The organism is Streptomyces musisoli, from assembly GCF_016741855.1.
Taxonomy (GTDB): domain Bacteria; phylum Actinomycetota; class Actinomycetes; order Streptomycetales; family Streptomycetaceae; genus Streptomyces; species Streptomyces musisoli.
The window spans coordinates 57672-100034 of the sequence record NZ_JAERRH010000023.1; the positions used below are offsets into that span (position 1 = coordinate 57672).

43 protein-coding genes and 5 pseudogenes are annotated in these 42363 nt (G+C 69.5%); 30 read left to right on the forward strand and 18 right to left on the reverse strand.

Features of this window, described 5'->3' with window-relative positions:
* Positions 1–268 precede the first annotated feature (268 nt).
* The 3 genes from JK361_RS35115 to JK361_RS35125 all read right to left on the reverse strand — a co-directional run bounded on the left by JK361_RS35115 (position 269) and on the right by JK361_RS35125 (position 2298).
* Positions 269–1108 carry a helix-turn-helix domain-containing protein gene (locus JK361_RS35115; protein ID WP_201826166.1) on the reverse strand — a complete coding sequence of 280 codons (840 nt, stop codon included), beginning with the start codon at positions 1106–1108 and terminating at the stop codon, positions 269–271.
* 7 nt (positions 1109–1115) lie between these two features.
* Complete coding sequence (locus JK361_RS35120) at positions 1116–1391, reverse strand: hypothetical protein (RefSeq protein ID WP_201826168.1); 276 nt, start codon at positions 1389–1391, stop codon at positions 1116–1118.
* Between the two features lie 709 nt (positions 1392–2100).
* Positions 2101–2298 (reverse strand): hypothetical protein, encoded by a 198-nt coding sequence (locus tag JK361_RS35125; protein ID WP_201826170.1) that lies wholly within the window; start codon positions 2296–2298, stop codon positions 2101–2103.
* 123 nt (positions 2299–2421) lie between these two features.
* On the opposite strand from JK361_RS35125, the gene JK361_RS35130 reads away from it, so the two are divergent.
* On the forward strand, positions 2422–5052 hold the full coding sequence (locus JK361_RS35130) for a tetratricopeptide repeat protein (RefSeq protein ID WP_201826172.1): 2631 nt from the start codon (positions 2422–2424) through the stop codon (positions 5050–5052).
* A gap of 222 nt (positions 5053–5274) precedes the next feature.
* On the opposite strand, the gene JK361_RS41705 is transcribed toward JK361_RS35130, so the two are convergent.
* The 4 genes from JK361_RS41705 to JK361_RS35150 form a co-directional block, all read right to left on the reverse strand.
* Positions 5275–5727: a DUF6247 family protein gene (locus tag JK361_RS41705; RefSeq protein ID WP_236054132.1), complete on the reverse strand. Its 453-nt coding sequence runs from the start codon at positions 5725–5727 to the stop codon at positions 5275–5277.
* Positions 5728–6048: 321 nt separating this feature from the next.
* Positions 6049–6216, reverse strand: a complete 168-nt coding sequence (locus tag JK361_RS35140; RefSeq protein WP_201826174.1) for a hypothetical protein — start codon at positions 6214–6216, stop codon at positions 6049–6051.
* An 89-nt stretch (positions 6217–6305) separates the two neighbouring features.
* Positions 6306–6599 (reverse strand): hypothetical protein, encoded by a 294-nt coding sequence (locus JK361_RS35145; protein WP_201826177.1) that lies wholly within the window; start codon positions 6597–6599, stop codon positions 6306–6308.
* Between the two features lie 61 nt (positions 6600–6660).
* Positions 6661–6855 carry a double zinc ribbon domain-containing protein gene (locus JK361_RS35150; RefSeq protein ID WP_201826178.1) on the reverse strand — a complete coding sequence of 65 codons (195 nt, stop codon included), beginning with the start codon at positions 6853–6855 and terminating at the stop codon, positions 6661–6663.
* Positions 6856–7030: 175 nt separating this feature from the next.
* Here JK361_RS35150 and JK361_RS35155 point away from each other — a divergent pair, with 175 nt between their 5' ends.
* The 6 genes from JK361_RS35155 to JK361_RS35180 all read left to right on the forward strand — a co-directional run bounded on the left by JK361_RS35155 (position 7031) and on the right by JK361_RS35180 (position 13340).
* The gene (locus tag JK361_RS35155; protein WP_201826181.1) at positions 7031–7420 is read left to right on the forward strand and encodes a hypothetical protein; all 390 of its coding nucleotides are present in this window, start codon (positions 7031–7033) and stop codon (positions 7418–7420) included.
* Positions 7421–7483: 63 nt separating this feature from the next.
* Positions 7484–7714: a hypothetical protein gene (locus tag JK361_RS35160; RefSeq protein ID WP_201826183.1), complete on the forward strand. Its 231-nt coding sequence runs from the start codon at positions 7484–7486 to the stop codon at positions 7712–7714.
* A gap of 1425 nt (positions 7715–9139) precedes the next feature.
* Positions 9140–11434 carry a telomere-associated protein Tap gene (tap, locus tag JK361_RS35165; RefSeq protein ID WP_201826185.1) on the forward strand — a complete coding sequence of 765 codons (2295 nt, stop codon included), beginning with the start codon at positions 9140–9142 and terminating at the stop codon, positions 11432–11434.
* Positions 11435–11446: 12 nt separating this feature from the next.
* A complete protein-coding gene (tpg, locus tag JK361_RS35170; protein WP_201826188.1) occupies positions 11447–12004 on the forward strand; it encodes a telomere-protecting terminal protein Tpg in 558 nt (185 codons plus the stop codon).
* A gap of 264 nt (positions 12005–12268) precedes the next feature.
* Complete coding sequence (locus JK361_RS35175; protein ID WP_201826190.1) at positions 12269–12574, forward strand: MazG nucleotide pyrophosphohydrolase domain-containing protein; 306 nt, start codon at positions 12269–12271, stop codon at positions 12572–12574.
* 469 nt (positions 12575–13043) lie between these two features.
* Positions 13044–13340, forward strand: coding sequence for a hypothetical protein (locus tag JK361_RS35180; RefSeq protein ID WP_201826192.1), 297 nt, complete (start codon positions 13044–13046; stop codon positions 13338–13340).
* A gap of 220 nt (positions 13341–13560) precedes the next feature.
* Here the strand turns inward: JK361_RS35180 and JK361_RS35185 are convergent, their stop codons facing one another.
* Positions 13561–14016 (reverse strand): YdgH/BhsA/McbA family protein, encoded by a 456-nt coding sequence (locus JK361_RS35185; RefSeq protein WP_201826194.1) that lies wholly within the window; start codon positions 14014–14016, stop codon positions 13561–13563.
* 40 nt (positions 14017–14056) lie between these two features.
* Positions 14057–14395: an amidase domain-containing protein gene (locus JK361_RS35190; protein WP_201826196.1), complete on the reverse strand. Its 339-nt coding sequence runs from the start codon at positions 14393–14395 to the stop codon at positions 14057–14059.
* A 310-nt stretch (positions 14396–14705) separates the two neighbouring features.
* On the opposite strand from JK361_RS35190, the gene JK361_RS35195 reads away from it, so the two are divergent.
* On the forward strand, positions 14706–15083 hold the full coding sequence (locus tag JK361_RS35195; RefSeq protein ID WP_201826198.1) for a hypothetical protein: 378 nt from the start codon (positions 14706–14708) through the stop codon (positions 15081–15083).
* A gap of 357 nt (positions 15084–15440) precedes the next feature.
* On the forward strand, positions 15441–15830 hold the full coding sequence (locus tag JK361_RS35200) for a VOC family protein (protein WP_307787393.1): 390 nt from the start codon (positions 15441–15443) through the stop codon (positions 15828–15830).
* A 22-nt stretch (positions 15831–15852) separates the two neighbouring features.
* On the opposite strand, the pseudogene JK361_RS41710 reads toward JK361_RS35200, so the two are convergent.
* Positions 15853–16029: pseudogene (locus JK361_RS41710) on the reverse strand (IS5-like element IS4811 family transposase); the annotation flags it as partial.
* A 358-nt stretch (positions 16030–16387) separates the two neighbouring features.
* Positions 16388–16726 (reverse strand): annotated as a pseudogene (locus JK361_RS41715) (AlbA family DNA-binding domain-containing protein); the annotation flags it as partial.
* Positions 16727–17029: 303 nt separating this feature from the next.
* On the opposite strand from JK361_RS41715, the gene JK361_RS35210 reads away from it, so the two are divergent.
* The gene (locus JK361_RS35210; protein WP_201826202.1) at positions 17030–17608 is read left to right on the forward strand and encodes a hypothetical protein; all 579 of its coding nucleotides are present in this window, start codon (positions 17030–17032) and stop codon (positions 17606–17608) included.
* 470 nt (positions 17609–18078) lie between these two features.
* On the opposite strand, the gene JK361_RS35215 is transcribed toward JK361_RS35210, so the two are convergent.
* Positions 18079–18498 (reverse strand): arsenate reductase ArsC, encoded by a 420-nt coding sequence (locus JK361_RS35215; protein ID WP_201826204.1) that lies wholly within the window; start codon positions 18496–18498, stop codon positions 18079–18081.
* Here JK361_RS35215 and JK361_RS35220 point away from each other — a divergent pair.
* Together JK361_RS35220 and istB are read left to right on the forward strand one after the other, a co-directional pair.
* A complete protein-coding gene (locus JK361_RS35220) occupies positions 18465–18851 on the forward strand; it encodes a hypothetical protein (protein WP_372448771.1) in 387 nt (128 codons plus the stop codon). The genes JK361_RS35215 and JK361_RS35220 overlap by 34 nt on opposite strands.
* A pseudogene (gene istB / locus JK361_RS35225) lies at positions 18848–19617 on the forward strand (IS21-like element helper ATPase IstB). Before JK361_RS35220 ends, istB begins: the two are co-directional and overlap by 4 nt.
* 31 nt (positions 19618–19648) lie before the next feature.
* On the opposite strand, the gene JK361_RS35230 reads toward istB, so the two are convergent.
* The 3 genes from JK361_RS35230 to JK361_RS42485 form a co-directional block, all read right to left on the reverse strand.
* A complete protein-coding gene (locus tag JK361_RS35230; protein WP_201826206.1) occupies positions 19649–20239 on the reverse strand; it encodes an alpha/beta hydrolase in 591 nt (196 codons plus the stop codon).
* A gap of 507 nt (positions 20240–20746) precedes the next feature.
* Complete coding sequence (locus JK361_RS42480; protein ID WP_307787395.1) at positions 20747–21241, reverse strand: hypothetical protein; 495 nt, start codon at positions 21239–21241, stop codon at positions 20747–20749.
* 76 nt (positions 21242–21317) lie between these two features.
* Positions 21318–21551 carry a hypothetical protein gene (locus JK361_RS42485; RefSeq protein WP_307787396.1) on the reverse strand — a complete coding sequence of 78 codons (234 nt, stop codon included), beginning with the start codon at positions 21549–21551 and terminating at the stop codon, positions 21318–21320.
* Positions 21552–21795: 244 nt separating this feature from the next.
* Here JK361_RS42485 and JK361_RS35245 point away from each other — a divergent pair.
* Positions 21796–22131: pseudogene (locus JK361_RS35245) on the forward strand (ASCH domain-containing protein).
* Between the two features lie 63 nt (positions 22132–22194).
* Here JK361_RS35245 and JK361_RS35250 read toward each other — a convergent pair.
* Together JK361_RS35250 and JK361_RS35255 are read right to left on the reverse strand one after the other, a co-directional pair.
* Positions 22195–23277: an RNA polymerase sigma factor gene (locus JK361_RS35250; protein ID WP_201826208.1), complete on the reverse strand. Its 1083-nt coding sequence runs from the start codon at positions 23275–23277 to the stop codon at positions 22195–22197.
* Positions 23267–23569 (reverse strand): hypothetical protein, encoded by a 303-nt coding sequence (locus tag JK361_RS35255; protein WP_201826210.1) that lies wholly within the window; start codon positions 23567–23569, stop codon positions 23267–23269. The genes JK361_RS35250 and JK361_RS35255 overlap by 11 nt, the downstream gene beginning before the upstream one ends.
* Before the next feature lie 1035 nt (positions 23570–24604).
* Between JK361_RS35255 and JK361_RS35260 the strand changes: the two are divergent.
* Both JK361_RS35260 and JK361_RS35265 read left to right on the forward strand, forming a co-directional pair.
* Positions 24605–24850, forward strand: a pseudogene (locus JK361_RS35260) (DUF1048 domain-containing protein); the annotation flags it as partial.
* A 50-nt stretch (positions 24851–24900) separates the two neighbouring features.
* Positions 24901–25575 carry a replication-relaxation family protein gene (locus tag JK361_RS35265; protein WP_201826212.1) on the forward strand — a complete coding sequence of 225 codons (675 nt, stop codon included), beginning with the start codon at positions 24901–24903 and terminating at the stop codon, positions 25573–25575.
* A 424-nt stretch (positions 25576–25999) separates the two neighbouring features.
* Here the strand turns inward: JK361_RS35265 and JK361_RS35270 are convergent, their stop codons facing one another.
* Positions 26000–26464, reverse strand: a complete 465-nt coding sequence (locus JK361_RS35270) for a GNAT family N-acetyltransferase (RefSeq protein WP_201826214.1) — start codon at positions 26462–26464, stop codon at positions 26000–26002.
* A gap of 151 nt (positions 26465–26615) precedes the next feature.
* On the opposite strand from JK361_RS35270, the gene JK361_RS35275 reads away from it, so the two are divergent.
* From JK361_RS35275 to JK361_RS35350, 15 genes are all read left to right on the forward strand, one after another.
* Positions 26616–27395, forward strand: a complete 780-nt coding sequence (locus JK361_RS35275) for an SCO2525 family SAM-dependent methyltransferase (RefSeq protein ID WP_201826247.1) — start codon at positions 26616–26618, stop codon at positions 27393–27395.
* A gap of 43 nt (positions 27396–27438) precedes the next feature.
* Positions 27439–29301, forward strand: a complete 1863-nt coding sequence (locus JK361_RS35280) for an SCO2524 family protein (protein WP_201826216.1) — start codon at positions 27439–27441, stop codon at positions 29299–29301.
* Positions 29302–29303: 2 nt separating this feature from the next.
* A complete protein-coding gene (locus JK361_RS35285) occupies positions 29304–30224 on the forward strand; it encodes an SCO2523 family variant P-loop protein (RefSeq protein ID WP_201826218.1) in 921 nt (306 codons plus the stop codon).
* On the forward strand, positions 30221–31237 hold the full coding sequence (locus JK361_RS35290; protein ID WP_201826220.1) for an SCO2522 family protein: 1017 nt from the start codon (positions 30221–30223) through the stop codon (positions 31235–31237). Before JK361_RS35285 ends, JK361_RS35290 begins: the two co-directional genes overlap by 4 nt.
* Position 31238: 1 nt before the next feature.
* Positions 31239–32201, forward strand: a complete 963-nt coding sequence (locus JK361_RS35295) for an SCO2521 family protein (RefSeq protein ID WP_201826221.1) — start codon at positions 31239–31241, stop codon at positions 32199–32201.
* Positions 32202–32241: 40 nt separating this feature from the next.
* Positions 32242–33222, forward strand: coding sequence for a hypothetical protein (locus JK361_RS35300; RefSeq protein ID WP_201826223.1), 981 nt, complete (start codon positions 32242–32244; stop codon positions 33220–33222).
* Positions 33219–33992 carry a DUF6879 family protein gene (locus JK361_RS35305; protein WP_201826225.1) on the forward strand — a complete coding sequence of 258 codons (774 nt, stop codon included), beginning with the start codon at positions 33219–33221 and terminating at the stop codon, positions 33990–33992. Before JK361_RS35300 ends, JK361_RS35305 begins: the two co-directional genes overlap by 4 nt.
* 1198 nt (positions 33993–35190) lie before the next feature.
* Entirely contained in the window at positions 35191–35649 is a 459-nt protein-coding gene (locus tag JK361_RS35310) for an SPW repeat protein (protein WP_201826249.1), read from the forward strand.
* A gap of 386 nt (positions 35650–36035) precedes the next feature.
* Positions 36036–36728, forward strand: coding sequence for a YqjF family protein (locus JK361_RS35315; RefSeq protein WP_307787397.1), 693 nt, complete (start codon positions 36036–36038; stop codon positions 36726–36728).
* Complete coding sequence (locus JK361_RS35320) at positions 36725–37093, forward strand: hypothetical protein (RefSeq protein ID WP_201826229.1); 369 nt, start codon at positions 36725–36727, stop codon at positions 37091–37093. Before JK361_RS35315 ends, JK361_RS35320 begins: the two co-directional genes overlap by 4 nt.
* A gap of 767 nt (positions 37094–37860) precedes the next feature.
* Positions 37861–38346 (forward strand): hypothetical protein, encoded by a 486-nt coding sequence (locus tag JK361_RS35330; protein WP_236054166.1) that lies wholly within the window; start codon positions 37861–37863, stop codon positions 38344–38346.
* Between the two features lie 442 nt (positions 38347–38788).
* Positions 38789–40219 (forward strand): selenium-binding protein SBP56-related protein, encoded by a 1431-nt coding sequence (locus JK361_RS35335; RefSeq protein WP_201826231.1) that lies wholly within the window; start codon positions 38789–38791, stop codon positions 40217–40219.
* Positions 40220–40454: 235 nt separating this feature from the next.
* The gene (locus tag JK361_RS35340) at positions 40455–41069 is read left to right on the forward strand and encodes a hypothetical protein (RefSeq protein WP_307787398.1); all 615 of its coding nucleotides are present in this window, start codon (positions 40455–40457) and stop codon (positions 41067–41069) included.
* 158 nt (positions 41070–41227) lie between these two features.
* Complete coding sequence (locus tag JK361_RS35345) at positions 41228–41503, forward strand: hypothetical protein (RefSeq protein ID WP_201826233.1); 276 nt, start codon at positions 41228–41230, stop codon at positions 41501–41503.
* Complete coding sequence (locus JK361_RS35350) at positions 41503–41901, forward strand: PIN domain-containing protein (RefSeq protein WP_201826236.1); 399 nt, start codon at positions 41503–41505, stop codon at positions 41899–41901. Before JK361_RS35345 ends, JK361_RS35350 begins: the two co-directional genes overlap by 1 nt.
* Positions 41902–42363: the final 462 nt, after the last annotated feature.

Below are 42363 nucleotides of genomic sequence, written 5' to 3' on the forward strand. Positions count from 1 at the left end.
CGTAGTGGCCACCGCTGCCGGCGCCGCAGGCCAACCCGGCAGCAGCCGACACCCGGGCCGGTATCGCGAGGTGTCATGCCGTACGTGGAAGCGATCACGGCCCCGGCGGGCGGTGCCCACGCATCACGTCGCAGCGTCCGGGCTGGCTTTGACATCTCCAGAGCCTCGGAGGGTTGGCTTCTTGCCGACCCGCCACTCGAACCTGAGGTGGCGAGAGGCATGCCGGCGGACAGCCGGGCCAGTGCAACGGTCCGGCTGTCCGGTGGATCTATGCCGCGCAGCCGGTCCGGCGCTGCGCCGGGCGGTCGCGGCGTGCTGCGAACCTTGCGGCGGTGTCGGTAACGACCGGCTTGTCTCCCTTCATCGCCGCCACCGGGGGCGTGATGACGCGCTTGACGATGCCTTGAATCTCCGCGAGCGCGGCCGCGCGATCGTCGATGTCCCGCAGGAACGCGTCCCAACAGGTCAGCCCTGTCGGGTTCTTCAGCCGACGGGAGGCGGTCGCCAACGCCGCCCAGGTGGGGTAGCCACAGATCTTCGACCATGCGCGGAGCCACGGGGCGAGATCGCTGCCGCTGATGCCGCAGGCCTCCAGGAAGAGGACGTACTGCAGGAATTCCCGCGGGAGCGTACGGCCCTTGGCCATGGCGTGGGCCGTGCTGCGGGGCAGCGCCCCGTGATGGCCGGCGGCCCTTTCCATGGCGCGGAACGAAGGCTCCCCTGCCCGGCGCCACGCATCGCGCAATGCGCCGCTCAGGTCACCTTCATCCCGGGCGAACTGCGGCTTGGGCAGGACCGTCGACCGGCGAGAGCGGCGCCGGGCCTCGGCGACGGCCTCCGCCGCCTCCTTGCGCAGCCGCGACGCCGCCCGGGCAGCGTCGAGGTCGTTGCTCACGATCACGCAACCGAGGGCGTACTGGGTTGCTACCGCGGGCGAGGGGAGCGACTTCCCGCTCGCCGCGCGCTTCAGGGTCGCCGCCGAGCAGCTCGTGTGGGAGGCCAGGTCCCGGTAGGTCAGGTGCGCAGCGTGCCGCATGGACCGCAGGTGCTCCGCGAACCGGCCCAACTCGGGCACGGTGTGGTCGACTGGTTGTTCCGGACGCGCCATGAGCTCCTCAGCTTCCCGAGCCGGACGCCAGGGCGTTCAGCAGCCGCAGCAGCCGACGGCCGGTACCGCCGTTGCGGAGGCAGGCGGTGAAGAGGAACAGGACGGCCACGGCGGTCAGGCCGGACACTGCCAGCAAGGCGAGGATGGCGTGGACTGTCATGGACGTGAGCAGGCACAGTACGACCGCGGCGGTCAGGAAGCCGAGGACGACGAGGGCCTGCGCCATGCCGAAGCGCGACTGGGCCCCGAAATCGGAGACCGAGGCCTCGGAGTTCTGGTCCATGTGAGGACCCCTTTGCATGTGGGGCGGCGGCCCGGAGGCCGCCGCCTGTGCTGGTGAGAGTCGGACTGGGGAGATCGCGAGACGGCTTGGCATTCCGTCCCGGACGCGATCGTGAGTCCGGCTGGCGCCGAGGAGCACGGTCTGTTGGCATACAGTCCGCTGGGATCCCCCCGGGGCCCGCAAGCCCCTAGGTTTCCAGGGCCGGACGGGCTGTCGTTAACCCCTCTGACGTTGGCTCAGTTGCCGTCTTTATTGGCTGGCCGACGCTCTTGGCGGCACTGACCTGCGTGCTTTCTCCGGCGCTGGGGGTTGGCTCACGCTCTGTCCCGCTCGTGTTTTGGACGACGGTGGACATCGGGTTCCATGCTGGCCGTCGAAGCCGCGACTTCATACAAAAGCGGGTTCGTGCCCCTGCATGGCATCGCTGGTGAGGCTAGACCGGGGTAGATACAACATGGTCGCGATTGGCACGCGGCCCAACAGATATCGGGCCGGTGGCCGCCGCGTGGCAGCGGCCATCACCGGCCCGACGTTCGCGCACGGGGTGAGGCCGAACGGGTGCAGCAGTTCGCAGGCCTGCTGGTTCATCGGCGCCCCTGAGCCCCCGTGCAGGGCCAGACGTGCTTGATCAGCGCAGGTCTGCGACGTTCAGGCACGTGTGGCAGGAAGTTGAGCGCGGCCGGGGAGGTGGCCTGCCGTCGCATGACGGTCAGGTCAGGAGCGGGGCGAAGGCACCGGCCACGGTGGCGGTGAGGGTGATGACCGCGGCGAAGGTGACGGCGGCGCGGGTGAGAGCGGCGGGGTAGGTGGCGCCGTCCATGCGGGCGAGCTTGCCCGCGCCGGCGGCGGCCAGCAGCGCGACGACGGTCACGAGTGCGGTGGCGAGGAGGACGACGGCGACGGTCACGGCAGGCTCCCGGTACACGAAGGGGGTGTTGACGTGGACGAAGGTCGTGGAAGCGGTGTGCGCCGGGGTTCGCCGGGACGAAGATGAACACCGGCGAACACCTCACGGCCCGGGGGCGAGCACGTGCACGATGACCAGAGCGGCGACAGTCCGGCACTCACCGACCTGCGCAGGCGGCTGGAGGCCGGGCGGGCCCGCATGCGGCTGAGCAAGACGGATCTGGCCGGCCGCGCGGCGCTGGGCCGTACGACGGTGTCGGAGGCCTTCCAGATCGATGGGCCGGTGCCGTCGGCGGAGACGGTGGCGGCGCTGGCCCGTGCCTTGAGGCTGCCGGTCGGCGAGCTACTGGAGCTGCAGCGGGATGCGGCCGGGGGCGGTGAGCGGCCGGGGCCCGGCCGGTTGATCGGTGAGTGGGAGCCGCACGATCTGGAGGTCCATCCGGCCGGGCACAGCAGGGTCGTTGACGGCTCGGGTGTGTCCGGGACACGGGCGCTGCCCGGGTACGTGCGGCGCGACCATGACCGGGTGCTTGACGAGGCGGTGAGGGATGTGGCGGTCGGCCGCAGCCGGATCGTGGTCCTGGTGGGCACCTCGTCGACTGGGAAGACCCGGGCGTGCTGGGAGGCCGTGCAGCCGCTCGCGGAGAGGGGGTGGCGGCTGTGGCATCCCTTCGACCCGACCCGCGCCGAGGCCGCCTTGGAGGACCTGCACCGCGTTGGGCCGCGCACCGTGGTGTGGCTGAACGAGGCCCAGCACTACCTCGGTGACCGGGCGGCCGGTGAGCGGATCGCGGCGGCCGTGCACCATCTGCTGGTCACCCCGGAGCGCGGGCCGGTCCTCGTGCTGGGCACGCTCTGGCCCGAATACGCCCATCAGTACACGGCCCTGGCCACCCCGGGCGGGGAAGATCCGTACAGCCGGGCACGCGAACTCCTATCCGGCCGCACTCTGAGCATCCCGGATTCTTTCGACGCCCTGGCCCTGGCCGCGGCGGCCGTCCTCGCCGAGGGCGGGGACCGGCTGCTGGCCGACGCCCTCACCCGCACCCGCACCGACGGACGCATCCCCCAGGACCTGGCCGGTGCCCCCGAACTCCTCAACCGCTACCAGCGCGCAAGCCCGGCCGCCAAAGCGCTGCTGGAAGCGGCGATGGACGCCCGCCGCCTCGGCGTCGGCCTCCATCTCCCCCAGGCCTTCCTCACCGACGCCGCCCCCGACTACCTCAGCCAGAGCGACTACGACCAGCTGACCGACGACTGGGCCGAAGCCGCCTTCGCCGAACTCGCCGAACCAGTCCACGGCAGACAAGCCCCCCTGCGCCGTACCACCCCCCGCCCCCTACGACGCCCGCCCACTCCATCCACAGCTACGGCCCCGCCCTCCGCACAGCCGGCGGGGCCGGTGTTCCAGCTCGCCGACTACCTCGAACAACACGGCCGCACCACCCGCCGGTGGCTGTGCCCGCCCTCCTCGTTCTGGTACGCCGCCCACACCCGCCTGACCCGTCCTGATGACCTAGACAACCTCGCCCAGGCAGCCGAACGCCGGCACCGCCTGCAATGGGCCCACCATCTCCGACACCGCGCGGCCGACCACGGCGGCACCCGCGCCCTGTATCGCTTGGCCGAGGCCCGGGAGAAGGCCGGGGACCGGGAAGGCGCCGAAACCCTGGCCCGGCAGGCCGCCGACCACGGGGACACCTACGCCTTGCTCTACCTGGCCCAGGCCCGGGAGAGGGCCGGGGACCGGCAAGGTGCTGAAACCCTCTACCGGCAGGCCGCCGACCACGGGGACACCGACGCCCTGGCCCGCCTGGCCGAAGCCCGGGAAAAGGCCGGGGACCAGGAAGGCGCCGAAACCCTGGCCCGGCAGGCCGCCGACCACGGTAAGACCAACGCCCTCGTCCACCTGGCCCTGCGGCGGGAGAAGGCCGGGGACCAGGAAGGCGCCGAAACCCTGGCCCGGCAGGCCGCCGACCAGGGCAACACCGAAGCCCTGGTCCGCCTGGCCGAAGCCCGGGAAAAGGCCGGGGACCAGGAAGGCGCCGAAACCCTGGCCCGGCAGGCCGCCGACCAGGGCAACACCGATGCCATGGCCCGCTTGGCCATGGTCCGGGTTGAGGCCGGGGACCGGAAAGGTGCCGAAACCCTGGCCCGGCAGGCCGCCGACCACGGCAACACCTACGCCTTGGGCTACCTGGCCCGGGAGAGGGCCGGGGACCGGGAAGGCGCTGAAACCCTCTACCGGCAGGCCGCCGACCACGGCGACACCGACGCCCTGTACCAACTGGCCATGCTGCGGGAGGAGACCGGGGACCGGGAAGGCGCGGGAATCCTCTACCGGCAGGCCGCCGACCACGGCGACGCCGACGCCCTGGCCCGCCTGGCTGAGGCCCAGGAGGAGGCCGGGGACTGGGAAGGCGCCGAAACCCTGGCCCGGCAGGCCGCCGACCACGGCAACACCTACGCCCTCGTCCACCTGGCCCTGCGGCGGGAGGCAACCGGGGACCGGGAAGGCGCCGAAACCCTGGCCCGGCAGGCCGCCGACCACGGCAACACCTACGCCTTGTTCCACCTGGCCGCGGGCCGGGAGGAGGCCGGGGACCGGGAAGGCGCCGAAACCCTGGCCCGGCAGGGCGCCGACCTCGGCGACACCAACTACCCATTCTACAGCGAAGCGGAGAGCAGAGTATTTCTAAGGCTGTGGCCGGACGGTCTGGACCCGGACGGTACGCCGACGCCCCGATGGCAGTAATCCACACGCTAGCGGCCACGACGGGGCACCTGCCGTCGGTGGCCGCACCGGAAGCGCGAGAAGCCCGTGAGGGATCTCGCACTCCGCTCGCCCCGCGCAGGGTTGGGAGGCCCACGCTGAGGGGGCGCATCTTGACCGCGGTGAGGCCCGCGACGGCGGGCAGGCTGGTTCGTCCTGGGTGCAGTGAGCGGGGCGCGGCCGAGACCGTCCATGTGACCGGGTCTATCCGAGCCAGACGATGTCCAGGACGGACAGGTGGTGCAGCGATCGGTTGATCCAGTAGATGACGGACAGCTGGCCGGCGGAGGCGATGCGCACGTCTTCGCCGTCCGGGTCGCCGGTGTCCCACTGGGTGAAGCCCCACGGGTTGGCGGCGGCGTCCAGGAGGTCCCAGCCGGTCTGCTGGGCGTGCTCGGGCAGGGCGGCGAGGGAGTACGTGCGGCGGGACTCTTCCAGGGCCGTGGCCCATTCCTGTTCGAAGGCCGGAACCCACCGTGTGGCCCGGCGGTCGGCGCGCAGCTGCGCGAGCAGTTCGGCCGGGGCCTCAGCGGCCGGTGCGGGTGCGGGCGTGTGTGGGGGGATGGGAGCGTGGTCGGGCTGCGCGCTCATCGGCTGGTCCTCCCGGCGGGTCGTACCGCAACGGTACGCGCGCCGCGAGGCCAGGGGGACGGACATGCGGCGATCGCCTCCTACCGGGCCAGGGTGCGGGCGAGGTGGCGCAGTTGCTCGTCTTGGCGGTTGTAGGTGGCGGAGTCCGGCCGTGGCGCAGTCCCGGTCGTCCGGGGTGCGGTGAGGACCGGTCGGCGGAACGGGCGAGGGGCGAGCGCGTCGAGGCAGACGTTGCCCGCGCCGTAACACCGCCCTGCCCGACCGCGAGCACCACGAACTGACCGCCTGGCTGCCGCTCGCCGCGTTCGTGATGCTGTCCAAACAAAGCCCGGGCTTCCGCTTCGCTTCAGCCCGGGCCGACGGTCCGCTGCGCTCCCCGCCTGGGGATCAGCGTCTGCGGGCCCAGCCGGAACCGATTCCGGCCACATGCAAGGCCAGAGCCGTCAGCCCCAGCAGCATGACGTTCGTCGAAGAAAACGCATCGTTGGTACTGATGTCAGCCGCGTTGATCAAAAACGCAAAGAAGAACAGCACCGCAGCGACTATGCCAAGCATGACGAGCTCCTCTCACAAGGCGGTGAAACCCGTATGCCCGGCTATCGCTCGCGCAGACGCCGGGATGCCCGGGCCACGCTCGCGGTGAGTCAGGCATGCGCGTGGTGCGGCCCGGCCGCCCGCCGCGGCGCGGCGTGGTGCGCAGGGACGGCCGAGCCTGTGCTCTGAAGGCGCTGAAGCCACAGGGAAGCCGTGAGCAGGAGGCCGGTGAAGATGGCCAGGAGGAGGACGGAGACCCACATCTGCCGGCTCTCGGGAGACTGCCAGCCGGTCCAGGCCGTCGATGCCGCCCACATCAGGGCGCCCACCGCGTAGAAGGTGCGGACCCGGCGCAGCTGCCGCACGGCCCGCAGGGACATGATGCGATCAGTCGTGGATGCCATGCCGGCCCGGGTACCCCGCTGCAGGCGGTTCAGCAGACCGGGTTTGCTTCTGCGGATTCGTTCACTTTTCCTCTTGCTGCTGGGCGCGCCCCTCGAAGTCGCGTCGTACTGCTGCGCCTTGGTCTTCCACCAGCCCTGCACCGTCGGGGAGGTCCAGGACGGCGCCGCAGTGGCTGCACAGTTTCCCGTCTTCGGCGGGCGTGCCGCAGGCCTTGCAGAACCGGTTGCCTTTGTTGTTCTCGGTCTTCGGTGTCATGACTCTCCCCAGGCTGGTGGGATGTGATGGGTGCGGAGTACCCACACCACGTCCCTGCCGATCACCGCAGTACGAGAAGCGGATGACTCACCACGTTCGCCCGGGCCGCCGTCCCGCAGCAGTCCACGACCGGCGGCGCGCCAGAGAGAAGCGGGGTGGGCGGCGGTGCGCGCTTTTGGCCTGCGCAGGCGGCACGGCCTTCGTCGAGCGCCTCAACGATGCCGATGTCCTGTCGGTCCCGGGCGCGCACTGGTCCGATCTGAGCCAGTTGTGGATCTGGCTGCCCCCGCACACGCGTCCGGCTGCCCTGGACGGCCTGGGTGCCGGGGCCGGCCTCACGAGGGTGGTCGAAGCCGTCGAAGCTGCCCACCCGGACCTGCGGGAGCGGTTCCGTACCCAGCTGGCCGAAGAGTTGGAGCAGGACCCGGACGAGGATGGCCGGGACTCCAGCTCCCGGCCGGCCGCCGCGATGACGGTGCGCCCGGACAGGCGGCCGACAGCCGGCGTCAACCGGCCGGTCCACCGACCGGCGGACACACACCAGCCACCCCAAAGGCTGAAATGAAAACACGCAGTCGCCGGACAGGACCTGCATCCGCCCACAACTTGGAAAACACGAGGTTCTCTCATGATCAACGCTCGACGTCACATGGCCCGCCTCGCCGGCATCTCCTGCATCGCCGCCCTCGCCGCCGGAACGATCGGCGTGGCCAGCGCTGAAGCCGCACCCATGGTGCAGCACCAGGCGGCCGCATACTCCACCAGCCATAACGGGAACACGCAGGGAGGCGCGCAGGGCGACGGCCAAGGCAACACCCAGGGAGGCGGCAGCAGCTCGATGGGCCCCATGGGCGGCTAAACCACCACCAAAACCAACCCACCCAGTCCCGCGGAAAGCGGCAGATGAGGAGGGCCGCGATCGGGGCGGTCGGCGGCAGCGTTGAGGCCGCGGAGGACGTCCTGGGCGAACCCGGCGGGGGTGTCGGCCCACAGGGCATACGGGGTGCCGTGGCTCAGGTACGACAGGACCATAAGGTCCTGCCGCCGCCGACCGGCGCGCCACCCTCGCGACCCTTGACGACGACATCCTGTGCGCCGCGGCCAGGTGCTCGAGCTGGTCCAGGCGGACGAGCCAGCCGGGGACCGCGGACGTTCGGGTGCACAGGCCGGAGTCGACGATGTTCCGGGCGCGGGCCGCGAGGCCGCGATCCGAGGGCGGGGGTGTGCTGCATTCGGAACTATGGCCGCGGACCGCACGAACCGGTACGCCTAGCGTCGCGCGGTGTCGTTGCAGCGTGCACCCGTACGTAGATCCGATGCGTCATCTGCATACCTGGCCGCGGTTGCTTCACCCAGTGACGCGGGAAAGTGCCAGCCGCTGGGAGCGACAGGTGATAGGCCTTTCCTCCCCTTAGCCGCTGGCGCTGGCCCGTTGCGGCTGGCCGTCTCCACGGCGTTCTCGCTCGCAGCATTCGCTGCAGATTCGGTGCAGGAACGGCCGCTACTTGGACGAGGAGGTCCCCCTCCGACAGAGGCCTAGACACCCCCGCTGATCAGGGGAAACGCGTGTTGAAGGCGGCGGCGCGGACGTGCCAGGGTGCTCGCCGGGCGCACTCGGCGCCCTCGAGTAAGGGGGGAAGCCATCATTGCGGCCGTCATCACTGCGGCGGGCGTCATCGTTGCCGCGGTGATCACCACGCGGCGTAAGGGATCGGGGGAGGATGCACCGTGAGGTGACGTGACGCGAAGGCGCAGCTCTGGGCGTGTCACGTCACCTCGTGGAGAGGCGACCGAGCCCGGCGGGCCGCAGGTGCCGGTTTGCGTCGAGATACGACCGGGGCGCCTGCAGTCCTCGAGGAGCTGCTTCGCCGCGTCCAGTACCGCGGTGCTGCTCTCCAGCGCGACCCGCCCCAGGTGCCCCTCGAGGAGCTGCAGGCCCGCTCACCGTGGCGAGCGGCCGCCGTGGGCAGAGCGGGCCACAGCGCGGCCGTGGCGGCAATCTCGTCCGCGATCGTGGCGAACTCGGGGGCGTGCGTCCAGTCCGTCCCGCCACCCGAATCGACACGTCGCCGACACGAACAGTCCCCGCGTCCCCGGGCGGCGCAGGTGCCGTACGAGCCGGTTCACCGCGTCCGCCTGATCGGGAAAGAGCCGGCCCACTCGGAGCGGCCGGAGGCCTTCACGGACACTACACCCCCCCCCGAACGCCGTCCGTACGTAGAAAGTACGCGATATGTACGCCGTAGGACCCGTTCCACGGGTAGGATGAGGGTGGAGGTGTCCCATGTCCGAGCTGTTCGATGCCGTCGACGCGCTGGTCGCGTCCCGGTCCCCGCTGCCGCCGCCGGCGGAGCGCAGGCGGTTGCGCCAGGCGCACGCGCTCACCCTGGACGAGGTGGCCGCAGCGCTGAAGGTGCGGCGGGCGACCGTCGGCGCGTGGGAGTCGGGCAAGACCGAGCCGAGGCCGCCGGAGCGGGAGGCGTACGCGCGCCTGCTGGAACAGCTCGCCAAGCTCTACCCCGCTCCGGAGAGCACCGGTACCGAGATGGAGGACACCGCGGTGCCGCAGCCCGCTCCGGCGCCGGCAGCGCAGGCCCAGTCCGCGGCAGCGGCGCCGTCGACGCCCATGGTGAGCCCACCGACGGCACCGACAGACGCTGGGGAGCCAGCCGGGGACGGGGCAGAGGAATTTGCCGCCGCTCCCCCGCCAGCCGTTCGTGCACCGGCCGCCGTGTCGCGACCGCGTGCCGAGCGAGCGTCGCACGGCACGCGCCGTCCGGATGCGAGCAAGGCCGCCCCGGCCAACACGCCCGCGACCGGCGGCGCGTACGCGCACGGCCCGCTGCTCGTGCTCGATGCCGACGCCGACGCCGACGCCGACGCCGACCGCAATGTGACCGGCTACGGCGTCGGCGGTCTCATCCTGGACGTGCCCGCCAAGTCCCTGCCTGCCCTCATCGAGTGGACGCTTACCGAGGCGCGGCTCGGGGCGGAGAAGCTGCACGGCTCGGGCAAGGACGCCGACCCCCTGCTGGTCCTCACCGAGGCCGCGTGCGAACGCTACGGGCTGCCCGCCACGCTGTCGCACGAGGAGCGGCTCGCCGGGCGGCTGGCGGAGGGGCACAAGGTCATCAAGCAGCTCCAGCGTGCCGAGTGGAAGCTGACCAAGCGGGGGCTGGGGCCGTGGGCGCGGATCTACCGCCCCGCCCACGGCGGGCGGCGGCAGTGCGTGCAGCTGTGCATTCCTTCCTGGCGTGCCCTCGATGCCCGCGCGTGGGGCCATGCCGCGCGGCTGGAGCCCGCGGAGCTGGCCCGGGTGCTGGGCGTGTACGCGCAGCGGGTGATGACCCCGGTCGGCTCGGCGGCGGTCACCGGTCTGCAGCTGATGACCGCACTGAACCCGCCGACCCGTGCGAGCGAGCCGGACGCCGACGGCCGGCGCCACTCCGAACACCGGCCCGGCTCGCTGGGCACCGAGCCGATGGACCCGGCCCCGTGCGAGGCGACCGACGGCCACCCCGTCCTCGCCGACCTTCCGCGGTTCCATGTGCGCGGCCCCGAGGAGAAGCTGTTCGAGGAGGCCTACGACTGGGCGCGGGACCTGACCGACGCCGAGTGCATGAAGCGCCACCTGGTCGGTATCGACGTCAACCTCGCCTTCGGCGCGGCCGCCAATGGCGCCGTCGTCGGCCTCGCGTCACCGCCGGTCCACGTCACCGATCCGGCCTTCGATCCGGCGCTGCCCGGCTCGTGGCTGGTCGACCTCTCCCACGTCGACCTGAACCGGGTGAAGGTCGGCAAGCAGTGGCGCGACCTGGACGGTGATCTGCTGCCCAGCCCGTTCACACCGTCCGGCCGGCGCCCTGAGGGGCCGGCCTGGTACGCCACGCCCACCGTGGCGTATGCCGTCGAACTCGGCTACGACGTCGCCCCGGTGGAGGCGTGGGTGCGCTCCGAGAGCGGCCGGTTCCTGGACGGCTGGTACAAGCGGCTGCGCGACGCTTACATCGCGACCATGAAGGATCTCGGGGTGGGCGAGAAGCTGTCCCCGATCGAGTTCCTGGAGGCGATGGACGGCTACCGGCAGCGTGATCCGGAGCTGGGCATCGTCGTGGACGCCGTCAAGATGACCGTCAAGGGCGGCATCGGCAAGCTGCGGGAGAAGGCGCGCGGCGGCGGCTGGAAGCCGGGACAGGCCTGGACCGCCCTCGCCCGCCCGACGTGGCGGCCCGACATCCGCGCCGCCGTGATCTCCCGGGCCCGGATCAACATGCACCGCAAGATGGTCGCCCTGGCGGCGGCCACCGGGCAGTATCCGGTCGCGGTCCTCTCCGACTGCGCCGTCTACGCCGCAGACGGGCCCAGCCCGCTCGACGTCCTGCCCTACGACTCGGGCGGCAAGACCGTGCCCGGCAGCTTCCGGCTCGGCGTCTCCCCCGGGATGGTCAAGCACGAGGGCACCCAGAGCGTGCTCTGGGGCGCCAACATCCTCGAGCAGCTCGCCGACGACGGCAAGGTCGCCAACCTCGCCCGCTACATCAAGACCGGCGAGGTCACCGCCAAGGACACCGGAGAGTAGGGGAATCGCGGCATGGTCACGGTCGGGGAAGGACTCGACAAAGCGGTGCAGGGCGCGTTCACCCGCCCGATCCCGAAGACCGCCGGGGCACAGATGCGCTACCTGGTCCGCCAGCACCAGCGCAGCACCCGGCGGGTGGCCGAGCTGCTCGGCATCAGCCAGCGCACCGTCAAACGGTACGTGAAGAACCAGATCAAAACCCCCCGGCCCCAGCTCGCCGACCGCCTTGAACGCGAGGTCCGCGTGCGCTGGCAGCCGCAAGTCAGGGCCAAGGCCAAGCAGACCGCGGCCACCACCGGCGGCATCATGATCGATGTCCAGGGCCGCTTCGGCTACACCGCCGCCCCCGGCAGCACCGACGACGCCCGCGTCCGCCACCTCACCCTCGCCCTGCCGCCACAGCACGCCGCCCGCCTCTTCACGGCCCGGGAGGCAGGTGCCACCGAGGACCAGCTCCGCCAGATTGCCGCCGAGGCCCTGGGCGAGGTCTACTTCCGCGACAACGGCCACCGCGCCCACGGCCTCGAAGTCGAACTCACCGACCTGATCGACCTCGAGTTCGAGCTGTAGCCCGGGCCGTCACGCCACCGCGCCAAACGGTGAGCGGCAGCGGCGCCTCGTCGGACCGCGCCCAAGGGCCGGCCGTTGCACCTTTCCACCCCGCCGAGCGCTGAGGGCTGTTCGCCGCTCCACGGCCAGGACGACGAGCCGGCCGCGGATTCGGCGGCGCGTGCCGACCGTCTCGGCTGACCTCGCACGGCTTTCGCCCATCAGCCCCGGCGGGCCTCGCTAGGGTGCCGCAAGACAACGGACCACGCTGCCGAGGGGACCATCGTGGACATCGCCGAGGCGCAGAGGCTCGCCTGGGAGAACAAGCTCAGCAAAGGGTTCAACACCACAGACGTGCCGATGGAGTTCGGGCTCCTGACGGCGGAGGTCGGTGAAGCTTTCACGGCTTGGCGCAAGCAGCTTCCCGACCGGGGCGAAGAGCTGGCCGACGTGTTCCTGTACCTGGTGGGGCTTGCCCAGATGCAGGGCGTGGACCTGGCTGAGGAAGTCGCGCGCAAGATCGAGAAGAATGCACGCCGTACCTACACCCCGGGGGCCAACGGCACTCTCCTGCGGACCGGGGAAGAATAGGCCGGGCGGCTCCCTGTGCCGGTCCGCGTGCGTACCGGTTCCGCGTGGGCGGTCAGACGGTGCCCCATGCGCTGGCGCGGGCCGGCCTGCTGTCGCAAATCCGCGTCTTGGCCAACAAGCTCTGCAGCCGGGCGGGCATGTCAGCGCCTGGGGTGGTGCGCGGCGGCGCTGGTGGCTAGGGCGCGGTGTGCGCCGCGTTGCACGTCTGTGCCCGCGGTGCGGACATTTGCCCTGGCTGCGCAGGTGGGCGCCGGGTCATGATGGGGCGCCGTGCCCGGCCGGGGCGGGGCCGTGGCGGTCAGGCGTGAGGAGAGCTGTGGCAGCAGGGGCGTTACGGACCGTGCCGCTGGCTGGGGAGCTGACCGCGTCGCTGATCAACCGGGCCGCGGACCGCTACGGTCTGCCGGCCGCGGGCGTGCTGCGGCTGTGGACGTGACGTAACTCCCCCGTGCGGCACGAGGGCGGGGGTGTGCGCGCCGATGCGGAGGTCGTCCTCAACGAGGCCGGGCGGGGTGTGTTCGCCGAGCTGTGCGGGATGGGGCAGACCGGCGCTCACCTGTATCACCTGACCACCGGAACCCTCGACCGCCGAGAGGAAGGCTGTCGTCCCGGGTGTCCGTTCGACACGACTCTGTTCGGGCTTGGCGACGCCGCACCCGCGTTTATCGGCCGACATCTCGCGGCCGAGCTTGCCCGCGACGGCCACAACGACTTCCGGTCGCGCATCACCCGACTCGTGCGCCGGTGGCATCACCTCGGCTCATGACGACATTGGCCACGACACGACGGAGTCAGTGCCATGGCTGACTACCCGGCAGCTTGGCCATCGCCAGGTGATTGAGAGGGAGACCGCCGATGGCAACGGCGCATGGACAGCCAGATTCACTCACGACGGCTGACACCGGAGCCCGGATATATCCGCTCAGGGGATGGGACGACATCGGCCCGCACAGCACGGTGCGGGCCGATGCGTGTGTCGTCGCCTTCTAGGAGGCGGTCGGAGTGCCGGTTGAAGCCGGCGTTTTGCCGGGCGAAGTGGGCTGCCCGGTGAAGACGACGAGGTGCCAGGTTCCCTTGCCCCGGGTCACCGTGAAGGTGTCGTTCATGGGCTTGCCCGCCTTGTCCGTGGCGGCGAGATGGGCGCTGCCGGTGTTGGGGCCCATGTCGTGGTTGATCTCGAGATCGCTGATCTTCCATCCTCGTCCGCCTTTGTCGGCGAGGATCTTTGCTGCTTCTCGTCGCGACCAGGGCTCGTCCTTAACGCCGCCGATCCGGATGAGGCCGGTCGTACTGCGTGTGTTGAGAGCGGAGATGTAGTCGGTGACGGCCTGGCGTGCGCCGTCAGTCGGTGAGGCAGCGGGTTTGGCTTCGTCGTTGTCCGACGAGCAGCCGGACAGGACCAGTAACGCGATCGCGGCGACGGCGATGCGGCGACGGTTCACGGAAGGGCTCCTTCTTCTCCTGTGAGGGGTCGGCAGCCTGTCACGTGCGATGGGCGTACCACCAGGTGTTCGGGTGGTCGGAGACGAGCGTGCTCACGGGCTTGTTGTGCGTGTCGTACCAGTACCAGTTCTCGGCTCCGCCCCAGGTGTACGACGTCCAGAGGCTGACGGGTCCGTAGAACCAGTACTTGTTGCTGGTGCGCTGGATGATGGAGCCACCTGCAGGCTTCCAGCCGCCGGCGAGCATGATCTGCGACAGGAAGTTCGTGCAGTCATTGCCGCCGTAGGTGCGGAAGGCGGAGTTGTGGTGTTTCCAGTACTTCTCCGCGTAGGCAATCATCTTGTTGTAGCTGTACGCGGCTGTCGTGGCGGGTTTCACTGCTCCGGGGCAAAGCACGAGAAGCCGCGATGCAATATCTGCCCCGTTCATCGGCGCATGACAAGACGCGGTGCGCGGCGTACCAGGGTGACGGCGGCCAGCCCAATCCCTTCGCCCTCGTCGTCTTGGTGGGGTCCTTGCCCGTGCTGCCCCGCGCGAACATGGTGTCTCATGGGGCAGCGCGATCGCGTGGCCCGTCAGCCCCTTGGAGGGAACCGTGTTACGTCCCGCTCGACTGATCTGGGCGAACAACCTTGACCGTTCCTCGGGCGTCACGCTCACCCGGGGCGGCCACTCAGAGCCCATCGACTTGACCGAGGTGACGGCGGTCTTCCTTTCCGTCGTCGTCGGCGATCTCCCGCAGGGCATGACTGACAGGCCTTCCGAAGGCCCCTGGCTCGGCGTCGCCCTCCAGGTTCGTGACGCCGGCGGCACCTGGCTTCCCGCCGCGATCTTGGAGCCCCGCTACAACATGCATGCTCAAGAGCCATGGCAGGCTGGCCCATTCGCCAGCCATGCCTCCGTGGGGCAGGTCCTTGCCGCAGGCAGCTCGCACAACGGCGACAAGACGGTGCCGATGGTCCTGCCGCCCCTCGCACGGATTCGTTGGGACGTTCGCAATTGGCATCGCGGCGCCAACCGGCCCGTGTCCTTTGGCCGGACCGTGATCTCGCTGTACGGGCGCTGACCGCCTCGCCGTCCGCACTGGCTGGACCAGCGTGGCCAAAGCCCCGATATCCGTATGGCGGAGTTCAGCGTGCGAGGTGCACGAGCCAAACGGCCCCCAAGGGCCGGGTGGTGATATCCCCCGTTACCGGGCTACCAACCTTCGGGTCCCGCATGACTTCCCCCCTTTGTTGTTCATGATCCGGGGGGTCGGTGTCAGCGGGCCCTGAGGTATCGACGGACCACTGATGATGGTTGACAAGGTGTTTTTGAACGTCGTCTTCTCAACTTGCCGTGCCCTCTGCCGAGTCCGCGCCCTTGCCAGGAGCGCTCAGCTCTCATTATCTTGACGTCAAGATTCCTTGGTGGAGGAGAAGTTGTGGCTCTGGGAACGCTCGGATACGCCTTGGACGGCCTGCATCACGTGCAGCTTGCGATCCCACCAGGTGCTGAGGACATCTGCCGCGAGTTCTGGGGAGACGTTCTCGGCATGACAGAGCTCGAGAAGCCGCCGGTGCTGGCGACTCGTGGTGGGTGCTGGTTCCGATGTGGTGGCCTGGAGGTCCACTTGGGGGTTGAAGAGGACTTCCGCCCGAACAGGAAGGCGCATCCGGGCATCCTTGTGACCTCGCTCCAGGCGCTCGCCAAGCGGTTGGAAGACAAAGGAGTGAGCGTCACCTGGGATGACAACTTTCCTGGCCACGATCGCTTCTATGCGTTCGACAAGCTGGGCAATCGGCTCGAGTTCCTTGAACCTGTCCGCGAATGATGACGTCGCATGATCACGGCGTCCTCTTCGTCCACTGGCTGGTGCGGGGGCTTTTTCGGTTCAGGCGCCGGGTCATCATGGTGATGAGTGCCCAGTTCAGGTGTGCTTCGGAGTGCTGGGGAAGGCGTTCGTTGCGGCGTGCGTTCATGCACCAGCCGATCGTGCGCTCGACTTTCCAGCGGCGGGGCAGGATGACGAAGCACACCCAGCGGCGCAGCCCGGGGCGTGGGTTGAGCCGGGTGTCCGGCCCCATTCCGATCAGAAGGCCCGGCACCAGCTCTCTCGGGTGCAGGACGTGGGCTCGTGTCGTGGCGGCCTCCAGGACATCCCGTGCCTGATCCCGGCTTCATCGCGTAGGCACCGCGCGGCAGGGGTCGCTGGGGCCGGGAGACCGCGAAGAACCATGCTGAGGGCGTGTAGGCGTGCGCAATGATGGTCTGGGTCGTGAAGTCGATGTGACGCTGGATCTCTTCCTCGGCGTGGCCGACGCGGGCGAAGCGGTCGCGGTAGGCGCGCTCGATCTGGTGCTCCGGCATCCAGGCGGTGTGGTCGTTATCCCGGTAGGGGACGACCGCGGCCTGCTGTTCCTTATCGCGTGCTGCGCCGCCGTACACGAAGTGCGGTGCCATCTCGCTCGCCGGCACATCCACGACCAGGACGGTCTTCGTCCCGTCGGTCAGCTCGAATATGTCCAGGTCCTGCAGGTAGGGCTGGACGTGGTTGCGGATCCACTGGGCGTACTGCTGCCAGTTGACCTCGTCAGGGTCAATGCCCACCACAGCGGTCGTCTTGTCCTGGACACCGAAGATGATCAGCCCGCCGCGTGTGTTGGCCATGGCGGCGACGTCCTTCGCCAACTCGTTCCACCGGCCGTCCCGGGGCGGCTGAGGAAGCACCTCCTTCCACCGCGGCCTGGCGGACCATGTCGAAGGTGAGAGGACCGGGCGGGCATCCGAGGTGCTCGTGGAGTCTTGTCCATGTACGTGCCATGCGCGGCAGCGTAGAGGGCCTATCGGCCTCTACCAGAGACGCTTCCCCCTGCGATGGCAGGCGCTGAGTAACCCTCCAGAAAACTGATGGCTCAACAGGGCCCTGCCCCCGTACTCGCGAGCGCGATCCCGTCCCTCTTTGAGCGCTTGTTCACCCTGGTTGTCACGAGGGGCCGGGACGTTGTCGGTGGCGGCCGATACGTTGCGATCATGGGTGTCTATCTGGTGAGTGTCGCCGCGCAGGACTGGTCTCAGCCCGGGGAGGACGGGTACGGGGACGTCGCCGCCGCGCTGAACACCGAGCTGGAGCGGCGCGGCCTGCCCCCTTACGAGCTGCGGCAGGCCGCACGGGAGGCGCCTGGCTGGTTCGAGGAGAAGGTCAGCCCGTCCATGGACGGCTTCGTGGCGCTGTGCAGGACGCGGCTGACCGACGCGGAGCTGTCAGCCCTCCTCGACTGGAACGTGCTGGTGCCCCTCGCGCTGGAGGAGGAGATCGTGCTCCCCGTCGGCACCGCCTACTCCGGCGAGGAGACAACGGTCGCCGGGGCCCCGCGGGTTCTCGCCCTGGCCGAGCGGCTGGCCGGTGCTGTCGGGTTGCCCGTGGACGCGATACCGGCCGACGGGAACCTCGCCCTGAGCCTGTGGTTCCTGGAGGGCGGGGCGGAACGGACCGCACGGGTGCGGCCGGGACCGTGGGCCGAGGACCGGGACGCGGCCTTCTACGTGGCGCTCTACCTACGCGCCGCGCAGTACTCCCTGCGGAACGGCTGCCCGATCACCTACTCCTGAGCCGGACACGGCGGCGGCCGACCATCCGGGTCTGGGTCAGGGACCGCCGCGTCACGTCGTTCCTGGAACCCAGCGGCAGCGCTGCGCACACCCGGGCACAGCGCGGGCCTCTGAGAGGGCTCCCGGTCGACGCGCGGTCACGCGGCCTGGACGGCTCGCCGGGCGCGAGCCAGCTGGCGCAGCTCGAAGCGCGCCGCCGGCGCCGAAGGGACGGTCTCTCAGTAGGGGTGCCACCACAGCCGTACGGACAAGAGCAGCAGGCGGCGGCTCATTACGGATGCTCCAGCTGCCGAACCTTAAGTTTGATCGTCACTTAGGTAAGGGGATCCACTGCAACGGGGCGCAGGTGTTGGGGGTGGGCGTGGCGGGGTGACTGCGGGATACGGGTCAGCCAGTCCTCGCACGGTTGATCTTGAGAGCCCACGCGTTTTCCCGGGGCTTCCCGGCTCGCAGCGTCGATTCGAGGGGCGTCATACCGTTGCCGGGATGCCGAGCTCGGCAAGCAGGCCGCGCACGCGCTGCTCGATCTGGTCCCGGATGGGTCGCACGGCGTCCACTCCCTGGCCCGCCGGGTCGTCCAGTTGCCAGTCCAGGTACCGCTTGCCGGGGAAGACCGGGCAGGTGTCCCCACAGCCCATCGTGATCACCACGTCCGAGGACTGCACGGCTTCGGGGGTGAGGACCTTCGGCTTCTGCGTGGAGATGTCGATGCCGACCTCTTTCATGGCTTCGACCACGGCTGGGTTGACGGTGTCGGCGGGCGCGGAGCCTGCCGAGCAGACCTCGACGTGGTCGGCGGCGAGGTGGGTGAGGAAGGCGGCGCCCATCTGGGAGCGGCCGGCGTTGTGGATGCAGAATGCGCACGCCGATCTGGTGCCGCGGCCAGGCATCTCAGGTCGGGGACACCTGCCGGGAGGTCATCGACCAGCTCCTGGAGGTCAACGCCCTCTACCGGCTCCGCGCCGCCCAAGGGGTGCTCGGGCTGCGGAAGAAGTACGGGGACATCCGGCTGGAGGCCGCCTGCCGCAAGGCGGTCGCGGTCGGCGCCCCCTCCTACCGCACCGTCAAGGGCATCCTAGTCGCCGGCACCGAGACCGACCCGGAACCCGAGACCGGCGACGCCGGAGCCTCGGCCTTCCTTCACGGGCCCGAGGGCCTGTTCGCCGCCACCGTCCCCACCCAGACGCCCGGCAGTGTCCACGAGGACCAGGGCCGCGGTGACGCCGAGGAGGCCGCCCGATGAGCGTGATGACCACCGCCCTGCGCGATTCTCTCAAAACCCTGCGGCTGTCCGGGATGCTGGAAACCCTCGATGCCCGCCTCACCCAGGCCCAGAAAGGCGAACTCGGACACCTCGACTTCCTGCAGGTCCGCTGCCACGACGAGATCACCCGGCGTGAGTCCGTCGCGCTCGAACGCCGCCTGCGCAAGGCGAAGTTCGAGCAGCAGGCCACCTTGGAGGGCTTCGACTTCAACGCCTCCCCGAAGCTGCCCGCCGCCCAGATCCGCGACCTTGCGGCCCTGCGCTGGCTCCACTCCGGCGAGTCCGTCATTTCGGCCCCGTCGGCGTCGGGAAGACACACGTCGCTCAGGCCCTCGGCCACCAGGCCGTCCGCTAGGGCGCGAACGTCCGCTTCGCAAAGACCAGCCGCATCCTCGCCGAACTCGCCGGCGGCCACGCGGACCGCACCTGGGAAAAACGCATGCGCGAACTCATCCGCCCCGACCTGCTCATCCTCGACGACTTCACCATGCGCCAGCTGACCGCCTCCCAGGCCGACGACCTCTACGAACTCGTCTCCGAGCGGCAAGACCGATTTCTGATCATCACCAGCAACAGGGCGCCCAGCGACTGGTATCCCCTCTTCCCCAACCCGGTCGTCGCCGAGTCACTGCTGGACCGGTTGGTCAACTCCAGCCACCAGGTCATCATGAACGGCCCCAGCTACCGGCCCAACAAGCGGCCCAAGGGCCCCACCCGCAAGCCGGACACCTCCGCCAGCGGCTAGGACCCGCCCGAGCCGATCTTGTTAGATGCCCTCAGCGGTCGAGCGAGCCGACGAAGCGATCCAGCCGAGAGACGACTTGCCGCAGGACCTCAACCGATCCAGCGGCATCGTCCGCAAGCTCCAGGCCATGGTCCGCCGAGGGCAATTCCAGGACATCGTGTCGCAGGGACGCAGCAATGCGTGAATCCCAGAGCCTGTCGGCGCTTCCGCCGATGAGGAGGGTCGGCTCCATGGCTCGCCGGAGAGCCTCGGCAACGTGGTCGATGGTCAGGACCGGGGTGAGCCAGGCTGCCGGGATCTTCCTGTCGGCTGTGATGCCGCAGGCCAGGGAGCCCAGGGACTTGCCGACGACGAGCCGACAAGCCCCCGCCTCGGCTTCGATGGCCTCGGTGACCTGCCGCTCCACCCATGCGATCCGGTCGACCACCGTGAACTGCGCGAACCCATCGGGGATCTGCCACCACAGCTCCTGGACCGTCCAGCCGCGCTGGAGCAGGACGCTCCGGGCGAAGTGCAGTAGCGGCCGGGCAGGCGAGTAACCGACACCTGGAACGACAACAGCGACACGATCTCGGCCTCCGTCGAAACGGGTGGGCATGGCGAAGCGGACCGGATCAGACATGGCCGCAGACTACTAGTCAGCCGATCACGTGACCCCCGGCGCTGCGCCGCCACAACCACCCTCCTGGGGAATTACGGGACCATGAACCCTGGGGAATTGTTTGACCGTCGATATGTAGCCATCACGGAGGGCTTGTCTCCGTATTTGAAGGAGACGGCGGAACAGTCCTCAGGTGTGGAGACGACGAGCACGCACCTCGTCCCGCCGAGCAACGGCACCAGATCGAAGACTATGAACGCGTCACCTGCGTTCAGGTGACATCGGTTCTAGAGTGTGTTTGAGGTGTAGTCACAGCGCCTGGTGTGTAGTGGTTGCGGGGCGTGCGGATTGGTCCGGGTGGGTTTGCTGCGCCCATCGAACCGTGCGAGGGACGATGAGTCCGACACCCAAGAAGAGGGCACCTATCAGTAGCCAGCCCGAGGTGCCTGTGTCGAGGCAGAGCCACGCCAGGAGGGAGGGCGCTGCGACGCTTCCCAGACCGCTGCCGAACCGGAAGACGCCCGAGTACTAGCCTTGGGCATGTGCGGGGGCAAGGTTATAGCGCAACTCGAACGACCCTGCTGCATGGAGGAGTTCACCGAGAGTGTGGACACCCACTCCGAGCAGAATCAGCAGAACGGCACCCCATCCGGGCAAGCGCGATGCGAAGCCGATCAGGGAAAGTCCGGCTAGGAAGGCCCAGCCCGCGCGGCGCCAAGCGCGTGCGGCGGCAGCATTGCTGTCGATTCCGCGGCTCGCCTTGACCTGTAGATGGTCGGCGTGTTCGGCCAGGGCCTGGTGCAGGGTCAGCTCCAGGAAGCGCTCGGGGGTCTGCTGGGCGCGGCGGGCGGAGGCGGTGAGAGCGGCGTACGCGACGGGCGGGAAGGCGACGTTGAGGAGCACGCTGTGGCTGGCGTCCGGGTAGTGGGTGGTGATCACGTCGATGGGCAGCCGGGTGCCGAGGCGGTGGCGCAGACGGTGGGCGGCGCGCTGGGGCGTCTTGGCGGCGACGAGGGCCATCATGCGGGTGGCGTCGTGGTTGGCGGCGAGCGGCAGCAGGCGGGCGGCGCGGTGCTGGTTGGGCGGGGTAGGGGGCGGGTCAGTGCGTCTTCCAGGGCGTGGTGCGGCACTGGTTATCCCCTTCGGTGGGGCGGGGCGGAGGGTGGGGCAGACGGGTGTGGATGTGTGCCGCGTGCAGGAGAGGGTCGAAGGGTTCCCAGTCGGCCAGGGCGAGGTCGGCGGCGCCGGAGGCGGTGGCGTGTGCCGGGCAGCGCTGGGTGCGCCAGCGCAGTTGTTCGCCGTAGGAGAGGTGGCCCAAGTCGTAGACGGCCATTAGGGCGCAAGGCAGGGCGAGTTGGCCGTGCTGGTCGGTGGTGGGCAGGAGCTTCCAGGTCCCCGTCGGCCCGGTGGGGGCGAGGAGGGGGTTGGGGCAGCGGTGGCGGTGGCGGGTCTGGGCGAGGTAGCGGCACAGCAGCAGCTGGACGACGGGGCGGTCAGGTCCGCCGGGGCGGGGAGCGGCAGGCTGACGGCGAGATCGGCCGCCTGCTGTCTCAACCCGCCAGGAGTGTCACAGCCGCATGACCAGGACGCCCGCTCGCAGGCACGAGCTGAACCTGTACCGCACATACTTCGATCTCGTCTCCGCTGGCCGCAAGACGATCGGAGTCAGGGCGAAATACCCGCGCCTGGCCGACATGGCTGCGGGTGACACGATCCGCTTCCGGATCAAGGGCACCGAGGAGACGTGCGACGTCCGGGTTCTGCGGGTGACTGAGTACGCGGACTTTGCAGCGCTGCTCGATGGCGAAGCGCCAGCGAACGTGACCCCCACGGCCACCCGTGAGTAGCAACTGGCCAACATCCGTGGCATCTATCCGCCAGAGAAGGAAGCGCTCGGTGCGCTGGCCATTTAGATCGAGGTGCTGGCGGTCGCCTAACGAGCTCGTTAGGAAACGTTCCTGCAATGGCGTCCTGCGCTAGGTGGATCGGCCCAACATAACGCGCAAGCGCTCTCTGCCACGGCGCAAGTGGTACCCGACCGTTCGCTCGTCAATGCCCATGTACCAAGCGACCTTAGAGGCGGGGTAGCCGAGCATGTAGCGCAATACGATCACGTCGAACTGCCGGCCCGGGAGCTCCGCGATCGCCCCGTACAGGCCGGAGGCGGACTCAATCATCTTCAGCTGGTCCCGAGCGGCTGCCAGGGCCTGAGCGATGGGCCCCTTGATGGCGAATGCCGGAGCCCGATTCTCCAGCTTCAGGCGGTCGTGCACCGTACGCCGAACGATCGCCCACGCGCCCCGTACGAGGTTTTCCGAGCGCAGCAGCTCCGTCCAGCCGGCGAGTACCTCCACAAGCGCCACGTGCACGACCTCTTCGGCGGTCGTGCGGCTGCCGAAGTGGATCTCCGCGTACGCGCAGAACATCTCCTGGTGACCAAGATAAAAAGCCTCGAAGTCTGGCGGCAACTCTGCACCAGCCTTGGAGGGCGGTGCTGCCTCTTGGGTATCACCACGGTTTACAGGAGCCTCAACGGCCAGCGGTTCTGGAAGGCCCGTCGGAGCCGTGCCAGGTGGCCGGGAACGGTCTCCCGCATGGCCGACCAGGGCTGCAATCTCCGTATCCTTCAGACCGATCCCATGTGGCGTAGGGACCGCGTGCTGGTGCTGCAGGAGCGTCGCAACGGCTTCCAGATGCCCCATCTCCGGCTCGACAAAAGCGGCGAACTCCTCAGATGGGCCCACGGCATCCGGTGCGTCGAAGTCCACGACGCGAGCAGCCCGTTGCTGTCGCCGTATATGGTCGACCATCCGCGTTCGTACGATCTTGTACAGGTAGGGCGTCGGATCCTGCGGGCGCTCCTTCTTCTGCCAGAACTTCCACAGATCCGCGAACGACACCGACACGATGTCACTGGCGTCCGCCGGCGAAATTCCCCGCCGCGTCAGGTAGGTGGTCAGCTTGGCGTGATGGGCGCGGTAGAGCTGCTCGAACTCCGACCACGGGGCCCCGCCCGAAGGCGGGGTCCCGTGGCGAGCACCAAAGCCCTCAGACGCCATGCTTCTCGTTCTCGGACACCGGCCCCGTCACGCGGGCCTCCGACGCCGCCGACGACGTCGGCCGCGGGGCGGGGTCGTCCTTCAACGAAGCGCTGCTGTCACCCCTGTTGTGGACGCGCCACGACACGGTGAACGAGCCGTCGGACGGGAGGGCCTTGTACACCCCTGTGCCCAGCATGGCTACGAGCTGAAAACCCAGCCCCCAGATGGCGCCGGTGTTCGCGTGGCCGACGACCGTCTCCAGCGTGGATGCGGGGCTCACGTAGTGCTGCGCGGCCTCCGTGATCACCACGGCCGCCGCCGTAGACCACCTACCAACGCGACGGACCACGCCGTCCTGTTGCGCGCTATCTTTCACGGTCATTCTTAGCAAACCCCACAGAAGGTAGATGAAACAGGACAACCGAAGTGGCCCCCGGGCTCCGGGCAGGTCGCCGACGGGGGTCCATGTACACAAGGACCACAGTCACGATGGGTTGCGCAACAAGTACATGATGTTCGTAACGATGTAACAAAACGGGCATGCCAAACGCACTTGCCGGAGGCTTTCGCTGCCTGGCAAGTGCGTTGGCTGCGCGGTGGTTGTCCAGCAGTCCGGTCGTCGGCGACTCTTTGCCCGGAGCCCAACGTGGACTGCACCCACCTCTGCGAGGGCAAGACCCTTCGCATCCTGTACCACGCACCCAAAGGCTCAGATCACTAGTGACGAGCCGCAAATTTACCGACGCTTTACTTTTGCTGCTGAGTGAACCCTCGCCCCAAATCGCTTGAGTGATTGCCCGACCCCGCAGATTGGCCCGCCTCCCGGCAGAGATGAGCAGGCGGCGGTAGCTCTCGCATGAGGCCCTGCGGCACGCGCTGGAGCTGCGCCCTGTCCCTCCGGCGGCGATGGACCCGGCGGCTACTGACGTTGTTGCCGTGGCGTTGTCATGGTGAGGCGAGGCCGGTTTCGGCGAGGCATCCGCTGATGAGGTTGCTGCAGTATTGGGCTGGCGGAGACCGTCTCGGAGCGTGCTGATGAGGCGGTCGGGGGCCGGCGGCTCCGTTCCGGTCGTCTTCTCACTCTCCAGTCGGCGGCCAGACCGTCAGGGCCTGCGCAGCAACCTACCCAGGGGCCACATGGGCCGGGGAACTGCTCGCCGCAGGGCGGGTGCTGCCTGTGCTTGATGGCTTGGAAGAGATCCCCGAGCCGCTTCGAGCACAGGCCCAGCCATCACCCTCATGACCAGACGCCTCGACAGAAGAGGCGCCACTCCCATCTGGCCGAGGAAGCCCGCATGAGCCAACAGCTGACCGCCACTTGAGTGCACTAGCCGCACATGACAGGGTCGCCGTCTACAAGGAGATGCAGAAGTACCTGTTCAAGGTCGGACCGGTCAGCCTGTCCGACGGCTCTCTCCTCCCCGGAATCGTCTACTTCTTCGAGGAGGGCGTCGCTGCGGGCAAGGGAGTCTTGGAACTCATCGGCACCGACGTCGCCGCGTTCTGCGACGACCTGATCAAGGACTCTCCCACCTACGCGGATGCCTACCAGGAATCCATCAGCGGGGAACCCGGCGCGGACAGGAAGTGACAGCCGCCGGACCGGTTCGCGACGCTGCCGGGTAACACCACGCGGGGTTCATGGTGAGGTCGGCTCCTGCGCGTGGATCCGGTCGTGCTCGTGGCGGTCGGCCAGCGCTCGCAGATGTGCGGCCGCGGCGGGCGAAGCGGTCGGCGAGGGGGCCAGGAACCGCCTCAAAGGCCCAGGGCCTGGACGCGCGGCGCCGCGGCGACACCTGCCAGCCGTTCGACTGGATCCCTGAAGTTCACCACCCCCTCGGGGCTGGTGAAGCCCTCATCCCGGGCGCACTCCTGTACTACCGGCGCGAAGACCGGGGTGTGATGTTGCGGGCTTTCGTCGAAGGCGACCGGGCCACCATGGGACCCGAACGCCTGGCCGCCAAACTCACCGCTTACGAACGCCTCCACCGCTACACAGCTGCGCCGCCTCCCGGCCGGCGCCTGCCCACCGAGCCGCCGTCAGAGGAGTGGCGTCGCCGCTACCCGCTCTTCGCTCGTGTGCTGTTCGTCCTGGACGGCACCGGCCCAGCCGGGATCGAAGCACGGATCAGCGCTCTGCACGCAGCAGCCCGAGACCTCTCACCGACCGCGTTCGCGCGCACCGTGCCCGCCCTGACCGCGTCGCTGGCCGACCTACGTGTCCACGGCCCTGCAGGGCCCGTCCGGCGTCCCGTCCACAACCCCGAGAGTCGAGTCGGATGGAGCGATGCTGCAGTCTCTTCCGGCGTCCACTGAGGATTTGCCGCGCAATCAGCCTGCAGTCGCAGCGTTTGCGCAGGCTCGGGCGCGGCTGGTCCCACCCCGGCATTCGGGCCAGCCTCAGCAGCTCAGTGATGCCCGCCGGACTGCGCAGATGATGGTTGCGCAGTCCGGCGGGCCGACGCCCGCACAAGTCGGCGGTCCCTCGGGGCCGATGCATGTGCGTCGGATGGAGCCTGTTCGTCGCGGCGCTCGAGCACCGAGGACGCCCCGGACCGCAGGCGCACCCGTACACACCCGTCTCGGTTTCCGTCTCCATTGCACCCAGTCCGAGACACCAGTGCGGCAAAACCACGGCGGTGTAGCTACACGGGCCAGAACTGGTACGGGCATGCGCCAACACCAAGGGGTGCCGCTCGACCGGAGTGACGGCAACCACCCCTGAGCGCGCGGGACGTAGTCACAGGGTGAGTGTCATGAGGAGGCGGTGCTCGCCGGGGCCGAAGTGGTTCTTGCGGGGGCCAGCGGGGTCGGGCACGAAACCGAAGGACTCGTAAAGAGTGACGGCCCGGGCGTTGCGCGGCTCGACCCAGAGCAGGACGGTGCGCGTGCCCTCGGCGCGCAGTCTCATCAGCATCTCGCTCATCAGCTGCCGGCCGAGCCCCTGCCGTCGCGAGGTGGGCGCGACGCCCAAGCTGAAGATCCAGCTCTCCCCCGCGTTCGGCGGCGTGGCCAGCACGTAGCCGCACAGACCGCCGTTGTCTTCCGCCACCAGCAGATGGCCTGCGAACGTGTCCATGAACTGACGCAGGACCGAGACGGGATAGGGGTCGTCGGGAAAGACCTCATGGTCCAGACCGGCGAGGTCGGACAGATCCTGCTTGGCGATAATGCGTACTCGTACCGACGGGCGAAGTGCTGGCATCGAACCAGAATTGCCCGGCGGTCCGGGACCTTCAAGTCCCGGGATCAGGTGTCCGGTGACAAATGCTGCCGTGCGCCCCTCGTGCCTCCTCCTTCGCAAGGCAAGGGGAGCGACGAGAAGCCGGGGATCGACCGTGTTGATACCGTGGGGCATGTCTTTGGGATCACCGGGAAATCCGGCGCAGTTGAATGCAGAGGCACGGTGGGACACCTTCGACCCCGTGGCCTACGTCCGGAAAAACTACCGCACAGTGCTCCCTGTCGACGCGGAGATCATGGCGATCGTCCGCGCACACTTCAGTGATCATTTCCGGACGTTTCCCGGCCTGCGGGTCCGGGGTATCGACGTGGGCGCCGGAGCCAACCTTTATCCGAGCTTCATGATGCTGCCCTGGTGTGACGAGATCACACTGCTGGACCGAGCGACTCCGAACCTGCACTATCTGGAGCAGCAGCTCGACAAACACGACCGCGGTTGGGACGCCTTCTGGCGGGAGCTGTGTCGGGACGACGCCTATGCCGCCCTCCCCGGCGGGCCCTGGGAGCGGTTGCGCGAGGTTGCCCGGGTCGAGCGGGGCGATCTCTGCGCGCTGGTCGACCGGCAGGAACAGTGGCAGCTCGGAACCATGTTCTTCGTCGCCGAGGCCCTTTCCAGCGCCGACGAGAAATTCCGTGAGGGAGTGGAGTGCTTTCTGCGTTCCCTGAAACCGGGAGCGCCCTTCGCGGCCGCGTTCATGGAACACTCCGAGGGCTACTGGGTGGGAGAGACGCCCTTTCCCACATGCGACGTGAGCGAATCCGACATCCGTGGCAGCGTCGAGCAGTTCGCCGAACACCTTGTGATCTACCGGGTCGGCGAGCCGGGGGAGGTGCGTCCGGGCTACACGTGCATGATCCTTGCTTGCGGTTTCCGCCGGAGGGGTAGCTCTTGAGGAGCCGTCGAGCGGCGAGAGGTGATCTGTGAGGGGGCACGGAATGCTGATCAAGCCGCGTCAGCTCCTCTTGGAGATCTGGCAGGCCGTGGCCCGTCACTCATTCAACGAGGGTGAGTGGTCCTGGGGTGCGTGGGGCGGGCTCAGCAGTGTGGCCGACGCGGAGCGACTGCTCTGTCTTCTGTACCCCGCCACTGAGATCGCGGCGTTCCGTCTGGACGACCCCGACACCACCCGGCTGGACGTGGAGAGGGCTTTACGGAGTGCGGGCGACTGCGCCGAGATCCCGCTGCGTCTCGTGGAGATCCTCGGCGACTTCATGGAGAAGCACCGCAGCGAGGACGGCCCCACCTTCGCCGGCGGCCACTACTTCACACCGGAGGATCCCGAGCAGGAACTCGGTGAGGAACAGAGGGAAGTCGGCGTCGTCGACTCCTACTCCATGTCGGTGAGCCTGTGCCTCGCCACCCTCGGCTTCCTCCAGGTGTACCGGGGCAGGACCCTGCGAGCCTCCACTCTCACCCGCGTCGACCGGCTCAGGGACGACACCAGCGCCCGGCTCACCGCCGCCATGGTGGGCCTACTGCGCTCCTTCACCGTCGACGTCGTCGACGTCTCCTCCCCCCAGGGACAGGCCCTCACCCGGTTGCTCGGCCGAGGCCGGCTCTCCGACCGGCAGGTCCTGCAGCGCTTCCGGGACCGCTTCAAGTCCATGCGGGCTCTCATCACCGAGAGCGTCACTCTCGGCTTGGACGCCGATATATGCGACCAACTACGCGACGAGAACCGTCTGTTCGAGTGCGGCTGGGCGTGGAGTGTGGTGGAGAACGCCCCCGAGATAGAACTGGAGCCGACGGCCGCCCAGCGCGTCGGCAGACAGCCGCGGGGCGTAGCGCGCCCCGTGCCCTACCTCTACTTCACCGCCGTAGCCCTCGACGGGATCATCGACGTCTTCTCCGAGCGCACTCTCGTCCTCGGTCTGCTCAACGCCGAGCAGCAGAGGCTGGCCGAAGCTCTGAGACTGCGCTGGGAGATCGCCCAGCAGTACTGGTCCGCCATCGCCCGGTTCGACGACGATGCCTGGCCGCTGGAGGACCTCCCCTGGCGCACCACGCTCCAGCAACTGGAGTCGGAGTACTTCTCCCTCTGCGTGACCTCCATCCTCGTCCACGACCTCATGCGCCGCCGCACGACCGACCACTACCTCACCCGCATCGTCGGCATCCTGGAACGCCTCGCCGAACGCGGCCGGATCACCAGCGGCGCCACCCGTGACGACCCGGCCGTCTGCCTGCACAACTCCGGGGTCACCATGCCCCTGCTGGGCAGCGAGAAGCTGGGGCCGGCCATGACGTGGAAGAGGAACGACTTCTCCGCGCAGCTGCTCAAGCGGACCGTCCAACTGTGCGGTCTGTCACGGAACGTCGGATCGCAGGAACGGTTGATCAGGCTCGCCGAGAGCATCCTCGACCACCTCTGGCACCGGCGCATCAGCGACGGCGAAGGCGTCGGCCTGTGGGACGACGTACACGCGGTTTATCCCGAATCGCCCGGTCGCCAGGGGCCGATGTTGTCCTGGAGCCTCACCGAGCGCGTCACCGAGTGCATGGTCGCCGCGCACGCTTTCTACGACCAGGAGCCGATCCGCAGCACCGAACTCTCCGTGCTGGCCCGGGCGGCGATCAGCGAGGCGTCCCACCTCTTCGGCAAGGAGCTGATGCAGCAGCCCGCTCCCGCCCCCAAAAGCCCTCTGAGCGTGGAGAACAGGAGGATCGAGGCGGACCTGTGCCGCGCCCGGCAACTGGTCGACAAGCAGCCTGGCAGCGCCTACGCCCTGGCTCTCGGCGCACTGTCGAGGCTCGACGCCCTCGCCCGTGCCCATGGCAACGGTTTTCAGGGGGTGTGACCGTGCTGGTCCTCGCAGCCTCGGACAAGGGAGGCACCGGCCGCTCTGTGACCAGCGCCAACCTCGCCTACCAACGGTCGTTGGACGGGGATGACGTCTGCTTTCTGGACTTCGACTTCGGATCGCCCACCGCCGCCGCGGTGTTCGACCTGCCCGACGGGGTCCACAGAGCCGAGGGATGCGGACTGCACTCGTATCTGCAGGGCCGGACAGGCGAGCCGCTGCGGATCGACGTCTGGTCCCGCACCGAACACCCCGCCCTGCGCGACAGGCCCGCCGGCTCCGGCCGACTCGTCCTGCTGCCCGGTGACCGCACGGGCGGCGAATTCCTCACTACCGAGGAGAACCGCCACCGCCTTGTGGATCTCGTCCTGCGACTCCAACGTGAATTCTCCTTCCTTTTCGTGGACTTGAGCGCTGGACGCAGCTACGCGGTCGACCTCCTCCTCACCGCCACCTCGCCTCACGCCGGCCTCGGCCGGCTCGAGAACCGCTGGCTCGTCTTCCACCGGTGGACCCGCCAGCACGTCATGGCTGCCGCCGAACTCGCCTACGGCAGCCAGGGACTCGTGCACGCCGGGACAGCCATGGGCCACCAGCCGGATGTGCTGAGCGGTTCGATCCGTTTCGTCCGAGCCGCCGTACCCGATCTCGAGTCGCCATTGTGGTCACAGGTGTCGCCCGCGCAGTACGTGTGGATGCGGCAGTGCGACCAAGCACTCGAGGAACTCGCGGCAGGCCGTGGCATCGGCAAGGCCAGGGTGCTGGCGTCCATTCCGCTGGAACCCGTCCTGCAGTGGCAGGAACGCCTCATCACCGACGAGGACGTGTACGACCGCGGGATCGCCCGCAACGAGACGTGGCAGGCCATGAAAGACCTCGCGCAGCGGCTGACCATCGACACGTTCTGGGGGCAGTGGTGAGCGGGACGGAGTCCGCCTTCAGGGAGACAAGCGCTGAACCGCGCACCGAAGCACTGCCGTACTCCCATCTGTCCCTGGAACTCGGCCACTTGTACATGGAGGACTTCGTTGAAGGCCCCTCCCGGCTGCGACGGCACTTCGCGGCCGTGCGGCCCTGGGCGGACGCCGCCCGTGCCGGCCTCGGCACGCTGAACTCCGACAAGCGGCCCCGTATCAGCACCTGCTTCCTGATCGACGACTACTTCTCCCGCCTGTCCACCCCGGCCGAACTGATACCGCCGCTGCTGGAGGCGGCGGCCGAGGCCGGGCTGACCATCGACTACCTGGCCCGCGAGTCGGGCTGTGCCGGTCCTGTCTCCGGCGGCACCGAGCCCCTCGCCGGCAGCTCCGGCCGCCGTGACCGGGTCGAGCTGGCCGAGTGCGTCCTGCGACGGCTGGTCGAGTCACCGCCGCCCGACAGCACAGGCTTCCGCCCGCCGGTCAGCCGCACCGGCTGGCTCACCAACGGCCGGCGTTCCCCGTTCCAGCGCATTTCTCCCGCCCTGAACTCCACCGGCGCCGTCTGGCAGCCGCCCAGCGAGACGGGCGCGCGTGGCCACTCCGTCTTCATGGACGTCGAACTGTGGAGCGGCCCCGAGGAGGAACGCAGCTGGTCCTGTGCCTTCCTCGCCGCCCTTTGGCAACTGGTCCGCCTCGGACTGCTGCGCGACAACGGGCACGCGGTGCTCACCCCCACCCCCTGGGAGGACAAGGAGTTCCCGGCCGATTGGGACGCGCTGGCACCCGTGCTGCGCCTCGACCCGCGGGCCGCGCCCTTCACCGCGTATGTCACCAGCAGTGTGCTCCCCGCCCGCTTTCTGCCCGTGGAACACGCCGTCCGCGTCATCCTCGACCAGGTCCATGTCGAGGCCGAGGCGCTCGGCCAGGTCGCCGAGCGGTGCGCGGCAGAGGGCTTCAACGTGCCCGCGGGGGTCGTGGACCGGATCTCCTACGTCTTCCCGGTAGGCCTGTGACATGAGCGGCCTCGGCACCACCTCGGGTCCCGTCCTCGCCTGCGGCGAGGTGCACACCTGCCTGCTGCCCACCAGCGACGCGGTGGACGAGCGGGCTGCCGAACAGTTGCTGCGGCTGCGCACAGACGAACCGGTCAGGCTTTCCCGGCACCCCAGCCGGTACGCCGTCTCCCCGGGCCTCCTCACCGGCGTCGACTGCTGGATGCCGAGCGTCACGGGCACCAGGAGCCGCGCGGTGGGGACGGTGACGGCCCGGGCGGCGATCGTCGAGGGCCGGGTTCTGCAGTCCTCGGCGTACTTCTCCGCTCCGGCCTGCGGTCCCGACCGGCGTCAGTCCTGGGGCCACTACCTGGTCCGGCCCGGTTGCCTGATACCGGTCGGCCGGCTTCCCGTGAGGTCTGTCGCCGAAGGGTTTCTGGCGGGGCCCCGACAGAACGAGCTGGACATCGGACCGATCGCCGAGAGCCTGACGGCAAGGATCTCCCGACACCGGATCCTCGACCTCAGCCCCCCGCTCACCACCGCCGACACCAGCCTGCGCTGGACCGCGACACCGGCCGCCGGCGGCAAGGAGACGTCCGTACTCTTCACCAAGGCCGATGACGGTCTGCGGACCGTCGAACTGCGGCTCCCCCACGCAACCACGCCTGCTGCCGCGGCCGGACTGTGCGAGGACCTGGCCCTCCATGACTGGCTGCTGACGACGGTCGCGTACAAACTCGACGGACTGCAGGCCGGCTACGAGGACTCCAGACTTCTGAAGGTGCTGTGTTCCCTCGTCGACCACCTGTTGCATCTGTGGATGCCACTGAGCCGTGTCGATCGCACCCTGCACACTGCCTGGGAGGAGTTGGACGAGAACTCCGGCTACAGCAGGCAGTGGAACGCCCTGGCACAGCGTATCCGCGACCAACTGGTGCTGCGCGCCGTCCGGTCGAGGAGTGAGCTGCTGACCTCGGACTGACCGAGCACCATCTACCACCACCTGGCGGGGAGGGGCAGGTATGGCCGGAGAGCCGGGCACACCGGGGCCGGGCACGGCGGGCGGAGTGCGGGTGCCGCCCGTCGTACTCAAGACGCTGATCACCGTCGTCGTGGGCACGGTCGCCTATGTCGTCACCAACCTGATCGACCAGTCCGAGGACGAGCTGTGGAAGCTCGCGATGTCCGTCGTCATCGGAGGGGCGGCATTGATCGTGCAGTACATGGTCGACTTCGAGAAGCGCCTGGACTCGGTGGAGACCGGCCAGCGCAACCAGACCCGGGTGCTCGGGGACCAATTCATCCAGCTCAGTGAGGCCGCCGCCCTTCTCAACGAGCTCGATCAGGCCGGCATGAGCACCGGTGACGCGCGACGTCTGATCAAGAGCGCGAGTCAGGTGGGGCTGCAGGGCCCGGACATCGTGAAGGCCTTCGCCCGCGCCGAGATCGAGAGTCTTGCCTCGGTCGTCACGGACCTGACCGGGATGACCGCCCATTGGCAGCGGGACAACAACGAGTGGCTCATCAGGCTCACCGGATGTGCCCAGCGCACCATCGACGCCACGAGCAGCTCCGTCGACCGGCCCTTTTGGGATACCGACCCGGCGGGGCACTACCTCGACGCACAGATCGAGGCGATGCGGGACCCCGGGGTGCATATCCGGCGCCTCTTCATGATCAATGCCGACGAGGAGAGCGACCCCAATTTCATGATCAGGTTCACGGCACTCTGCCAGGGACAGCTCGACCTGGGCATCAAGGTGCGCTTCATGGTCCTCTCACCGCACCGGCACACCCGGGCAGCGGCACGAGACATCGTGATCTTCGATGACGCGCTGTATCTGGAGTTCGAACCGGACCGGCAACAGAGCTACCTTCAGACCAGACTCGACGCGGACGCCCGCCGCGTCGACGTGCAGGTCAGGCGCTTCAACGACCTGTGGGAGTCCGCCGCCGAGCCGGCCCCCCGGCCGGAACCCTCAACACGGCCACCGGCGCGATGAGGCTCCTCGTCGCCGTGGTGGCGGCCGTGCTGTGTGCCGGCACCGTGCTGATGGTGCGGGTCACGGCGTCGGTTGTGAGCCGGCTGAACGATCTGAGGCAGGCGGTAGACAGGCGGTTCGCCGACATCAGTGCGGCGACCAGGCTCTTCGCCCAAGTGGAAAAACTGCGCGGCGACGGAGTTCCCCGGCTCGTGGACGCCGCCGAGGCCCTCTCCGCAGGGCCCGGCATCCTGCGCGAGTTCGTGTACGCGGAGATCGACCGTCTGGCTGCGCACCTGGAGAACCTGACCGACTCCGTTGCCGAGTGCCCCGGCGAGAACCACGACTGGCTCCTGACGCTCACCAGGTGCACGCGCAAGAGCATCGACGCCGTCACCACCACCGTCGTCGACGACTACTCGGGGAGCACGGGATCGGCCGGCCGCTACCTGGCCGCCCAAGGCGAGGCGATCGAACGCGGGGCCAGCGTCAGGCGTTTGTTCGTTGTCCAACGTTCCGCGCAGGCCGCCGCCCTCGTTCCACTCTGCACCGCGCAGAGGCAGGTGGGCGTCCAGGTTCGCGTGGCAGTCCTGGAAAAGCTCCCGCCCTCTCTTCGCCGCGGCGCGATGACCGACTTCGTCGTCTTCGACGGAGCGCTGTCCTATGAGGTCGACTTCGATCCGCTCGGCTCGTACTGCTCAACGCGCATCGACGCGCACGCGCACCGTGTCGAGCCCTTTGTAAGCCGTTTCGACCTGCTGTGGAACGCCACCGAACCGGCCGACAGCTGACCACTCAGCCGAGCACATGCGCAGTGAATGCCCTGGCCCTCAGCGGTGGCGCGGGCCGTGGCCTCCTCCGGACGGAAACCCGTGTCGGGCGGGGACAACCAAGTCCCTGGTCGGAGGCGGCGGTGTCGCGGCTGGGGTGTCGTGTGGCGGCTCATGCCGGGCATCTCGGCCCACCAGCCGCCGTGTCGTCGGTAGATGAATTCCGGCCGGTCGGCCGTCGACAGTGACGGGTAGTGCCCTGTTTTCAGTCGCTTACCGATTTCGAAAGACTGTGCGCATTCCACGCCATTCTTCTTCTTTCCGCTTTCCGGGCAGCGCTGATGACTGACCAGTTTCTGATTCCTGGTTTCTGGTTTGACGGTCGGGCACCACTCCCCCAGTGAGAGAAATGTATCGAATTCGGGCCGGTGGACCAGATACCGAAATAGGGAATTCGAGTGTCGGAATTACTTGTCTTTTCGGGGCGGGTGGGGCACGGCGCGCCGCCGGTGGTCGCCGCCGATGGAGCGCAGCGGCATCGGCAAGGGGGCAGGGACCGTGCAGCGAGGAGGCGTCAACGGGAAGGGAGCAGCCGTACCGCATGGCCCGGCGCCGCCAGGCGTAGCGCACCAAGCACCGCACCTGCCTGCAGCGCCGACAACAATTCCCGGTGGTCGGGAGGGCTGCTCTGCGCTGGGTACCCGGCGCAGCAGGACCGGCCGCGTGGTCACGGCCCAGAACAACGGCCGGCGACCGGACACCGGCACGTGTGGATCTGGTGGCTCGTCCTGGCCGCGATCATTCTGATCCTTTTCTTCATCTTCATCTGAGGCCGCACCCGACAGCGATCTCGTAACGGCCGTTCTGCTCTCGGCGCGTCACAAGCGGGGCTCGTGACGACGAGGCACAAGGGTATGGCTCTCAGAGGGAAGCACCGCAACGTGTCGCACGGGTGCTTCAGCAAGTGGAAGCAGTGGTGCGGCATCGCCCACCCGGTGCAACAAGACCACCAGTCCTACCAAGCGGCCGTCACTTCCACGACCGGCTCGGGGCACAAGGCGTGCCGGCCGATGCTGTTTCCCCGTGCACGTTCGACGGTGTCGAGGCCGCAGACTGCGGAGGGAGCGGGCAGGTTTTGGTGCCGCGGATGGGTACCCGGCGCTGTTGAGAACTCACTCGTATCGAGGTGAAGGCAATGGCTACTTCGCACGGGCCGTCCATGGAGACGCACCCTGACATCGTCGACATGCGTATGCGGCATGAGGTGGCCGAACGGGCCACGAGCACCCCGCAGGGGCAGGCCACCGGGATGCTGGCGTTCCTCACCGGCATCTACCTGGCGGCGTCACCGTGGATCACCGGGTTCAACGGTCTGTCCACTCTCGCCGTCACCAACCTCCTCGTGGGACTCGCCTACGCCCTGCTGATGAGCGGCGGCTTCGGCCGGGCCTACGAACGCACCCACAGCATGGCGTGGGGGGCGTGCGTCCTGGGAGCCTGGACGATCATCGCGCCGTGGGTGGTGGCAGGCGACGTGAGCACCACCAAGACCATCGTGAACAACGTCATCACGGGTGCCGTCGCACTCATTCTCGCGCTGTCCGCCAGCGCGGCCGCCCGAGCGGCCGAGTCCCGGAAGAGTCGAGGTATGGCGTCCTCCTACTCATCCGGACGCTGATGGCGGGATGTGCCCCATCGACCGCCGTTGATCGGCGTTCTGTGGCCACAGCAGCGCGGCGACCGCCAAGGCGGTGGCGGCCCGCCGGCAGCAGGGCGTGGCTGATCGCGGCGAGCGTCATCAACCAGTTGTCGAATGGTCGGGCCGCTTGAGCACTGTGCAGTCGAAGCCTTGCGCGTGCAGCGGCCCTGCACTTGTCGGGCATCCCTTCCCAGATCATGACTGGCGATCGGGCTATGGCCGATTTCGGTCTTGCCCGATCGCCCTCGTGGCGGGCGGAACGCCGGCCCGGTGTTCTGGGGGGGCGTGTCGGGGCGAGCCGAGTTTTGACGCGGGGCCTCCTGGGGAGTCGGTGCGGCGTGGTGTCGTATGGACCGGAGCGGCGCGTGTGTCTCCCGGCACTGCGCGCCGGCTGGCTCACCCAGACGTTCGTGCACTGGGCCTACTCACCCGACCAGGTGCAGCGCCTGCTGCCGGAGGGGCTGACGGTGGACACGTGCGATCAGTGCGCGTGGGTGAGCCTCACGCCGTTCGTGATGGCCGGCGTGCGCCCGCCGGGTGTCCCTGCCGCTTTGCCCTCCTTCGCGGAGACCAACCTGCGCACGTATGTGTGTGTGCGGGACGGCCGGGACGGGCTGTGGTTCCTGTCCCTCGAGGTGGGCTGCCCGGTCATGCTGGCCGCCCGTGCGGTCGGTGCGCCCTACCACCTGGGGCGGCTGACGCTGTCGCGCGAGGGTGATGTCCTGACCTATGCCGGCGCGCGGGGGCGTGGCGGGCCGTCGTACCGCGTGGTGGTCCGGCCGGGCGAGCCGGTCCGGCCGACCCGGCGGGACATATGGCTGACGTCGCGATGGCGGGCCTTCACACGGGGCTACGGCGTGCTGTGGCAGACGCCCGTCGAGCACGAGCCCTGGCCGCTGCGCGCTGCGTGCCTGGAAGACATCGAGGAGAGCCTCACTCGGGCGGCCGGACTGCCGCCGCCCGCGCATGAGCCGCTCGTGCACTTCTGCGACGGGGTCCACAAGGTCCGCTTCGGCGTCTCGCGCCCGGTGCGGCCGGCAGTGAGGAGGCAGGGATGAACCCGGTGCTCGTGGCGCGGGACCAGGGGATGTTCAACCTGGTCGGCGGCGGCTGGCCACTGCTGCACCTGCGCAGTTTCGAGTGGTTCTTCGGACCCAGGGCCGAGGGACGGCTCCAGCGCACGACAGCCGGGCTACCGGCCACGGCAGGCTGGAGCATGCTGTTCACCCCGGCTACCACGGGTGCAGCGCGCCAAGCCCGCCGCAGGGTCTGGGGACGGGCCGTGACTTTGCCGGCCGTCGGCTTGGTGTACGTGCCGATGGGCCGGATCCGTCCGACCTGTCTGGTGAACGCGGTGATGCGGGCCGGATGGCTGCCGGTGCGGCGCCGGTGCGGTCGGCCGGGGCCGGCCGCGGGCGGATGAACCGGACCGCCGCCGAGGATCGCCTCATGCACCGATCCGCGTGGACTGTCCGGCTGCGCTTCGAGGGTTGGATCGCCGGGATGGGCACGGCGTCCGGCGCCCGTCTGGTCGTCGGACACTGGCTGCGCTCGCCCTTGGGGGCCTTCAGCGATGTGATGCTGGAGGGGGCCGGCGGCCACCGCCTGTTGCTGGCTCCCACCCGGCGGACGGCGGACTTCATCGCCGGTACCTACACCTTCGACGAGGTCCGCATCGAACCCGTACGCGTCCGCGTCACCGACGACGCCTGGACGGTCACCGCAGGCCCGCTGCTCGACCTCCGGTTCACCACAGGCCGGCGCGGCCCCGCGGGACTGCTGCTGCGGGCGGTCCCCGGTGTGCTGTCCTCCCGGCCCCTGTGGACGGCGGTGACGGATCCACTCGCCCGCCTCCTCCTGGGCGTGCGCACCCGCGGGACGGCCGACGGCGGCCGGTACGAGTGGTACGGCGCCCGCGATCTGCATCTGATCACCGCGGCGACCGCGATCTTCGAAGGGCAAGGCCTCGGCGCTCTCACCCCGATGGAACCGCCCGTCCGGTTCGGCTTCGGCTCCACGCCCCGCAGGCCCTGCCTCGTACGCGTCACGACGACGGTGAGTACGCCGCGCACGCCCGAACCCTTTGCTTCCCAAGCTCCGAGGCAGCCACGCACACGAAGGAGGCTTCTGGTGAACACCCCGCCACGCTCCGGCGCACCTCGGCGCCGTCCGCCCTCGCACGGCGCCGACATGCGTTTGCTCAGCATCTATCTGAACGACCACCTCGCGGGCGCGACAGCAGGGACCCAGAGGGCCGGCCACCTGGCGCGTGTGGCCCGTGGTTCCGCGCTCGGCCGGGCCCTCGGGCCTGTCGCCACCGAAATCGCCCAGGACCGGATGACGCTTGTCGGCATCATGCGGGACCTGGGCGTGCCCGTCCATCGCCACAAGGTGTGCGCCGGCTGGGTCGCGGAAAAGCTGGCACGGCTGAAGGGCAACGGCCGCCTGGTGCAACGCTCTCCGCTGAGCACCGTGCTGGAGCTGGAGGCGCTGCGGCTGGGAGTGGAAGGCAAGGCTGCCGGATGGCAGACCCTGCGCCGGCTCACCGGGGAGAACGAGCGCCTCGATCCGGCCCTGCTCGACAGACTGCTGGAACGAGCCCGAAAACAGCAGGACACCGTGGAGGAGTGGCGCATCCGCCAGGTCGAGGCGGCACTGCGCACAACGGCCGACTGAACGAGGGCGCGGGGCCTACGACACCTGACCGGGCTCCGCACAGGCGACATGGCTCACCCATGATCACGTCCTCCGGACCCCTGCCGGGGCCGGGTCCGGGCTGGGTGCCGGGGCCGGAACGGAGCGGAGCGGCGTCGCAGGTGCGGGGAGAGGCGTCGCGGTGCGGGGAAGCGGGCTGTGTCAAGGCCGGCCGCGAGGAGGGCGCCGGCAGCCGCGTCCACACCAGGAGTGCGCCGGCACTCGGACCGTCGCCCCGGTTCCCGGTGGCCGGCAGCGCTGTCGCGGCCGGGCGCCGTGGCAGGGCCCCGGGGACTGTGAAACGCTCGGAGACAGTGGCATATCCGTCCTTCACCGCACGTCGACGGCGGACGAGAGCGCCGGCCCGTCCGTGACGGGGTTCACCCGGTTTCCGGCCCTGTGTTCGCCGAGTGGGGAACACACGATGACGACGACCGAGCACCCGCACGGCCACGACGGCCACCAGGATCCGACCCTGTACCGCACCCCGGCGGACGCCGTCGCCGCGCCCGGGGAGGAACTCGCCTACGTCGTCGGGTTCGACCCGGCCGGAACGCGCCCGGACGCGCTGTTCACCGTCGGCACCGACCCCGGCTCCGCGGCGTACGGCCGGGTGATCGCCCACGCCGAGGTGCCCGGCGTGGGCAACGAACTGCACCACTTCGGATGGAACGCCTGCTCGAGCGCGCTGGCCCATGCCGGTCACCACCACGCCGCGCGCCGCTATCTCATCGTCCCCGGACTGCGCTCCTCCAGGCTGCACGTCTTCGACACCGTCCCCGATCCGGCCCGCCCCCGCCTGGTCAAGACGGTCGAGCCGGACGAACTGGCCGCCCGGGCCGGGTACTCGCGCCCCCACACCCTGCACTGCGGTCCCGACGGCGTCTTCCTGTCCTGCCTGGGCGGCGCGGACGGCGCGGACGGGCCCGGCGGCGTGGCGCTGCTGGACCACGAGAGCTTCGAGGTGCTGCGCGGTTGGGAGAGCGAGCGCGGGCCGCAGCACCTCGCCTACGACGTCTGGTGGCACCTGGCCCAGAACATCGCCGTGACCAGCGAGTGGGGAACCCCTTCCATGATCGAGGACGGTCTCGTCCCCGACCTGCTGCTGGGGCGCCGTTACGGCCACTGCCTGCACTTCTGGGAACTCGGCACCGGCCGGCACCTGCAGCAGGTCGACCTGGGCGACGCCCACCAGATGGTGCTGGAACTGCGTCCCGCGCACGACCCCGAGGCCACCTGGGGGTTCACCAACACCGTGGTCGACGTCGAGGACCTGTCGGCCTCGGTGTGGCGTTGGCATCGCGACGGCGAGGACTTCCACGTCACCAAGGTGATCACCCTCCCGGCCGAGCCCGCCCCGGCCGAGGACCTGCCCCCGGCGCTCAAGCCGTTCGGCGCTGTGCCGCCGCTGATCACCGACATCGACCTCTCGGTGGACGACCGGTGGCTGTACGTCTCTGCGTGGGGCACCGGCGACCTCATCCAGTACGACGTGAGCGACCCGCGGCAACCCAGGCGGACCGCGGCCGTGCGACTCGGCGGCATCACCGCCCGCCGGCCGCACCCCGCCGCGCCCGACGTGCCTCTGACGGGCGGGGCCCAGATGGTCGAGGTCAGCCGCGACGGGCAGCGCGTCTACCTGACGAACTCCCTGTACGCCGCCTGGGACGAGCAGTTCTATCCCGCGGGCATCGAGCCGTGGATGGTCAAGCTGGACGCCGATACCTCACGCGGCGGACTGTCGGTGGACGGCCGCTTCTTCCCCCACGGCGAGGACTTCGCCGGCCTGCGCGTGCACCAGACACGCCTGCAGGGCGGCGACGCCTCCTCCGACTCCTACTGCTACCGCCGCTGACCCCGGGGCCGGTGACTACGTCCGGGGGGCGGCGCCGGTGTGCCAGGGCGCCGCCCTCGCGGCCCGCCGCTGACCCGGGAGAAAACAGCTCTGCGCCTTCGAAGCGGCCGGCACGCACCCCGCCGGCGATCCGGCCGGGCTGCTGCCTCCGGCCGCGTCGCTGGTGGCCGCATCGCTGGTGGCCCTGGCCACGGTGGCGGGAGCCTGGGCGGCGCGGCGGGCACCAGGCCCTACCGTGCTCGTGCCGGCCGCCGCGTCCGGGATCCTGCTGGTCATAGCCGTTTTCGACCTGCTGCCCGACGCGTGGGACGAGGCCGCCGAGGCCGGCCTGCCGCCGTGGGCGGTGCCGTTCACCGCGCTCGCCTCGTTCGCCCTCATGGGCGCCCTCGCCCGGACCGGCTGCCCGTGCAGGCGGGAACGTGCGGGCGGCATCGGCGCGGCAGCAGGACTCGCCGTACACCGCTTCGTGGAAGGCGCGGCCCTCGCCCTGACCGCCTCGATCGCCGTGATGGCCGCGCTCCTCGTGCACGCCGCCGGCGAAGGCCTGGCCCTGGCCGCGCTCCTGGGCGCCCAGCCCGGACGGCGCACGGCTTGCTGGCTCACACTCGCCTGCCTCAGCCCGCTCGCCGGCGTGCTCGTCACGAGCGCCGTCCCGCTCCCGGACGGCCTCCTGCCCTTCCTCCTCGCCGCCGTCGCCGGCGTCCTCAGCCAGACCGCACGGGTGGCACTCGGCCTCGCCCGCCGCCGGCGACCCGCCGGCCGGCGCGTGCGCACGGTCCCGGTCACCGCAGCAGTGACCCTCGCGGCCGTCGCCACCGCACTCGCCCTGCTCATCGCGGCCGGCCGCTGAACGCGACACGAACACGGCTCGGGTGCCGGAGCGGGCACCGCGCTTCAGGGTCTTCGCGCAGGGTGGGGCGCTTGGTCGGTCGGGGCTCCACGACCGCTTCGGCAACACGCAGCGACTGCCACTCTACCTGTGGTAGAGGAACGCGATAGAGTCGGGATATGGCAGCAGACGAGACGAGCATCAAGGTGAGCACGGCCGCGCGGGACCGGCTCGCCCAGCTGGCGGCCGAGCACGGCACCACCATCCGCGGCCTGGTCGAGGACCTCGCGCAGGGCACGCCGACGCAGGCCGAGTACGCCGAGCGGGCCGAGCTGGCCCGCGCCGAACTCGCCTCTGCCCTCGGCAGCGCACCGAGCCCGGAGGCCGAGGCGAAGGCCAAGGCCCTGCTCGAGCGCCTGGGCGGCGCCGCGCACAGCCCGCAGGCGGCCGCGTAGTGCCGGCGATCGCGGTCGTCCTTGACCACACAACCGCAGGTGCGTTGTACGACCCGAAGGATCCGTTCAACGAGGCGGTCGCCGCGTTCTACGTCCAGGCCTCCGGCGGACTCGGTGACCTGTACGCGCCGGTGCTCTCCCTGACGGCCGGCGACACCGAACGGCCCGGCCTGCTCGGCTACATCAAAGGCCTGCGGTTCATCCGGATCGAGGCCTTCGACACCGACGCCGCGGTCACCGCCACCGAACTCCTGCGCTTCGGGCACTCCTGGGCCGCCGTCCACGCCATCCACGCGGCCCGTCCCTCCGCCGCCCACCCCGCCGGGCGGTACCTGCTCACCCTGACCCCCAAGGCATACGCGGGCACCGGCGTTAAAGCCGTCCACCCCGACCAGTAGCCGCCCGCCGCCCCGGCGGCAGAAGACGGTCGCCCCCGCCTGCCCTGCCGTCGCGATCGTCGCACTGCCCGGGCCTGGTCTGCCGCCGCCTGACCCCCGCGATGGGCCCGGTGCTGCTTCGCCGGGAGCGGCACTGCTCGCGCCAGGGGTGGGGTCTTCTGTTCTGATGTGCCTGGCCGCCAGGCCGAGGTGTCTTCCGGAGGAACTGTGCAGTTCAGTGCCTGTTTTCGATCCCAGGGTTCTGAGTAGCCTTGGGGCCTGGCCTGGCCGCGTGTCCGAGTCCACCGGTCCGCTGGCGGGGCGAGCTGCTCGCCGCAGATACCGCTGCCGGCCTGCCCCGTCCTCCCGGCTCCGGCGACAAGACTCGCGCTGTGGTGCGCCGCGATGCCGTCAGGGAGGTTGCGCGGCGCACCTGTTGTCGTGTGAGGGGCCGGGTCAGCCGGGGAGGTCGCCGGTGTAGCG

Coding starts and splice junctions, on each gene's coding strand:
- JK361_RS35320 (WP_201826229.1), top strand. CDS start 36,725: ATGAACCCGGTGCTCGTGGCGCGGGACCAGGGGATGTTCAACCTGGTC.
- JK361_RS41705 (WP_236054132.1), bottom strand. CDS start 5,727: ATGTCCGTCCCCCTGGCCTCGCGGCGCGCGTACCGTTGCGGTACGACC.
- JK361_RS35250 (WP_201826208.1), bottom strand. CDS start 23,277: ATGGCGTCTGAGGGCTTTGGTGCTCGCCACGGGACCCCGCCTTCGGGC.
- JK361_RS35265 (WP_201826212.1), top strand. CDS start 24,901: ATGGTGAGGTCGGCTCCTGCGCGTGGATCCGGTCGTGCTCGTGGCGGT.
- JK361_RS35150 (WP_201826178.1), bottom strand. CDS start 6,855: ATGACACCGAAGACCGAGAACAACAAAGGCAACCGGTTCTGCAAGGCC.
- JK361_RS35230 (WP_201826206.1), bottom strand. CDS start 20,239: ATGTCTGATCCGGTCCGCTTCGCCATGCCCACCCGTTTCGACGGAGGC.
- JK361_RS35300 (WP_201826223.1), top strand. CDS start 32,242: ATGGCCGGAGAGCCGGGCACACCGGGGCCGGGCACGGCGGGCGGAGTG.
- JK361_RS35275 (WP_201826247.1), top strand. CDS start 26,616: ATGTCTTTGGGATCACCGGGAAATCCGGCGCAGTTGAATGCAGAGGCA.
- JK361_RS42485 (WP_307787396.1), bottom strand. CDS start 21,551: ATGGCCGTCTACGACTTGGGCCACCTCTCCTACGGCGAACAACTGCGC.
- JK361_RS35140 (WP_201826174.1), bottom strand. CDS start 6,216: ATGCTTGGCATAGTCGCTGCGGTGCTGTTCTTCTTTGCGTTTTTGATC.
- JK361_RS35330 (WP_236054166.1), top strand. CDS start 37,861: ATGCGTTTGCTCAGCATCTATCTGAACGACCACCTCGCGGGCGCGACA.
- JK361_RS35280 (WP_201826216.1), top strand. CDS start 27,439: ATGCTGATCAAGCCGCGTCAGCTCCTCTTGGAGATCTGGCAGGCCGTG.
- JK361_RS35335 (WP_201826231.1), top strand. CDS start 38,789: ATGACGACGACCGAGCACCCGCACGGCCACGACGGCCACCAGGATCCG.
- JK361_RS35295 (WP_201826221.1), top strand. CDS start 31,239: ATGAGCGGCCTCGGCACCACCTCGGGTCCCGTCCTCGCCTGCGGCGAG.
- JK361_RS35115 (WP_201826166.1), bottom strand. CDS start 1,108: ATGGCGCGTCCGGAACAACCAGTCGACCACACCGTGCCCGAGTTGGGC.
- JK361_RS42480 (WP_307787395.1), bottom strand. CDS start 21,241: ATGATGGCCCTCGTCGCCGCCAAGACGCCCCAGCGCGCCGCCCACCGT.
- tpg (WP_201826188.1), top strand. CDS start 11,447: ATGGTCACGGTCGGGGAAGGACTCGACAAAGCGGTGCAGGGCGCGTTC.
- JK361_RS35270 (WP_201826214.1), bottom strand. CDS start 26,464: ATGCCAGCACTTCGCCCGTCGGTACGAGTACGCATTATCGCCAAGCAG.
- JK361_RS35160 (WP_201826183.1), top strand. CDS start 7,484: ATGATCAACGCTCGACGTCACATGGCCCGCCTCGCCGGCATCTCCTGC.
- JK361_RS35310 (WP_201826249.1), top strand. CDS start 35,191: ATGGAGACGCACCCTGACATCGTCGACATGCGTATGCGGCATGAGGTG.
- JK361_RS35120 (WP_201826168.1), bottom strand. CDS start 1,391: ATGGACCAGAACTCCGAGGCCTCGGTCTCCGATTTCGGGGCCCAGTCG.
- JK361_RS35220 (WP_372448771.1), top strand. CDS start 18,465: ATGCGCACGCCGATCTGGTGCCGCGGCCAGGCATCTCAGGTCGGGGAC.
- JK361_RS35210 (WP_201826202.1), top strand. CDS start 17,030: ATGGGTGTCTATCTGGTGAGTGTCGCCGCGCAGGACTGGTCTCAGCCC.
- JK361_RS35215 (WP_201826204.1), bottom strand. CDS start 18,498: ATGCCTGGCCGCGGCACCAGATCGGCGTGCGCATTCTGCATCCACAAC.
- tap (WP_201826185.1), top strand. CDS start 9,140: ATGTCCGAGCTGTTCGATGCCGTCGACGCGCTGGTCGCGTCCCGGTCC.
- JK361_RS35145 (WP_201826177.1), bottom strand. CDS start 6,599: ATGGCATCCACGACTGATCGCATCATGTCCCTGCGGGCCGTGCGGCAG.
- JK361_RS35345 (WP_201826233.1), top strand. CDS start 41,228: ATGGCAGCAGACGAGACGAGCATCAAGGTGAGCACGGCCGCGCGGGAC.
- JK361_RS35305 (WP_201826225.1), top strand. CDS start 33,219: ATGAGGCTCCTCGTCGCCGTGGTGGCGGCCGTGCTGTGTGCCGGCACC.